We start from the raw sequence: 57127 nt of genomic DNA, 5'->3' as shown, positions 1-57127 counted from the left end.
ACCGTGGTGTTCGAACCACATGGTGGCGTGGCCGAGTGGCTAGGCACCGGCCTGCAAAGCCGTTTACACGGGTTCGAATCCCGTCGCCACCTCCACTCCCGGCTCGCCGGACAAGTGAACAGCCCGTACGGGCGCGATTGGCGCAGCGGTAGCGCGCTTCCCTGACACGGAAGAGGTCACTGGTTCGATCCCAGTATCGCGCACTCACAAATTGAAACCCCCGGTTCGCCGGGGATTTTCTTATGGTACCCAGCAAGTTCCAACCTGCGGTGGCTAGCGTGAAGCGGATGCCTCCCGCTTCACGTTTGTCTGCTCTCGACGGGCTCCGGGGCATAGCGGCGCTCGTCGTGGTGGTCGGGCATACCTTGTTGGTCTCGCCGTCGATGGCCGCCGCTCTCTACGGGGGCCCGGCAGTGCACAGCCCCCTGCGGTACGCGCTGATCTACACCCCCCTGCACCTGCTGTGGGGCGGCGCCGAGGCGGTCGTGGTCTTCTTCGTGCTCTCCGGATTCGTGCTGGCCCGCGCCATCCGCTCGCGCTCGTTCAGCTGGTACGCCTACTTCCCGTCCCGCATCCTGCGGCTGTACCTGCCGGTGTTCGGCGCGGTCGCCTTCGCCTGCCTGGTGCTGCTGCTGCCGCACGACGGCGCCACCGACAGCCCCTGGCTCACCGGCCGGCCGGCCGGCTACCCGTTCGCCGACATCGTGAAAGACATCACCCTGCTCGGCGGCACCTCGGGCGTGGTCTCACCGCTGTGGACGCTGCGGTGGGAGGTGATCTTCTCGCTGCTGCTGCCGGTCGCAGCCTTCGCGGTGCGGGCGATCCCGGCATGGATGCTGGGGCTGGTATGCATCGTGCTGTCCAACGTCGGCGCCGCCGCGGGCTCACCGGCGCTGCAGTACCTGCCGATCTTCGGCGTCGGCGTCGCGCTGGAAGGCGAATGGGAGCGGATCGGGCGGGTCGTCGCCCGCACCACCCGCCGCCTGGGGCCGCTGGTGTGGACCGCCGTGCTGCTGGCGGCGACGGTGCTGCTGAGCATGCACTGGCTGCTGCTGGCGCCGCTGGGCCACGCCATCACGGTGGTACTCGCACAGACCCCGATCGTGCTGGGCGCGGTGATCCTCGTGATCGCCGCGGTGCACTGTTCGACGGTCCGTCGCATCCTCACCTGGCGGCCGGTCGCGTGGCTGGGCGGCATCTCGTTCAGCCTGTATCTGATCCACGAGCCGATCGTCATCCTGATGGCCAACGTCACCGACAGCATGCGGTGGACGCTGGTCACGGCGGTTCCGCTGGCGCTGCTGCTGGCCTGGCTGTTCTGGATGGTCATCGAGCACCCCGCGCACCTGATCTCCCGCAGCGTTCGGGCCCATGCGACGCCGCCGCAGCCCGAGCCGGCACCGGCGGCATCCGACGACGACACGCCATCGCGCAGCGAGGCGGATCGGGCCCCGGTGCACGCGTAGCGGCGCAGTAGGCTCGCGCTATGGCTTACCTCGTGCTCACCGTGGTCGGTGACGACCGCGCCGGAATCGTGCAGACCCTCGCCGAAGTCGTCGCCCGGCACGGCGGCAACTGGGAGCGCAGCGAGCTCGCCGAACTCGCCGGCGCCTTCGCCGGCATCGTGCTCGTCGAGATCGCAGACGACAAGCGCGACGGCCTCGCCGAAGCGCTGAGCGATCTCGAGGGCACGCTGCACGTCACGCCCTACCACGGGCCGACGCAGACCGCCCCGGCACAGGGAGAGGAGGTCACCTTCACCGTGCTCGGCAACGACCGCCCGGGCCTGGTCCGCGACGTCACCCGGGCGGTGGCCGCCGGCGGGCTCACCATCGACCGGCTGACCAGCCGCACCGCGCCGGCGCCGATGTCCGGCGGCGAGCTGTTCGAGGCCACCGTGACCGCGCGGGCCGCCGCCGGTGCCGATGTGGCCGCCGCGGTCGATGCGCTGGAGAAGCTCGCCGGCGAGATCCAGGTCGATCTGACCGTCGCCTGACGCGCGCGATGCCCGCGACTAGAATCGGAGGCATGGAACTCGTGCAGGTGTGTGCGGCGGACGTCGCGGCATCCGGCGCGCGAACGCTGTAGGCCCGAGCGGGCAGCGCGCTGCGGCGTCGCGAAGCTGAGCCAACCCGAGCCACACCACCTGGAGATCTGCCTGTGACTGACGTCGTCAACCCGTCGGACGTGACCTACCCCGCCGACGGCTTCGCCCTGTTCCCGGACCGCTCGGTCGTCGCGATGCGCGTGGGCGGGGTGCTGGTCGACCTGGCCACGACGGTCGCCGCGACCGATGCCGTCGAGCCGGTCACCCTCGACAGCCCCGACGGGCTGAACATCCTGCGCCACTCCACGGCGCACGTGCTCGCACAAGCCGTGCAGCGCGTCCGGCCGCAGACGAACCTCGGCATCGGCCCGCCGATCACCGACGGCTTCTACTACGACTTCGACGTCGCAGAGCCCTTCACCCCCGAAGATCTCAAGGCCATCACGAAAGAGATGCAGCGCATCGTGCGCGAGGGCCAGCGCTTCGTCCGCCGCGTCGTCACCGACGACCAGGCCCGTGCGGAGCTCGCGAACGAGCCGTTCAAGCTCGAGCTGATCGACCTGAAGGGCCCGGCGGCCTCGAAGACGGAGGGCGCCAGCGTCGAGGTCGGCGGCGGCGAGCTGACCATCTACGACAACGTCAGCCGCGACGGCGAAACGGTGTGGAAAGACCTCTGCCGCGGTCCGCACCTGCCCAGCACCCGCATGATCGGCAACGGCTGGGGTCTGACCCGGGTCGCCGGCGCGTACTGGCGCGGCAGCGAGCACAACCCGCAGCTGCAGCGCATCTATGGCACCGCGTGGGCCACCAAGGACGAGTTGCGCGACTACCAGGAGCGGCTGGCCGAGGCCGCCAAGCGCGACCATCGGCGTCTGGGCAAGGAGCTGGACCTGTTCAGCTTCCCCGACGAGATCGGCTCGGGCCTGAGCGTCTGGCACCCCAAGGGCGGCATCATCCGCCAGGAGATGGAGCAGCACGCGCTGCGCCGGCACCGCGAAGCCGGGTACAGCTATGTGTACACGCCGCACATCACCAAGAAGGACCTGTTCCTGGAGTCCAACCATCTCGTCACCTACAAGGAGGGCATGTTCCCGCCCATCCGGCTGGACGAGGAGCGGGATGCCGACGGCAACATCACCAAGGCGGGCATCGACTACTACCTGAAGCCGATGAACTGCCCGATGCACATCCTGATCTACCGTGAGCGCGGGCGCAGCTATCGCGACCTGCCGATGCGGCTGTATGAGAACGGCACTGTCTACCGGTACGAGCTCTCCGGCGCGCTGCACGGGCTGACCCGGGTGCGCGGGTTCACGCAGGACGACTCGCACCTGTTCGTCACCCCCGACCAGTTGGAGGACGAGGCCACCAAGGTGCTCGACTTCGTGCTGTCGATGCTGCGCGACTTCGGCCTGACCGAGTTCGAGCTCGAGCTGTCGATGCGCGACGACGAGAAGTCGAAGTGGATCGGCGACGAGGAGCACTGGACGATGGCGACCGACGCGCTGCGCACGGTGGCCCGCGCGTCCGGCCTCAAGCTGACCGAGATCCCCGGCGAAGCGGCGTTCTACGGCCCCAAGATCGACCTGAAGACCCGAGACGCCCTCGGGCGCATGTGGCAGCTGGCCACGGTGCAGCTGGACTTCAATCTGCCCGAGCGGTTCGGCCTGGAGTACACCGGCCCCGACGGCGATAAGCACCGGCCGGTGATGATCCACCGCGCCCTGTTCGGCTCGATCGAGCGCTTCTTCGCGATCCTGCTCGAGCACTACGCCGGGGCGTTCCCGGTGTGGCTGTCACCGGTGCAGGTCGTCGGCATCCCGGTCGCCGAGGAGTACGCCGACTATCTGGATGAGATCGTCGCCCGGCTGCGCGCGGACGGCGTGCGGGCCGAGGTCGACCACAGCGACGACCGCATGCAGAAGAAGATCCGCACGCACACGACGCAGAAGGTGCCGCTACAGCTGATCGCCGGCGAGGCCGACCGGGCCGGCGGCACCGTGTCGTTCCGCTTCCGCGACGGATCGCGGCGCAATGGCGTGCGGGTCGACGAGGCAGTGGCGCTGATCCGCCGCGCGATCGACGGCAAGGTTCTGGTCAACGGCGCCGAGGATCTGGCGTGACCGAGTCGGATGCCGCGGCCGAGCAGGTCGCGGATCTGGTGGCCGCGAGCGAGCTGGCGGGGGTGCCCGACGAATTCCAGCGGCTGTGGACGCCGCACCGGATGGTCTACATCCAGGCCGGCGCCGCCCCGATGCACGCCGACTGCCCGTTCTGCGCGGCGCCGCACAAGAGCGACGAAGACGGGCTGATCGTGCACCGCGGGACGACCTGCTACGCGCTGCTGAACCTGTTCCCGTACAACTCGGGGCATCTGCTGGTGTGCCCGTACCGGCACATCGCGACCTACGATCAGGCGACCCCCGCAGAGGTCGCCGAGATCGGTGCGATCACGCAGCACGCCATGGAGGTGCTGCGCCGCGTGTCGCGCTGCGACGGTTTCAACATCGGCATGAACCAGGGCCGGGTCGCCGGCGCCGGCGTCGACGAGCACCTGCATCAGCACATCGTGCCGCGCTGGGACACCGACGCGAACTTCTTCCCGATCATCGCCAAGACCAAGGCGCTGCCGCAGCTGCTGGGCGAGATCCGCCGAGCCGTCGCCGACGCCTGGGGCTGACTCTCGGGCGCGTCGGGGTGCGCCAGCCCGCGGTGAGAACCCGCCGAGAACGCGCACACTGCGCGGCCGGGCAGCATGGGGCACAGTGTGCGCGTTCTCGACGGGGTGCGAACCTCAGCGCACCTGGGCGACCTCGAACTGCATGCGCGGGTGCGCGTAGGACTCCTGCGCCGCCACGAGCTGCAGCTCACGCTGGCCCGAGGCATGCGTGCGCTCGAGCAGGTCGAACACGCTCGACACGGTGCGCGCCAGCGCGGCGGCGGCATCCCGGCCCTGCACATAGTGCGCCGTGAACAGGGCCGCCGTCACATCGCCCGAGCCGTTGGCCTTCAGCGGCAGCAATGGGGTGCGCACGATCCACGCGCCGGCATCGTCGACCGCGAGCATCTCGATCGTGTCGGCGGGGCGGTCGGGCCGCTCCACGCTCGTGACCAGCACGGTGCGCGGCCCCAGCGCCCGCACCGCGTCGGCAGCGGCCAGCGTCGACTCCAGCGTGTCGGGCTCGGTGCCGGTCAGATACCCCAGCTCGAACTGGTTGGGCGTGATGATGTCGGCCGCCGGCACCACCTTCTCGCGCAGCAGGTCGGGGATCGCCGGCGCCACGAAGCAGCCCGACTCGGCGTTGCCCATCACCGGGTCGCACGCATACACGGCCGCGGGGTTGGCCGCCTTGACCTGGGCGACGGCCTCGAGGATCACGTCGGCGATGCCCGTGTCGCCTTGATATCCGCTGAGCACGGCGTCGATCTGGCCGAGCACACCGCGCTCGGCGATGCCGGTGATGACATCCCGCACGTCGTCGGGACTGATCATCGGGCCGCGCCACGCGCCGTACCCGGTGTGGTTGGAGAAGTTGACCGTGTACACCGGCAGCACGTCGACGCCGATGCGCTGCAGCGGAAAGACGGCGGCCGAGTTTCCGACATGGCCGTAGGCGACGGCCGACTGGATGGAGAGGATCTGCACCGATCGATCATGTCATCCGCGCGGCCGGCGGCGCACACCGCCGCACACCGCCGCCCGCCGCCCCGTCGCGCCCGCTACGCCGCGACGGCCACGGCCGCCGCCAGATCCGCGGCCAGGCGCCGGGCATCGGCGTCGTCGAGGTCGTGCACCGTCAGTCGCAGATGGTGCGAGTCGGTCGCCTCGAGCCGGAACTCGTCCCCGGTGCGCGCGAGCCACCCGCGGCGCATCAGCTGCTCCGAGACCGACCGCGCCGAGGCCGGCACCGCGACCCAGAGGTTCAGGCCGTCGCCGGCGGCGGCATCCAGTCCTTGCACGCGCAGCAGCTGGGCGAACGCCTGCGCCCGCTGCGCGTAGTGCACGCCGGCGGCGGTGATCTGCGCCCTGGCATCGTCGTCGACCAGCAGCGCGTGGGTCAGGCGCTGCAGCAGATGGCTCACCCAGGTCGTGCCGGGGCTCAGCCGCAGCGCCAGGCGCTCGGCGGTCTGCGGGTCGGATGCCGTGACGGCCAGGCACATGTCGGGGCCGAGGAACTTCGACACCGACCGCACCAGCGCGAACCGGCGGTGGCCGGGTCCCACGATGCTGTGGAACGGCTGCTGCGACAGCAGCGAGAAGTGGTCGTCTTCGATCACCAGGACGTACGGGTGGTCGGCCAGCACGGCGCGCAGGTCGGCGGCACGGCGATCCGACAGGCTCGCGCCGGTCGGATTCTGCGCGCGCGGCGTGCACACCACGGCGCGCACCCCCTGTGCCAGGGCGGCGGTCAGGCCCGCGACGGTCATCCCCTCCGCGTCGATGGGCACCGGGACGGTGCGGTAGCCGCCCAGGCGGGCGGTCTGGATGCCGGCGAGCCAGCACGGATCCTCCAGGGCGACGGCATCGCCCTGGGTCAGCGCCTGCGCGAGCAGCCGCTCCACGGCGTCCACCGCCCCGGAAGTGATCGTCAGCCGGAACTCGCGCGGCGCCAGATCGGCCGCCAGCCAGTCCTGCGACCACTCCGCGAGTGCCGCGTCGATGACCGGCTCGCCGTACAGCACGGGACGGCCCATCACCGCCGGCAGCGCGGCGGTCGGGTCGGGGATGAGCGTGGGATCCGGGTTGCCGGTGCCGACATCGCGCAGCACCGTGCCGGCGGCGAACCCCTCTTGGGCCAGCGGTGCCGGGTCGGCGATTCGGGTGCCGCCGCGCCCGAGGGTCTGCACCAGCCCCGCAGTCGTGAGCTGCCGGTAGGCGGCCGCGACGGTGTTGCGGTTCACGCCGAGGTGCTCGGCGAGTGTGCGCACCGGCGGCAGCGCGTCGCCCGCACGCAGCTGCCCGCGCTCCCGCAGATCGCGCACGCTGTCGGCGATCTCGGTCGCGGTGCTGCCGGCGATCGGACTGTTCATGAGGCCTCCTGCTGACGACTGTACGCGGACGTGGTAAATTTTGGCATAGGCCAATGTTTCCGATTGGCTCCCCAGACGAAAGGTGTCATCGTGGCAGACGAGACTCGCACCGCCGGATCCGCACGCGTCAAGCGCGGCCTGGCCGAGATGCTCAAAGGCGGCGTCATCATGGACGTCGTCACCGCCGAGCAGGCGAAGATCGCCGAGGACGCCGGCGCCGTGGCCGTCATGGCGCTGGAGCGCGTGCCCGCCGACATCCGCGCCCAGGGCGGCGTCTCGCGGATGAGCGACCCGGACATGATCGACAGCATCATCGCCGCCGTCTCGATCCCGGTGATGGCGAAGGCCCGCATCGGCCACTTCGTCGAGGCGCAGGTCCTGCAGGAGCTCGGCGTCGACTACATCGACGAGTCCGAGGTGCTCTCGCCCGCTGACTACGTGAACCACATCGACAAGTGGAACTACACCGTGCCGTTCGTGTGCGGTGCGACCAACCTGGGTGAGGCGCTGCGGCGCATAGGCGAGGGCGCCGCGATGATCCGCTCCAAGGGCGAGGCCGGCACCGGCGACGTCTCCGAGGCCACCAAGCACATCCGCAAGATCACGAGCGAGATCAACGCCCTGCGCTCGATGACCAAGGACGAGCTGTACGTCGCGGCCAAGGAGCTGCAGGCGCCGTATGAGCTGGTCGCCGAGGTCGCCGCCACCGGCACGCTGCCGGTCGTGCTGTTCGTCGCCGGGGGAGTGGCCACCCCGGCCGACGCCGCCATGATGATGCAGCTGGGCGCCGACGGCGTGTTCGTCGGGTCGGGCATCTTCAAGTCCGGCGACCCGGTCGCCCGAGCCGCGGCGATCGTGAAGGCCACCACGTTCTATGAGGACCCGAAAGTCGTCGCCGAGGTCTCGCGCGGCCTGGGTGAGGCGATGGTCGGCATCAACGTGTCGGACCTGCCGGCACCGCACCGCCTCGCCGAGCGCGGCTGGTGACACCGCCCCGCATCGGAGTGCTCGCGCTGCAGGGCGATGTGCGCGAGCACGTCCGCATCCTGGACGGGCTGGGAGCTGAAACCGTGCTGGTGCGCCGGCCCGAAGAGCTCGCGCGCGTGCAGGCGCTGGTCATCCCCGGCGGCGAATCCAGCGTCATGGACAAGCTGTCGCGCACGTTCGGCCTGCGCGAGCCGATCCGGCACGCCATCGCCGCGGGCCTGCCGGTGTTCGGCACGTGCGCGGGGCTGATCCTGCTGGCAGACCGGATCACCGACGGCATAACGGGCCAGCAGACCTTCGGCGGGCTGGATGTCACGGTGCGGCGCAACGCGTTCGGCAGCCAGGTCGATTCGTTCGAGACGGACCTGGACGTGCCGGCGGTCGGCGCCGAACCGGTGCACGCCGTATTCATCCGCGCGCCCCTGGTGGAAGACGCCGGTCCGGATGTGGAGACCCTCGCCGCACTGGCGGACGGCACCGTCGTGGCGGTGCGCAGCGGCAACCTGATGGGCACATCGTTCCACCCCGAGATGAACGGCGAGACCCGCTTCCACAGCCTGCTGCTCAAGATGTCTCGCTGACATTCCGTACACTGGGGTATATGTCCGGCCACTCCAAGTGGGCGACGACCAAGCACAAGAAAGCCGTCATCGACAGCCGCCGCGCCAAGTCGTTCGCCAAACTCATCAAGAACATCGAAGTCGCGGCCAAGATGGGCGGTGCCGATCTTGCCGGCAATCCGACCCTCTATGACGCCGTCCAGAAGGCGAAGAAGACCTCGGTCCCCAACGACAACATCGACCGCGCCATCAAGCGCGGCGCGGGCGTCGGCGGCGAATCGGTCGACTACCAGACGATCATGTACGAGGGCTACGGCCCGTCCGGGGTGGCGCTTCTGATCGAGTGCCTCACCGACAACAAGAACCGCGCCGCGGCCGAAGTGCGCACCACGCTCAGCCGCAACGGCGGCACGCTGGCCGACCCCGGCAGCGTCTCGTACAACTTCAGCCGCAAGGGCGTCATCGTCGTCTCGGGCGAGGGCACCACCGAGGACGATGTGCTGATGGCGGCCCTGGAGGCCGGCGCCGAAGAGGTCGAGCCGCATCCGGACGGGTTCGAGGTGCTCACCGAGGCCGGTGAGCTGGTCTCCGTGCGCGCGGCCCTGCAGGCCGCGGGGCTGGACTACGAGTCCGCCGACATCGAGTTCGTGCCATCTCTGAAGGTCGACATCGACGTCGACACGGCGCGCAAGGTGTTCCGCATCATCGACGCGCTCGAGGACAGCGACGACGTGCAGAACGTCTACAGCAACTTCGGGCTCACCCCCGAGGTGCAGGCCGAGCTCGAGGCCGACACGGACGACTGACCGACCCCGCGGGCGTGGCCTGCGGCCGCGGCCTGCGGCCGGCACCTAGGCTGAGTGCGTGGCTGGCCGACGGATGCGCGTGATCGGGATCGACCCCGGGCTCACCCGCTGCGGTGTGGGGGTGGTGGATGTCGCCCCCGACCGGTCGGCCCGGCTCGTGCACGTCGGTGTCGTGCGGTCGGCTCCGGATGCCCGCATCGAGAAGCGCCTGCAGACCATCGCCGCCGGCATCCGCGCCGCGCTCGAGGAGTTCATGCCGGATGTGCTGGCGGTGGAGCGCGTCTTCGCCCAGCACAACCGCAACACCGTGATGGGCACGGCCCAAGCCAGCGGCATCGCACTGCTGCTGGCGGCCGAGCACGGCATCCCCGCCGACACGCACACCCCGACCGAGGTGAAGGCGGCCATCACCGGCTACGGCGCCGCAGACAAGCTCCAGGTGCAGACCATGGTCGCCCGCATCCTGCGGCTGGACGAGCTGCCCACCCCCGCAGACGCCGCCGACGCCCTGGCGCTGGCGCTGTGCCATGCGTGGCGCGGGCCGTCGGCCGCGGCGGCAGCGCCTGCCGGCGCACTGACGCCCGCCCAGCGCGCGTGGGCGGACGCGGAGCGGGGCGCGCGTCGGTGAGCGAGTCGGCACGATGCGTGTCGCTAGAACAAATGTCCGACACGCCTCGTAGGCTGGTGGCATGATCTCTTCGTTGCAGGGGACCGTTCTGCATGCCGGCGCCGACGTCGTCGAAGTCGACGTGGGCGGCATGGGCTTCACCGTCGCCGTGCCGCCCGACGTCGCCCGATCGGCGCACGTCGGTGAGCGCATCCGCCTGCACACCTCGCTGATCGTGCGGGAGGACGCGCTGTCGCTGTACGGGTTCGCGCAGCGTGCGGAATGCGCGCTGTTCGGCATACTGCTCGGCGTGACCGGCGTGGGGCCGAAGTCGGCGCTGGGCGTCCTTTCCGCACTCGATGTCGATGAGATCGCACAGGCCGTGGCCGACGACGACGACGCGCCGTTCCGGCGCGTATCGGGCATCGGCCCGAAGACGGCCAAGCTGATCGTGGTGCAGCTGGCCGGCAAGCTCGCCCCACCCGCGCCCGGCGGTTCCCCAGCGGCCGGCGCGCCGCAGGCCGTCAGCGCCCGGGTGGTCGCGGCGCTGGTCGGGCTGGGCTGGTCGGACCGCATCGCCGCCGACGCCGTCGCGCGGGTCGCCGCAGAGGCCTCGGCAGCCGAACTGGCGCAGGTGCCGACGATGCTGCGCCTGACCCTGGCCCAGCTGGGTCCGGCCCGGGCGGAGGCCGGCCGTGGCTGAGTTCGATCCCGAGGTGCTCGTGCCCGAGGCGCTCGATGAGACCGAGCTCGCGATCGAGGGGGCGCTGCGGCCCGGTTCGCTGGCGGAGTTCATCGGACAGCAGAAGGTGCGCGGCCAGCTGCAACTGCTGCTGGACGCGGCGCGCATCCAGCAGCGCCCGGCCGACCATATCCTGCTCGCGGGCCCGCCGGGCCTGGGCAAGACCACGCTGGCGATGATCGTCGCGCACGAGAGCGGGCGGGCCCTGCGGATGTCCAGCGGCCCCGCCATCCAGCACGCCGGCGACCTGGCCGCGCTGCTGTCGAGCCTGACCCCCGGCGAGGTGCTGTTCATCGACGAGGTGCACCGGATGGCGCGCTCCGCCGAGGAGATGCTGTACCTGGCGATGGAGGACTTCCGCATCGACATCATGGTCGGCAAGGGCGCCGGCGCCACCAGCATCCCCCTCGATCTGGCACCGTTCACCCTGGTCGGGGCGACCACCCGGTCGGGACTGCTGCCCAATCCGCTGCGCGACCGCTTCGGATTCACCGCGCACCTGGAGTACTACGAGCCCCGGGAGCTCGAGCAGGTCGTCGCCCGGTCGGCGTCGATGCTCGATATCGCCCTGCCGCAGGCGGCGCGCGCCGAGATCGCCCGGCGCTCCCGCGGCACACCCCGCATCGCGAACCGGCTGCTGCGACGGGTGCGCGACTACGTCGTCGTGCACGGCTCGGACCCCGGCGGCGTCGTCGCCACGAGCACGGTGGATGCGGCACTGGAGCTGTACGACGTGGATGCCATCGGTCTGGATCGCCTCGACCGGGCGGTGCTGGATGGCCTGATCCGCCGCTTCCGCGGCGGGCCCGTCGGGCTGAACACGCTGGCGGTGACGGTGGGCGAGGAAGCCGAGACCATCGAGTCCGTCGTCGAGCCGTACCTGGTGCGGATCGGCTTCATGGGGCGCACACCGCGCGGCCGGATCGCAACGCCGGAGGCATACCGGCACATGGGGATCGCGCATCCGGACGGGGCACTGAGACTCGATGACCTATAATCGCTGAAGGCTTTCCCCCAACCCTCTTCAGGCAGCGCCGCCGCGGCGCGCCCCACTCGAAAGGTGCCACTGGCCCTATGGACCTCGGAACATTCTTTTCCAACTACGGCTTGATCATCCTGCTGGTGCTGCTGCTGGGCTTCATGTTCTGGAGCTCGCGCCGCCGCATGGCCAAGCAGAAGGCCGAGCACGAGGCCAAGGCGCGCGAGACCGTCCCCGGCGCCGAGGTCCTGCTGCAGGGTGGGCTCTACGGCACCGTCGTCTCCTACGATGCGGACAACCTGGACCAGCCGGCGATCATCGAGATCGCGCCGGGCGTGGACATCAAGGTGCACAGCCAGTCCATCCTGCGCGTGGTCAGCCCCACGACCGAGTCAGGCGATGACACCGAGTACGACGCCGAGTACGACGACAGCGAGTACGACGACGCGGCTGACGCCGCCGACCAGGCCGCTCCGCACATCGAGTCCAGCGCCGAGACCGCCGAGCGCCTGCGGTCCGATCAGACCAAGAAGGACTCGCCCGAGGCCTGACCCGGCCACCCCGTAAGAAAGCTGACCCTCCGTGGCCTCTACCACCCCCGTTCGGCACGCCTGGCGCGGCTTGCTGGGCCTGTTGATCGTGATCGCCGTGCTCGCCGGGATCAATTCCCTCGGCGTGTACGTGTACCAGAAAGCCCATTGGGTGCCCGAGCTGGCGCTGGACCTGCAGGGCGGCACGCAGATCATCCTGCAGGCCAAGACGCCCACCGGCACCGCGCCCACGTCGGACCAGATGGCGCAGGCCGCGACGATCATGCGACAGCGGGTGGATGCATCGGGCGTCGGCGAGGCCGACATCGGCACGCAGTCGGGCAACCAGATCGTGGTGCAGATCCCCGGGATCGCCGACGAGCAGACCAGACAGCGCATCGAGGCATCCGCCCAGATGCAGCTGCGCTCGGTGCTGTTCACCGGATCGCCGGCGACCTCGTTCGTCGGGGACAACGGCAAGCAGACGCCGTACCCGACCCCGGCGCCGACACTGCGCGCCACGCCCACGGCTTCGCCGAGCAACGGGAGTGACCCGAGCTGGATCACCCCGAAGCTGCAAGCCCAGTTCCTTGCCTACGACTGCAGCAACAAGGCCAACCAGCCCGCCGACGAGCCCAAGGACCAGCCGCTGATCACGTGTGACGTGGGCGGGACCGAGAAGTACATCCTCGGTCCTGTCGAGCTGGACGGGTCGGCCATCACGGACGCCTCCTACGGCCAGAACTCGCAGAACGGCCAGTGGGAGGTTCAGCTCAAGTTCGACGGGCCGGGCACGAAGAAGTTCGCCGAGGTCAGCCAGCGGCTGAACGGACTGCGGGCAGCGGGCCAGTCGCCGCGTGACCAGTTCGCGTTCGTGCTGGACGGCGAGGTGATCTCCGCTCCGCGCATGAACGCGGTGATCACCGACGGCAACCCGTCGATCAGCGGGTCGTTCACCCAGACCAGTGCGCAGACGCTGGCCGACCAGCTGAAATACGGCGCGCTGCCGTTGAGCTTCACCGTCGTCAGCTCGAACACCATCTCCGCGACGCTCGGTTCGCAGCAGCTGCAGATCGGCCTGATCGCGGGCCTGATCGGCCTCGCCCTGGTCGCGCTGTACTCGCTGATCAGCTACCGCGCGCTCGGGTTCGTGATCATCGCGTCGCTGGCCGTGATGGGCGTGATCACCTGGCTGATGCTGTGCATCTTGGCGTGGCGGATGGGCTTCCGCCTGTCCCTGGCGGGTGTGGCCGGTCTGATCGTGACGATCGCATTCACGGCCGACTCGTTCATCGTCTACTTCGAGCGAATACGCGACGAGCTGCGCGACGGCAAGTCCATCACCGGTGCCGTCGAAGACGGCTGGGGCAGCGCGAAGCGGACCATCTACATCGCCAAGGCGGTCAACATCCTCGCCGCGGTCGTGCTCTACATTCTGGCGGATGCCACGGTGAAGGGCTTCGCGTTCACGCTGGGGCTGACCACGGCCATCGACATCCTGATCTTCATCATCTTCACGCACCCGGTGATGCAGCTCGTGGCGCGCACCCGATTCTTCGGCGAGGGACACCGGCTGTCGGGCATGGATCCGGAAGCGCTCGGCGCCGTCTATCGCGGCAGGGCGCAGTTCCGGGCACCGGCCATCGAAGGGCCAGGCGGCGCGGCGCGGCGCACCGCGCGCTCGCGCGGCGAAGCCCAACGGCGGCAGACGATCGCCGAGCGGAAGCGCGACGCCGAGATAGCGGCCTCCACCGGCGCGAATACCGATTCGTCGAAGAACGGGGCTGATCACTGATGGGCGTCATGAGTCAGTTCGGCAATGACCTCTATTCGGGCAAGGTCTCCTTCCCGTTCGTCTCGAAGCGGCGGGTCTGGTTCATCGTCGCGGCGGTGCTGGTGATCGCCGCGGCGCTGGTGCCGCTGATCCGTCCGGTGCAATTCTCGATCGAGTTCACCGGCGGCTCGCAGTTCACCGTGTCGAAGATCGCCAACCCCAATCAGGAGCTGGCGAGTGCGGCAGTGCGGTCCATCGTGCCGGATGCCACCACCAAGGTCACCACGGTCGGCGCCGACGGCGTGCGGGTGCAGACCAACCAGATGACCTCGGATCAGACCCAGGCCGTCAGCACGGCGCTGGCCAAACAGTTCGACGTGGCCGAGAAAGAGGTCACGGCGTCCTTCATCGGGCCGACCTGGGGTCAGGACGTCACCCGCCAGTCGCTCTGGGGCCTGGCGATCTTCCTCGCGCTGACGTTCCTCATCCTCGCGTTGTACTTCCGCACCTGGAAGATGTCGGCGGCGGCCATCATCGGGCTGGTCGACGTGCTCGTGATCACGATCGGCATCTATGCCGTGGCAGGGTTCGAGATCTCGCCGGCAGCGGTGATCGGATTCCTGACGATCCTCGCGTATTCGCTGTACGACGTGACCGTGGTGTTCGACAAGATCCGCGAGACCACGCATGAGGACAGCGAGCTGCATGCCGAGCGCACCTTCGGCGAGTCCGTGAATCTCGCGGTGAACCAGACATTGGTGCGCTCCATCAACACGACGGTCGTGGCCGTGCTGCCGGTCGGCGCGATCCTGTTCATCGGCGCGTTCTGGCTGGGCGCGCAGACCCTCAGCGACATCTCGCTGTCGATCTTCGTCGGCATCATCGTCGCGGCGTATTCCACCCTGTTCGTGGCGGCGCCGCTGTACTCCCTGTTCCGGGAGCGCGAACCCGCGCTGAAGGCCCACGACAAGCAGGTGCGCAAGCGGCGCGCGCAGGCAGCGATCGCCGCCTGAGCCCGGGCGGCGCCGAGCGCACCGCCCGTCCAGCGTAGGATTGTCGCAGCCGACGGGAGGGGTGAGCCGATGGCCGAAACCGTTCCCGCCGGGCAGAGCTCGTCGCTGCGCCGCCTGGTGCCGCGGATCTTCTCGCGCAGCGCCCGTCGCGACGACGTCGAGCAGCTGATCCGCACGGTGCGCACGCACCACCCCAAGGGCGACCTGTCGATCATCGAGCGCGCCTACTCCACAGCCGACGCCGCGCACCGCGGCCAGCAGCGGCAGAGCGGTGAGCCCTACATCACCCATCCCCTCGCCGTCGCGCAGATCCTGGCAGACCTGGGCCTGGGCCCGCGCGCGGTCGCGGCGGCGCTGCTGCACGACACCGTCGAGGACACCGATTACCGGCTCGATCAGCTGACCGCGGACTTCGGCGACGAGGTCGCGATGCTCGTGGACGGGGTGACGAAGCTCGACAAGGTCAAGTACGGCCAGAGCGCCCAGGCCGAGACCGTCCGCAAGATGATCGTCGCGATGTCCCGAGACATCCGGGTGCTCCTGATCAAGCTCGCCGACCGCCTGCACAATGCGCGCACGTGGGGCTTCGTCCCGCCCGAGAAGGCCAAGCGCAAAGCCACCGAGACGATCGAGATCTACGCGCCGCTGGCCCACCGACTCGGCATCCAGACCATCAAGGCAGAGCTGGAGGACCTCTCGTTCGCCGTGCTGCAGCCCAAGCTCTACGCCGAGATCGACAGCCTGGTCAAACAGCGCACGCCTCAGCGCGAGCAGTACGTGCACAGCGTGATCGGAGCGGTCGAGGCAGACCTGCGTGAGCTGCGCATCCGCGGTCAGGTGGCGGGCCGGCCCAAGCAGCTGTACTCGGTGTATCAGAAGATGATCGTGCGCGGTCGCGAGTTCGACGACATCTACGACCTGATCGGCATCCGTGTGCTGGTGAACACGGTGCGGGACTGCTACGCCGTGCTCGGGGCCATCCACGCGCGCTGGACGCCGCTGCCGGGCCGGTTCAAGGACTACATCGCGACGCCGAAGTTCAACCTCTACCAGTCGCTGCACACGACGGTGATCGGTCCGGAAGGTCGCACCGTCGAGATCCAGATCCGCACGCACGAGATGCACCAGCAGGCCGAGTACGGCGTGGCCGCGCACTGGAAGTACAAAGAGCGGGTCAACAGCGGCAAGACCGACGGCCGCGCGGTCGACGCCGACATGGCCTGGCTCGCGCACATCTCGGACTGGCAGGCTGAAACGGCCGATCCAGGGGAGTTCCTCGAGTCGCTGCGGTTCGAGATCGGCGCGAAAGAGGTCTACGTCTTCACGCCGAAGGGTCGCGTGATCGGACTGCCCACCGGCGCGACGCCGGTGGACTTCGCCTATGCCGTGCACACCGAGGTCGGGCACCGCACGATGGGCGCCAAGGTCAACGGGCGTCTGGTGCCGCTGGAGTCGGAGCTGCACAGCGGCGACATCGTCGAGGTGTTCACCTCGAAGAACCCGGATGCCGGCCCCAGCCAGGACTGGCTGAGCTTCGTCAAGAGCACCCGGGCGCGCAGCAAGATCCGCGGCTGGTTCACCAAGGAGCGGCGCGAAGAGGCCATCGAGCAGGGCAAGGAGGCCATCGCGCGGGCGATGCGCCGGCAGAACCTGCCGCTGCAGCGACTGATGAACCAGGACTCGTTCGCCGAAGTCGCGCAGCAGCTGCGCTACGAGGACGTCTCGGCGCTGTACGCGGCCGTCGGCGAGGGACACGTCTCCACCCAGTCGGTGCTGGAGAAGGTCACCGCGCTGGTCCGCGTCGACGAGACCCTCACCGGACCGATCCAGCTGCCGGCCGGCAGCAAGCCGCGCGCGCACCGCGGCGGCAGCGACTCCGGCATTCTGGTGCGGGGCACCCCCGACATCCTGGTCAAGCTCGCGAAGTGCTGCACGCCGGTGCCCGGCGACAAGATCATCGGGTTCGTCACCCGCGGCAGCGGCGTGTCGGTGCACCGCGAGGACTGCACGAACGTCAAGTCGCTGATGGCTGAGAAGGACCGGGTCATCGAGGTCGAGTGGGCGCCGACCAGCAAGAGCGTCTTCCTGGTGCAGATCCAGGTCGAGGCGCTGGACCGCTCCGGTCTGCTCAGCGACGTGACCCGGGTGCTCAGCGAGCACCACGTGAACATCCTGTCGGCGACGGTCAACACCAGCGACGAGCGCCTCGCCATCAGCCGATTCGTCTTCGAGATGGGTGACACCGTGCACCTGGACCGGGTGCTGAACGCGGTGCGCCGCATCGACGCCGTCTACGACGTCTACCGGGTGACCTCGGGCTGATCCGCGCTCGCCCACGCCTGCAACAGCGGCAGCGCCGTCCGCTTGCCGGGCAGTCCCGGCGAGGCGTGCAGCCAGGCGATCGCATCCTCGGCATCGGCGATGCCGGCCTGCACCATGAGCAGCGCGGCCCGGCGGTGCCCGGGACCCGCCGTCCTGGTCAAGTCGACAAGGGTGCGGATGGGCGTGGTCACCAGCACGCCGCCGATGCGCACCACGTCGGCGGGCGGCATCCGGGTGTCGTGGAACTGCAGGCGCCGGTCGATCCTGTGATGCAGCCGCCGCGCGCTCACCCGCTGCACGCGGTGCCGTGCGGGAGGAGCGGCCGGCGCGCCATGGATCCACGCGGCGCTGCGGTGCGTCGCGGCGACGCCCGGCGGCAGCAGCTCGCGCAGCGACGCCGCCCGCAGCGCCGCCGTCTCGACGGCGTCGGCGGGGATGTACCCCTCGCCGAGGGCCACCAGGTGCCCGTCCAGGCACGCCGCGGTCAGTTCAGCCGATGAGAGCCGCCCACCGGGGAAGTACAGGTACGGCGAGGTCATCCTCGCAGTGTGCCCGATGGCACCCGCGGGCGGGCCGGCTCACCGCGATCTGTGGAGAACTCGGACCGGCCCGGTCAGCTGATCGCACTCAGCCACGCCTTGCGCGCCGACAGCGCCTCGGCGGCGGCGGCCGCGGCGCGCGAGTCGCCGGATGCCTGCGCCTCGGCCAGCTCGCGCTCAAGACCCGCGATCGCATCGGTCAGCTGTCGCGTCATGTCATTGGCGCGCGCCTGGGTCTCGGGGTTGTTGCGCTTCCAGTCGACGTCTTCGCGGCCGCGCACGCTCTGCTCGATCTTGCGCAGCTCGTCATCCAGCGCGCGCTCCTTCTCGCGCGGGAAGATCCGGCCGATCTCGTCCCACTGCCGCTGCACGGCCGTCAGGGCGCTGCGCGCCTTGGCCAGCTCGGGCTCGTCGACGATCGGACGGGCCTGCTCCAGCAGCGCACGCTTGGCCTCGATCTTCTCCAGCGAGGCCTCGGCCTCGGCGCTCTCCCGATCGGCGCGCGCGCCGTACAGCGCGTCACCGGCGGCCTTGAACCGCGCCCACAGCGCGTCGTCGGCCTTCTTGCCGGAGTGGCCCGCAGCCTTCCACGCCTCCAGCAGGTCGCGGTAGGTGCCGATGCCGTCCTCGCCCTTGGGTGCGAGAGCCTCGGCGCGCTCGATGAGCGCCTGCTTGCGCGAACGGGAGCCCTTGTGCGTCTCATCGAGCTCTGCATAGAACTCCCGGCGCGCCTTGTCGATGATCGACCGGGCGTCGCGGAACCGCTTCCACAGCCGCTGCGCGGCCGACTTCGGCAGCCGCGGGCCGTTCTGCTGCTGGCCCTGCCACTGCTCGAACAGCTCGGTCACCTCGGCGGTGGTCTGCTTCCAGTGCACCGACTTGGCATCGCGCGCCGCAAGCGCCTCCATCTGCTCGACGAGTGCGGTGCGGGTGGCGATGGCCTCGTCCACGAGGGCGCGGGCAGCGGCGTTCTCGGCGGCCGCGGCCTCTTTCAGCTCGGCCGACAGCACGTCCAGGCGACCCGCGAGAGCGGCCAGATCGCCGACGGCCGCGGCGCCGACGACGCGCTCGCGCAGGGCTCCGGCGGTGCTGCGCAGGTCGGCGGCGGATGCCCCGCCCTGACGGTGCCGCGCCTCCAGCAGCGCGACTTCGCCGGCGAGGTCGGCGAACTTGCGCTCGAAGTATGCCAGCGCCTCGGCGGGGGTGCCGTCCGGGTAATGGCCGACAACCCGCCACGCCTCGCCCTCGCGCACCGACACCTCGCCCTGCTCATCGGCCCGGCCCCACGGCCGGCCGTCCGCGGATGTCGCCGGGGCGGGTCCAGCGGCCGGCGCTGCCGGAACGGGGGCCGCCGCTGCCGGCGGCAGGGGCCTGGCCGGCGGAGTCGGCACGGGCCGGATTCCGCTGCGCGGGGGACCGGGAACCGGCGGTGGTGTGGGAGTGTTCGCTGCGTCGGCAGTCACGGGATGCACCTCATCACGGCTCGCGCCGTCTGCGGGGGGATGGACGGTCCCCAAGCCTAGTACGAGACCCGGTGCGCTCACCCAGCCGTCGTCGGTGTCGGCGTGGGGCTGACCGGCGTCGGGGTCACCGTGCTGGTCGTGGTCGGTGTCGGTGCGGGCGCCGGCTTGCCGGGGCCGGCGGTGTAATAGGTGATCTGCACGCCCAGGACCCCCAGCAGCAGGACGCCGCCGGCGACGCCGCCGATCCAATTGTCACGGATCCGGCGCCGGGACCGTGCGGCGCTGTACGCCTGGCGGGCCTGATAGACACGGGCGCGCTCACGCTGCGCGCGGGCATCCTTCTTCTTGTCGCCGGCAGCCACGGCGCCTCCTCTCGGATCGGTTCCGGACACACCGGACGCGCTCGATCCTACGCGAGGCCGACGCCGTCGGAGGGGGCGGATAGCCTGGGAGGGTGAGTTCGCCTGCCGCCCTGCTGTCCGGGCCGACCCCGCTGGCGGTCCGGATGCGACCGACCTCGCTGGACGAGGTCGCGGGGCAGCAGCATCTGCTGCGCGCCGGCTCGCCGCTGGTGACCCTCGCCGACCCGAACGGCGCCACGGCATCGGTCTCGGTGATCCTGTGGGGCCCGCCCGGCACTGGCAAGACGACCCTGGCGCAGGCGATCGCGCGCTCGTCCGGGCGTCGGTTCATCGAGCTGTCGGCGGTGACGGCCGGGGTCAAGGACGTGCGCGAGGTGATGGCGGACGCGCTGAGCCAGCGCGACCTGTATGGGCAGTCCACGATCCTGTTCCTGGATGAGATCCACCGCTTCACGAAGGCGCAGCAGGATGCCCTGCTGCCGGGTGTGGAGAACGGCTGGGTGGTGCTGATCGCGGCCACCACCGAGAACCCGTCGTTCTCGGTGATCTCGCCGCTGCTGTCGCGGTCGCTGCTGCTGACCCTGCAGCCGCTGACCGACGCCGACCTGGGCATGCTGGTCGATCGCGCCGTCGGCGATGCCCGCGGCCTGGCCGGCGCTGTCACGCTCGAAGACGACGCGCGCGCCGCTCTGGTGCGGCTGGCGTCGGGCGATGCCCGGCGGGCGCTGACCGCGCTGGAGGCGGCGGCATCGGTGGCCGCCCCCGCCGCCGAGGGCACACCGGTGATCACGGCGGACGTGGTCGCGCAGGCGGTCGACAAGGCGCTGCTGCGCTATGACCGGCAGGGCGATGAGCACTACGACGTGATCAGCGCGTTCATCAAGTCGATCCGCGGATCGGACGTGGATGCGGCGATGCACTATCTGGCGCGCATGATCGAGGCCGGCGAGGACCCGCGGTTCATTGGGCGGCGGCTCGTGATCTCGGCAGCCGAAGACATCGGTCTGGCCGACCCGCAGGCCCTGCAGATCGCGGTCGCCGCCGCCGACGCGGTCGCCTTCATCGGGATGCCGGAGGGGCGCATCCCGCTCGCCGAGGCGACCGCCTACCTGGCCACGACGGCGAAGTCCAACGCCGCATACCTGGCCATCGACAAGGCGATCGCCGATGTGCGCGCCGGCGGGTTCGGCCGGGTGCCGCAGCACCTGCGCGATGCGCACTATGCCGGCGCGAAGCGGCTGGGGCACGGCAAGGGCTATGTCTATCCGCACGACAGCGCGATCGGCGTGTCGGCGCAGCAGTATCTGCCCGACGAACTGCGCGGCACCCGCTACTACGAGCCCAAGCCGCTCGGTGCCGAGCGGGACGTGCAGGCGCGGCTGGAGAAGATCCGCCGGATCCTGGGGGAGTGACACCCCCGTCGCGCCGGGCCGCTGCAGCGGATCCGCCGGGTCTGATAGCATGAATCGGCTCGAAACCGAGTTTTCGGGCATCCCCCTCCTCCTGTACAACCTTCTGGTGCGCCCCGGCGTGCGGCTTCGAAGGGCGGAGTCGGGTGATACGTCCGCGAGTCGTGATCGTCACGGCCGCGTCATGGAAGGAACACTTCGTGGCATCGAAGTCCCAGGACCGTCGCAAGGTCCGCCTGTCCCGCGCCCTCGGCGTGGCGCTGACCCCCAAGGCCGCGCGCTACCTCGAGAAGCGCCCCTACGGCCCCGGCGAGCACGGCCGCACCAAGCGCAAGCAGGACAGCGACTACGCCGTCCGGCTGCGTGAGAAGCAGCGTCTGCGCGAGCAGTACGGCATCCGCGAGAAGCAGATGCGGATCGCCTTCAACGAGGCCCGCCGCAAGGACGGTCTGACCGGTGAGAACCTGGTCGAGATCCTCGAGATGCGTCTGGACGCACTCGTGCTGCGCGCCGGCTTCGCCCGCACCACCGCCCAGGCCCGCCAGTTCGTGGTGCACCGCCACATCATGGTCGACGGCCAGCTCGTGGACCGTCCCTCGTTCCGCGTGAAGCCGGGCCAGATCATCCATGTCAAGGAGCGCAGCGAAGGCACCGAGCCGTTCCAGGTGGCGGCCGCCGGCGGCAACGCCGAGGTCCTGCCCGCCGTTCCGGGCTACCTCGAGGTCGAGCTCGACAAGCTGCAGGCACGCCTGGTGCGTCGCCCCAAGCGCGCCGAGGTCCCCGTGACCTGTGAGGTGCAGCTGGTCGTGGAGTACTACGCGGCCCGCTGAGCCGCCTGTGCCCCTGGCATGCCCACAAGAGAGCGCCGGTTCGTCCCGGCGCTCTCTTGCCGTTTCCGCCTACGATGGGGGATGCCGCGACAGCGCGCACCTGGCACGGAAGGGTTGATATGAAGAAGTTCCTGTGGTTCCTGGTGGGCGTGGCCGGTGGGTTCGTGCTCGCGCACCAGGTCAACAAGGACCCGCGCGGCCACGAAGTGCTGGCCGAGATCGACGCGCGCGTGAGCGAATTCACCGACCGGATCGGTGAGGCGTACCGCGAGCAGGAATCCCGCCTGGGCTCGGCGGTCGATGACGCCACGGCGGCGCTGGCCGATGCCACCCGGGCCGCATCGGAAGCCCTGGACGAGGCATCCGCGCCGTCTGCCCAGCCGACCGCCTAGCCGACCACACACGGCACGGGGCCTGCGCCCCGAACCGAGCCGTGCCGCGGCACCGAACCTACGAGAGAAGCGAATGAAGACCGCTGAGATCGCCCAGCGATTCCTCGACCATTTCGAGAAGAACGACCACGTCATCGTCCCGTCGGCCTCGCTGGTCAGCAGTGATCCGTCGATCATGTTCACGATCGCCGGCATGGTGCCGTTCATCCCGTACCTGAGCGGCCTGGTGCCGGCGCCCTACCAGCGCGCCGCCGACGTACAGAAGTGCATCCGCACCCTCGACATCGAAGAGGTCGGCCACACCGCGCGGCACGGCACGTTCTTCCAGATGATGGGCAACTGGTCGTTCGGCGACTACTTCAAAGAAGGTGCGATCGGCTACGCCTGGGACCTGCTGACCGGCGCGGAGTCCGACGGCGGGCTCGGCTTCGACGAGAAGGACCTGTGGGTCACCGTCTATCAGGACGACGACGAGGCCGCTCGGCTGTGGAAGCAGATCGCGGGCCTGCCCGACGAGCGCATCCAGCGGATGGGCAAAGAGGACAACTACTGGTCCACCGGCCAGCCGGGGCCCGCCGGCCCGTGCTCCGAGATCTACTTCGACCGGGGCCCCGCCTACGGTCGCGACGGTGGGCCCGCCGTGGACGACAACAGGTTCACCGAGATCTGGAATCTCGTGTTCATGCAGTACGCGATCACGAACGTGCGGTCCAAGACCGACTTCGACATCGTCGGCGAGCTGCCGCAGAAGAACATCGACACCGGCATGGGCCTGGAACGCGTCGCGTTCATCAAGCAGGGCGTCGAGAACATGTACGAGATCGATCAGGTGCGCCCGGTGCTCGACCGTGCCGTCGACCTGTCCGGCCGTCGGTACGGCGCCGCGCACGAGGATGACGTGCGCTTCCGGGTGATCGCCGACCACGTCCGCTCCTCGCTGATGCTGCTGGCCGACGGGGTCACCCCGTCCAACGAGGGCCGCGGCTACATCCTGCGCCGCCTGATGCGCCGTTCGGTGCGCGCGATGCGCCTGCTGGGCGTGGATGGTGCCACCTTCCCGGAGCTGTTCGCCGCCTCCCGCGACGCCATGAAGGCCGCGTATCCGGTCGTCGAGACGGACTGGACGCGCATCTCGCAGTACGCGTTCGCCGAGGAGGAGACCTTCCTGCGCACGCTGGCGTCGGGATCGACGATCCTCGACCTGGCGATCGACCAGACCAAGCAGACCGGCTCGTCAGCGATCAGCGGCCCGGAGGCGTTCCTGCTGCACGACACCTACGGGTTCCCGATCGATCTGACCCTCGAGGTCGCGCAGGAGGCAGGGCTCAGCGTGGATCGCGCCGCGTTCGACGCCCTGATGCTTCAGCAGCGCACCCGCGCCAAAGCCGACGCGAAGTCGCGCAAGCGGGCACTGGCCGACCAGAGCGTGTACCGCCAGTTCCGTGCGCACGGCGAGACCGTGTTCACCGGCTACAGCGACCTGCAGACCGAATCCACCGTGCTCGGCCTCCTGGTGGAGGGCGTGCCCGTCGACCGTGCCAGTGCGGGCCAGGTCGCCGAGGTCATCCTCGCCGAGACCGCGCTGTACGCCGAGTCCGGCGGCCAGGTCGCCGATCATGGCATGATCGTCGGTCCCGGCTTCGAGCTCGACGTGCTGGACGTGCAGCGTCCGGTGCCGGGGCTGGTCAGCCACACCGTCGAGGTCACCCAGGGCGAGGTGGCCACCGGTCAGCCGGCCACGAGTGTCGTGGATGCCGCGAATCGGCGCCAGGCAACGGCCGCACATTCGGCGACCCATCTCGTGCACGCCGCGCTGCGCGACACGCTCGGGGGCACGGCGACCCAGGCCGGTTCGCTGAACCGGGCCGGATATCTGCGCTTCGACTTCTCCTGGGGGCAGGCGCTGTCGGCGGCGACCAGGACCGAGATCGAAGAGATCGCCAACAACGCCGTGCACGACAATCTGCAGGTCACGACCCGGGTGCTGCCGCTGGCCGAGGCGAAAGAGCTCGGTGCGATGGCGCTGTTCGGGGAGAAGTACGGCGACACAGTGCGCATGGTCGACATCGGCGGCCCCTGGTCGCGCGAACTGTGCGGCGGCACGCACGTGGCCGGCAGTGCCGAGATCGGCCTGATCAGCCTCGTCAGCGAGTCATCGGTGGGAGCATCCAACCGGCGTGTCGAAGCCCTGGTCGGACCTGACGCGTTCCGTGAGCTGGCGGCCGAGCGCGCCATCGTCGCGCAGCTGACCTCGACGCTGAAGACCCCGCGCGACCAGCTGCCGGCGCGCATCGCCGAGCTCGCCGCACAGCTGAAGGCCGCCGAGAAGAAGATCGCGGCCTTCCGGTCCAAGGCGCTGGAAGGGCGGCTGCCCGCGCTGATGGCGGCCGCGGCCGCCGCCGGCGCGCTCCGCGTCGTGGCCGAATCGCTGGGCGCGGCGGCCTCCGCCGACGACGTGCGCCACCTCGCCCTGCAGGTGCGCGACCGGCTCGGCCCGGACGCCGCCGTGGTGGCCCTGGGCGCCGACGTGAACGGCCGTCCGGTCGTCGTGGTCGCCGCCAACGAGGCCGCCCGCGCGGCGGGCGCGAAGGCGGGCGCCCTCGCTAAGGCGGCCGCAGCCGCGCTCGGCGGGGGCGGCGGCGGGCGCGACGACGTCGCACAGGGCGGCGGCACGGACGTCGCCGCGCTGCCTGCCGCGCTGGCGGCGGTGCGCACGGCGCTGGAGGCGGCGTGAGCGGATTCCGCCGTGGCGTGCGGCTGGGCGTCGACGTCGGCAAGGTCCGCGTCGGGGTGGCCCGCAGCGACCCCGACGGGCTGCTGGCGGTGCCGGTGGAGACGGTCGCACGCGCCGACGAGCCGCTCGCGCGCCTGCTGGCACTGGCGGCCGAGTACGGCGCGATGGAGTTCGTGGTGGGCCTGCCGCTGAATCTCAGCGGCGGCGACACGCCCTCCACGACCGATGCCCGCACGTTCGCGGCCGCGCTGGCGGCGGCATCCGAGGTGCCCGTGCGCATGGTCGACGAGCGGCTGAGCACGGTGAGCGCACATGCCGCGCTGCGCGGATCGGGCAGATCCCAGCGTTCATCTCGTAGCATTGTGGATCAGGTCGCCGCGGTGGTCTTCCTGCAGCAAGCCCTCGATGTCGAGAAGCAGACCGGCCGTCCCGCCGGTGACCGCATCCCCCCAGTGCAGGAGCCCGTCTGACATGCCCGATGCCCGTCCACCCGGCGAAGACCCCTTCGCCGATCTGTACGGAAAGCTGCCCGACCCGCGCCGACGGGACGAGCCGGTGGCGGAGGACGGCGGCGACCTCGCTCCGGCACCCACCTCGCGCCGTGCCGCGCGCGAAGCGGCGGCCGCACACGCGGCCGCCGCACCTGCGCCCGCGCCGGCGCAGCCCGCCTCGTTCGAGGACCTGTTCACGGGAACCGCCTCCTCGGACGCGATCGGAGCGGTGCCGCCGCGCAAGACGAAGAAGCAGAAGCACCGCGGCCGCTGGGTCGCCCTGGGCATCGTCGTCGTGGTGCTGGCCGGCATCGCCGGAGGCGGATGGTACGTCTGGTCGACCTATGAGCCGCAGATCCGCGCGTTCATGGGCTGGCAGGAGCCGCAGGACTACGAGGCGGGCCTCGCACACGGCCAGGCACTCGTGACCATCGCCGACGGCGACACCGGGTCATCGGTGTCCAAGGCGCTGGCGGCGGCCGGGGTGACCAAGACCTCCGGCGTCTTCTACAACATGCTGGTGGCCAGCGGCCAGAACCCCACCTTCTACCCGGGTGTCTACAAGCTGCAGAAGGAGATGACGGCGGCCGCCGCGCTGGCCGCGCTGCTGGATCCGGCCAGCAAGCTGGAGAACACCGCGCTGGTGCGCGAAGGCCTCACCGAGGACAAGATCCTGCCGATCCTCGCCGATGCGCTGAAGATGCCGCTGGCCGACTTCCAGGCCGCCGTGAAGGACCCCGCGGCGTATGGCGTCAAGGCGAAGACGCTGGAGGGCTGGCTGTTTCCGGCGACCTACACCTTCAAGCCGAGCGTGACCGCCAAGCAGGTGATCCAGACGCTGGTGGACCGCACCGTCACGTCGCTGGATGCGGCCGGCGTGCCGGAGGCGGATCGCGAGCGCATCCTCACGATCGCGTCGATCATCCAGCGCGAGGCCCGCGTCGAAGGCGACTTCTACAAGGTGTCCCGGGTGATCGAGAACCGGCTCCAGCCGAACAACCAGGAGACCTTCGGCAAGCTGCAGATGGACTCCACCGCCCAGTACGGCTATCACGAGAACCACAACGGCACCGCCAGCTCCTCGGCGGCGGCTCTGGCCGACGACAACCCGTGGAACACCTACGTGCACGCAGGGCTCCCGATCGGTCCCATCGCCAGCCCCGGCGACGTCGCGATCGACGCCGCGATGCGCCCGGCGCCGGGCCCGTGGATGTACTTCGTCACCGTGAACCTCGACACCGGCGAGACCGTCTTCAGCGCGACCTACGCCGAGCAGCAGAAAGCCATCGTGCAGATGCAGACCTGGTGCAAGGCGCACCCCGACTCGGGATGCTGACCACGCGGCGCCGGCTGGAGGTGTGGGGCGACCCCATCGCGCACAGCCAGTCGCCGGCACTGCACGCCGCCGCCTACCGGGTGCTGGGGCTGGACTGGTCGTACGGGCGGCGCCGGGTGGACGCGGCCTCGTTCGAGGGGGAACTCGCCGCCGCGGACGGGATCCGCGGCCTGTCGCTGACGATGCCACTCAAACCCGCCGCATTCGCGGCCGCCCGCGTGCGCGACCGCCGCGCCGAGCGCTCCGGCGCCGTCAACACGCTGCTGCTGACCGAGTCCGGCCCGCACGGGTTCAACACCGACATCGGCGGGATCGCCGCCGATCTGCGCGCGCACGGGTTCGACCAGGTCGACCGCGCCCGCATCGTCGGCGCCGGGGCGACGGCGACATCGGCGCTGCTCGCGCTGACCGAGCTCGGAGCGCAGCGCATCGAGGTGGCGGCACGCCGGGCCGAGGCATCCGAGCGCCTGCAGGCGCTGGGGGGACAGCTCGGGGTCACCGTTCGGCATCTGCCGCTGGACGGCGCTGCGGCCGGCAGCGTGCCGCTGACCCTGGCGACGCTGCCCGGCGGCGCGGCGGTTCCGGATGCGGTCGCCGACGCGCTCGCGGCCGGCGGCGGACTGCTCTACGACGTCGTGTACGGGCACTGGCCCACCGCTCTGGCGCGCGCCTGGACCCGCGCCGGCGCCCCCGCCGTGGCGGGCATCGGGATGCTGGTGCAGCAGGCGCTGCTGCAGGTGCGCGTCTTCCGCTGCGGCGATGTCACGCAGCCGCTGCCGGACGAGGCAGCCGTGGTCGCGGCGATGCAGGCCGCCGCCACCGGCGTCTGAGCACCGCCGGGCCATGGGAGACTTGACGCATGCTCCGCGTGCTCACGGCCGGCGAATCACACGGCCCCGAACTCATCGCCCTCATGGAGGGACTGCCGGCCGGCGTTCCGGTCTCCCGCGCCGCCATCCAGGCAGACCTGGCCCGTCGCAAGCTCGGCTATGGGCGCGGGTCGCGGATGAAGTTCGAGGAGGACGAGCTGACCCTCTCGGCCGGCGTGGTGCAGGGGCTGAGCATCGGCAGCCCCATCGCCATCCGCATCGGCAACACCGAGTGGCCGAAGTGGACCGAGGTGATGAGCGCCGAACCCGTCGAGCTGACCGATCGCTCCCGCGGTCGCGGCGCCGCGCTGACCCGGCCCCGCCCCGGCCACGCCGACCTGGTCGGCATGCAGAAGTACGGGTTCGACGAGGCCCGGCCGATTCTGGAGCGCGCCAGCGCCCGCGAGACCGCCGCCCGCGTCGCCCTCGGCGCCGTCGCGCGCGCGTTCCTGGGTGGGCTCGGCATCCGCCTGGTCAGCCACACCCTGTCGATCGGAGCGGTGCACGCACCCGACGACGCGCCGCTGCCGCATCCGGACGACGTGGACCGGCTCGATGCCGATCCGCTGCGCTGCTTCGACCCCGCCACGAGCGAGCGGATGGTCGCCGAGGTCGACGCTGCACGCAAGGACGGCGACACGCTGGGCGGCATCGTCGAGGTGCTCGCCTACGACCTGCCGCCCGGGCTCGGGTCGCACGTGCAGTGGGATCGCCGGCTGGACGGACGGCTCGCGCAGGCGCTGATGAGCATCCAGGCGATCAAGGGCGTCGAGCTCGGTGACGGCTTCGAGACCACCCGCCGCCGCGGCTCGGCCGCGCACGACGAGCTGTTCGCGACCGACGGCGGGATCACCCGCGCCAGCGACCGCGCCGGCGGCACCGAGGGCGGCATGTCCACGGGCACGGTGCTGCGCGTGCGCGCCGGAATGAAGCCGATCGCCACCGTGCCGCATTCGCTGCGCACCGTCGACGTCGCCACCGGAACCGACGCCTCCGCGCATCACCAGCGCTCGGACGTGTGCGCGGTGCCCGCCGCCGGCGTGGTCGCCGAGGCGATGGTCGCGATCGTGCTGGCCCAGGCCGTGCTGGAGAAGTTCGGCGGCGACAGCATGGCCGAGACGCAGCGGAATCTTCAGGCGTACCTGGTGGCGATCCCGCCGACGCTGCGGTCGGCGCACGCGAGCGATTCGGCGCTGCGCGACGCATGACGACGCGTGCCGTCGTCCTGATCGGCCCGATGGGCGCAGGCAAGACCAGCATCGGGCGGAAGCTTGCCAAGACGCTCGGGGTCCGGTTCTTCGACACCGACATCGCGATCGCGCGGGAGCACGGGCCGATCCCGGAGATCTTCGTGCACGAGGGGGAACCCCGCTTCCGAGAACTCGAGCGCGCGGCCGTGCAGGAGGCACTGGGCACCGACGGCATCGTGGCACTGGGCGGCGGCGCGGTGCTGCACCCTGACACCCGCGCCGATCTCGCGCGGCATCCGGTGGTGCTGCTGACCGTCGATGCGCACACCGTCGCAGGCCGCATCCGCGACACCAACCGGCCGCTGCTGCAGGGCGCGGACGCCCTCGCCCAGTGGGAGCGCGTGGCCGCGGAGCGGTCCGCGCTGTACGCGCAGCTGGCCGACGTCACCTTCGACACCTCGCGGGGCCGCATCCGCGACATCGTCGATCGCGCCTCGGCCTGGGTGCGCACTCAGTGGGACACCCAGAACGGCGACAGCGCCGCATCCCGCACCGAACCCCAGCCAGGAGGCATGGCATGACCGATCAGACCGTCTTCACCGTCGCGGGCGACCGCCCCTACGACATCACGGTGGGCCGGGGGATCCTGGGCGTGGTCGCCGAAGCGATCCCCGCGGCGGCCCGCAAGGTGCTCATCGTGCACCCGCCGACACTGGTCGCGCAGGCCGGCGCGCTGCGCGCCGGGCTGATGACCGATGAGCGCGAGGTGCTGCTGGCCGAGATCCCGGATGCCGAGCCCGGCAAGCGGGTCGAGGTCGCGTCGTTCTGCTGGCAGGTGATGGGCCTGGCCGACTTCACCCGCACCGACGTCGTGGTCGGCTTCGGCGGCGGGGCCGTCACCGACCTCGCCGGCTTCGCGGCCGCGACCTGGCTGCGCGGTGTCGATGTGATCCAGGTGCCGACCACGGTGCTCGGCATGGTCGATGCCGCCATCGGCGGCAAGACCGGCATCAACACCAACGAGGGCAAGAACCTCGTCGGCGCGTTCTGGCCGCCGCGGGCGGTGATCTGCGACCTCGACCTGCTCGAGACGCTCGCCGACAACGAGCGCATCTCCGGCTTCGCCGAGGTGATCAAGGCGGGCTTCATCTGGTACCCCGAGATCCTCGACATCGTCGAGGCCGACCCGATCGCGGCCACCGACCCGACCACGCCGCAGTTCCGGCGGTGCATCGAACTGGCCATTCAGATGAAGGCGCACATCGTCGGCCAGGACCTGCGTGAGGCCGGTGTCCGCGAGATGCTCAACTACGGGCACACGCTCGGACACGCCATCGAGTACTCGGAGCGGTACCAGTGGCGTCACGGCGCCGCGGTGAGCATCGGCATGGTCTACGCCGCCGAGCTTTCCCGCCTGGCCGGCCGGCTCTCCGACGCCGCGGTGGACCGGCACCGGCGGATCCTGGCGAGCCTGGGCCTGCCCACCGAGTACCGGCCGGATTCCTGGCCGTCGCTGCTGAAGGTCATGCACCGCGACAAGAAGGCCCGCGGCAACATGATGCGGTTCATCGTGCTCGATGACATCGGTCACCCTACCGTGCTGCAGGCGCCCGACGAGTCGCTGCTGTTCGCCGCGTACCAGGAGGTCGGCGCCTGAGCCGGTCGGACCCCCGAACCCATCCCCTTCTCAGCGGCGACCAGGCGGTAGGGTGATGCCGTGAGCACCCCCCGCCGTCTGCTGCTCGTGAACGGGCCGAACCTGAACCTGCTGGGGATCCGCGAGCCGGAGGTGTACGGCATCGAGACGCTAGCCGACGTCGAGAAGCTCGTCACCCGCACCGCGGCCGAGCGCGGGTTCGGGGTGCGCAGCGTGCAGAGCAACCACGAGGGCGTGCTGATCGACGCGATCCACGCCGCGCGCACCGACTGCGCCGGCATCGTGATCAATCCCGGTGGGCTCACGCACACCTCGGTCGTGCTGCGCGACGCGCTGACCGGCGTGGCGCTGCCGGTGGCCGAGGTGCACATCTCCGACGTGCACGCACGCGAGGAGTTCCGGCACTTCTCGTACATCTCCGACGTCGCCGTCGTCCACGTCATCGGCGAGGGAGTGCGGGGCTACGCCAGCGCGGTCACGCGGCTCTGCGCCGTCATCACCGGCCAGGCCGACGGCTGAGAGGTCTCTCCGATCCTGTTCGCCGTGAGCGAACGCGGTGGGCTTCTGCGGGCACCGCCGACGCCGATGCCGCCGGGATCACACCCGTCTGCACGGCGCGCCGGGACGGCAGCGCGACGCACACCGCGCCGCACCGGCCAGGAACAGCACCGCTGAAGCGGCGCCGACCGCGCGCACCCGCAGCAGCCGGGTGTCGATCAGCGCCCGTGCGGGCCGGCGCGCCTCGACCAGGATGAAGCCGGCCAGAAGGGCGAACCCGATCGCCACCGCACGATGAGATCGTGGCGATGGTCGACGAGATCTTCCTGCCGCTGGTGACTGCGCCCGGTCTTGTAGACTCGAATGTCGGGCCGCCCGCGGCCCCTTGAACTGATCCACACGAACGGAACCCGCACCCATGGCATCTACCGCAGACATCCGCAACGGCGTCGTCCTGAACCTGGACGGCCAGCTCTGGGCGGTCGTCGAGTTCCAGCACGTCAAGCCCGGCAAGGGCGGCGCGTTCGTGCGGACCAAGCTGAAGAACGTGGTCAGCGGCAAGACGAACGACAAGACGTTCAATGCCGGGTCGAAGGTCGAGATCGAGAACGTCGACCGCCGCGACTTCACCTATCTGTACAGCGACGGCGACGGGTTCGTCTTCATGGACACCGCCGACTATGACCAGATCACCGTGCCCGGTGCGGTCGTCGGCGACGGCAAGAACTTCATGCTCGAGAACCAGCAGGTCACCATCGCCCTGCACGACGGCAACCCGCTGTATGTCGAGCTGCCGGCCTCGGTGGTCCTGGAGATCACCTACACCGAGCCGGGCCTGCAGGGCGACCGCTCGTCGGCGGGCACCAAGAGCGCCACCGTCGAGACCGGCTACGAGATCCAGGTGCCGCTGTTTTTGGAGACCGGCACGAAGGTCAAGGTCGACACCCGCACGGGCGATTACCTCGGCCGCGTGAACTGAGCCGAGATGAGTGCACGCACCAAGGCCCGCAAGCGCGCCCTCGACATCCTCTTCCAATCGGACGTGCGCGGCGAGCAGATCGCGACGATCCTCGCCGCCGAGGCGAAGCGGGCCGCGAATGAGCCGGCACGCCAGGCATCCTGGCTGTACGCTCGCGAGATCGTGGACGGCGTGATCGACAACGCCGACGAGATCGACGAGCAGATCACCACGTTCGCCAAGGACTGGTCACTGGCGCGGATGCCCGCCGTCGACCGCGCTCTGCTGCGGATGGGCACCTGGGAGCTGCTGTACAACGCCGACGTGCCCACCGCCGTGGCCATCGACGAGGCCGTGGAGCTGGCCAAGGAGTTCTCCACCGACGACTCCGGCGCGTTCGTGCACGGCGTGCTCGCCCGCATCGCCCGATCATCCTGAGGCCGGGCGGCCCGTGACCCCGCCGCAGCCGTCCTGGCGCGACCTGGTCGCCGATGCACCCGCCGGCGCACCGGCATCGGCCCTCGCGCTGGGCGTCGAGCTGCGCCAGCGACAGGGCGGCGGCGCCGCCACCTGGTCGCCGCAGCGGGTGACCACCGCCACGGCGCGCAGCATCGCCACGACCGACGGTGAACTGCTCGTGGGGCTGCGGCCCCTGGTGCGCAGCGCCGCGACCGGCAACTGGATCAAGGGCACCGTGTCGTGGGATGCCCTGCGCCGGGGCGGCGCCGGGTTCCGGGCCGACCAGGCCCGCTGGTTCGCCGAGCTGTACAGCATCGGGCACGATGCCAGGCGCCCGGGCCCCTTCGCGGATGCCTCGGAGTGGGTGACGCTGGACACCATCGCCTCCGGACTGCTCTGGCCGCACCTGGCCGCCGCTGCGGGCCGGGACATCCCGATCGTGGCCACGGCCGCTGCGCAGATCGTGCGGCTGGCCGGCGCAGGCGCCGTGGCGCTGCAGGTCGTGCGGGCCCGCGCCGGGGGTCTGCTGCTGCAGGCGACCACCACGATCGACGGGCGGCGTCTGCCGGATGCCGGAGGGCCGGTGCGGCCGGTGGGCGCCACCGGGGTCTATGCGGTGGCGGTGCGCCGATCGCAGATCACGCTGACCCTCGCACCCGCGCCGCTGGACGACGCCGTGCGCACGCTGCTGCCGCTGTCGGCCGGCATCGCCGTGCCGCCCGCCGAGGTCGACGCGTTCCTGCGCCAGGCCTACCCGCGGCTGGCCCGGCGCGCCACCGTGACCGCGGGCCCCGGCGTCACGCTGCCCGAACCGGCGCCGCCGCACCTGGAGGTGGCGGTGCGGTTCCGTCCGCGCGAGAGCATCGACGTCGCCCTGACCTGGGTCTATGCCGACGGCAGCAGATATGCGCTGGACGAGCCGGCCGGCCCGGGCCGCGACGCCGACGCCGAGACGGCCGTGCGGGAGCGGGTCGAGCGTGCCTGGACGGATGCCGCACCCGGCCCGCTCATGGCCGCCGTCTCGCTGCGCGGCATCGAGTGCGCCGAGTTCGTCGACAAGGCGATGCCGGCCCTCGTGCGCCTGGACGGCGTGCGGCTTGCCGTGCAGGGCCGGCAGCGCAGCTACCGCGAGCTGGTCGGCGACCCGGAGATCACCGTCACGACGGTAGCCGGCGACGACCCCGACTGGTTCGACCTGGGTGTGCTGGTGCGCATCGACGGGCACAGCATCCCGTTCCGGCCGCTGTTCACCGCGCTCGCGCAGCGGCGCACCGCGCTGCTGCTGACCGACGGCACCTACTTCTCACTGAAGCACCCTGGGCTGGACCGACTGCGTGAACTGATCGACGAGTCCGGCGATGTGACCGAATGGGAGACCGGACCGCGGATCAGCCGCTACCAGACCGCGCTCTGGGAGGATTTCGAGGACCTCGCCGACGTGTCCGAGCCGGCGGTGTCGTGGCGGGCCACCGCCGACGGGCTGCGCGACGTGGAGCACCTCGAGCCCACCCCGCTGCCGGCGGGCCTGCACGCCCGGCTGCGGCCGTATCAGCGCGCGGGCTACGACTGGCTGGCGTTCCTGTGGCGCCACCGGCTGGGCGGGATCCTCGCCGACGACATGGGCCTCGGCAAGACGCTGCAGCTGCTCGCCCTGATCGCGCACACTCGGCAGGACGCGCGTCAGCGGCCGTTCCTCGTGGTCGCGCCCACCTCGGTGGTCGAGACCTGGCGCGCCGAGGCGGCCCGCTTCACCCCCGGCCTGCGCGTGCAGGTCATCGACGCGACGCGCGCGGCACGGCCGGCCCGGCCCGCCCCCGGCACGGCCGCGCACGAGGCCGTGGACATCGTGCTCACTTCGTACACGCTGCTGCGGCTGGACGAGGCCGAGTTCACCGCCACGCAGTGGGCGGGCGTCGTCTTCGACGAGGCCCAGTTCGTCAAGAACCCCGCCACCCGGCTGCACCACGTCGCCGCGCAGCTGCAGGCCGACGTGAAGTACGCGATCACCGGCACGCCGCTGGAGAACAGCCTCACCGACCTCTGGGCGCTGTTCGCGCTGACCGCCCCCGGGCTGTTCCCGTCCGCACGCCGGTTCCGGCAGGACTACGTGGGCCCGATCGAGCAGGGCAAGGTGCCCGAGAACCAGGAGGGCGCCCCATTCCGCACGGCCCGGCTCGCCCGCCTGCGCCGGCGCATCCGCCCGCTGCTGCTGCGCCGCACGAAGGAGATCGTCGCCACTGAGCTGCCGCCCAAGCAGGAGCAGCTGCTGGCCGTCGAGCTGACCGGCGCGCACCGTGCGATCTACGACACCGTCCTGCAGCGGGAGCGTCAGAAGATCCTCGGGCTGCTCGAAGATCTGGACCGCAACAGGTTCATCGTGTTCCGCTCGCTCACGCTGCTGCGGATGCTGAGCCTCGCGCCCGGACTGATCGACCCCGCCGATGCGCGCGTCCGCTCGGCCAAGCTCGAGGAGCTGGTCGCACAGGTCGCGCAGCTGGCGGCCGAGGGTCACCGCGCCCTGGTGTTCAGCCAGTTCACCTCGTTCCTTGAGCGTGCCGCAGCACGGCTGGATGCCGCGGGCATCGCCCACGAGTATCTGGACGGCACCACGCGGCGGCGGCCCGAGGTGATCGAGCGCTTCCGCACCGGCGGCGCTCCGGTGTTCCTGATCAGCCTGAAGGCCGGCGGCTTCGGGCTGACGCTCACCGAGGCGGACTACGTGTTCCTGCTCGACCCGTGGTGGAACCCCGCCGCCGAGGAGCAGGCGATCGACCGGGCGCACCGGATCGGGCAGACCCGCAGCGTGTTCGTCTACCGGATGATCGCCCGCGGCACGATCGAAGAGAAGGTCGTGGCGCTGCAGGCCCGCAAGGCGCGCCTGTTCCACGCCGTGATGGACGACGACGACCTGTTCGCCCGGTCGCTGACCGCCGACGACATCCGCGGTCTGTTCGAGGGCTGATCCGCCGCATCCACGGCCCGGCCGAGGCCGCCGCACGCATGCTCCGCGTAGACTCTGAGCCGGACCATCGGGAGGATTTTCATGCGGATCACCGGCCTCGGCCATGCCGGAATGTTCATCGAGACGGCGGGCGGCAGCATCCTGTGCGACCCCTGGATCAAGCCCGCGTTCTATGGTTCCTGGTTCCCGTTCCCCGACAACCGGAGCCTGGATTGGGAGCGCTACGGCACGGCGGACTTCCTCTACATCTCGCACCGGCACCGCGACCACTTCGACGGCTGGGCGCTGCAGCAGTACGTGCCCAAGGACATCGAGGTGCTGCTGCCGGACTACCCGACCGATGACCTCGAACGCGACCTGCGTGCGCTCGGCTACGACAACATCACCTACACACAGGCGGGCGAGGTCATCGAGCGCGGCCCGCTGCGGCTGATGATCACCCCGCTGCGCGCGCCCAGCGACGGTCCGATCGGCGACTCGTCGCTGTCGATCGACGACGGCACTGCCAGCATCCTGAACCAGAACGACTCGCACCCGCTCGACTTGGAGAAGCTGCTGGGCTTCGCCAAGCCCGAGGTGTACTTCACCCAGTTCTCCGGCGCGATCTGGTGGCCGATGGTCTACGACCTGCCGCAGGAGTCCAAGCAGAACTTCGCCCACCTCAAACGCGAGGCCCAGCACAAGCGCGCGATGTACTACGTCGAGAAGGTCGACGCCCCCCACGTGTTCCCGATGGCCGGGCCGCCGATGTTCCTGCGCGACGAGCTGTTCGGCTACAACGGCTACGGCACCGACGACAACGCCATCTTCACCGACCAGGCGCAGTTCATCGAACGGATGCAGGCCGAGGCGCCGCAGTACGCCGGGCACATCTTCGTGCCCGGCACCGTGGTCGAGCTGAACGGCGGGCAGCTCTCGATGTCGCAGACGCTGTACACGGATGCCGAGATCGAGGCGATGTTCGCCGACAAGTGGGGGTACCTCCAGCAGCAGCGGGCCACCCGGCAGGAGGAGATCGCCGCCGAGGAGGCATCCCGCGCGCCTGTCCTGGCGCCGGCCGAGATGCTGGCCGCGATCAAGGAGTGGTGGGAGCCGCTGCTGCGCAAGTCCCGCACGATCCGGCTCGGTGTGGGCGGGCCGGTGCGGTACACGATCGGCGACCTCGACATGGTCGTGGACTTCCCGAAGGCGAAGGTCCGCGAGTACGCGGGGGAGGAGACCGGCTACTGGTTCACGATCGGGGCCGACCTGGTCTCGACCAACATCGCCGAGCACGAGATCGACTGGTCGAACTCGATCTTCCTGTCCATGCAGTTCACGGCCGGCCGGGTCGGCAAGTTCAACGAGTTCATCTACACGTTCATGAAGTGTCTGTCGGCCGACCGCATCGAGTACGTCGAGAACTGGTACTCCGAGCAGACCGACACCAGCGAGGACGTGCAGCTGGGCGACTGGATCGTGCAGCGACGCTGCCCGCACCTGCGCGCCGACCTGTCCAAGACCGGCAAGATCGAGGACGGCGTGCTCACCTGCAGCATGCACGACTGGAAGTGGGACCTGGCCAGCGGCCGGTGCCTGACCACGCAGGGCCACCCGATCCGCTCGCACGACATCGAGAACCAGATCAGCCAGGCCGCGACGGCGCCGGCCGAGGTGTGAGCAGCCGATAGACTGGGCTGCGCAAGCAACCTTTAACACCGTCCTGTGAGGCGGAGAAGGGAGCGCCATGAGCACGCGCATCGTGCTGCACGACGCTGATATCGCGCGGGCATTGACGCGGATCACCCACGAGATCCTGGAGTCCAACAAGGGCGCCGACGACCTCGTCATCCTGGGCATCCCGACCCGCGGTGTCACTCTGGCAGACCGCATCGCAGGGCTGGTGGCCGGTGTTTCCGGCGTCACCGTCCCGGTCGGGGCACTGGATGTCACGATGTACCGCGACGACCTGCACCGCCACCCCACCCGAACCCCGCAGCCCACCTCGATCCCCGCCGGCGGCATCGACGGCAAGACGGTCGTGCTCGTGGACGACGTGCTGTTCTCCGGACGCAGCATCCGTGCGGCGCTGGACGCGCTGGGCGACATCGGCCGTCCGGCCGCCGTGCGACTGGCGATCCTGATCGACCGCGGCCACCGCGAACTGCCGATCCGCCCCGACTTCGTCGGCAAGAACCTGCCCAGCTCGAGCGCCGAACGCGTCAACGTGCACCTGACCGAGATCGACGGCGCCGAAGAGGTGACGATCGAATCATGAGGCACCTGCTCGACACCAAGACCCTCAGCCGTGCCGACGCGCTGCGCATCCTCGATGTCGCCGAGGACATGGCCGACACGCAGCAGCGCGAAGTGAAGAAGCTGCCCACGCTGCGCGGCAAGACGGTCGTGAACCTGTTCTTCGAGGACTCCACCCGCACCCGCATCTCGTTCGAAGCGGCCGCCAAGCGGCTCTCGGCCGACGTCATCAACTTCTCGGCCAAGGGCTCGTCGGTCTCGAAGGGCGAATCGCTGCAGGACACGGCGCAGACGCTGCAGGCCATGGGCGCCGACGCCGTCGTCATCAGGCACAGCGCGTCGGGTGCACCGCGCACACTCGCCGGCAGCGGCTGGATCAGCGCCGGCGTGGTCAACGCGGGCGACGGCACGCACGAGCACCCGACGCAGGCACTGCTGGACGCCTTCACGATGCGCAAGCGCCGCCACGGGGCCGGCAGTCGCGGGCAGGACCTGGCCGGACTCCGCGTGACGATCGTCGGCGACATCCTGCACTCGCGCGTGGCGCGCTCCAATGTCTGGCTGCTGCACACCCTCGGCGCGCAGGTGCGGCTGGTCGCACCTCCGACCCTGGTTCCGCAGGATGTCTCGGCCTGGCCGGTGCACGTCGGCTACGACCTGGATGCCGCCATCGCCGAAGGATCCGACGTCGTGATGATGCTGCGCATCCAGACCGAGCGCATGCACGCCGCGTTTTTCCCGACCGAACGGGAGTATTCGCGCTACTGGGGGCTGGACCCGGAGCGCTTCGCCGCGCTCGGCGAGGGTACGATGATCATGCACCCCGGGCCGATGAACCGGGGCCTGGAGATCTGCTCCCAGGCCGCGGACTCGGCCCAGTCGACAGTGCTCGACCAGGTGACCAACGGAGTGTCGGTGCGCATGGCCGCCCTCTACCTGCTGCTGGCAGGGGAGCGGACGGCCACGGCGCCGATCGACGCGCATACGAACACGGAGGACGCACGATGACGACGGACCTCCTCATCCGCGGGGCGCGCATCGTCGGCGGCGACGCCGCCGACATCCTCGTACAAGGCGAGCGGATCACCGCGGTCGGCGCCGGAGTCGCCGCCGCCGCCGCGCAGGTCATCGACGCCGACGGCCTGATCGCCCTGCCCGGACTGGTCGACCTGCACACGCATCTGCGCGAGCCCGGATTCGAAGCGTCCGAGACCGTGCTCACCGGATCGCGCGCCGCCGCCGCCGGCGGCTACACCGCCGTCTTCGCGATGCCCAACACCGCGCCGGTGGCCGACACCGCCGGTGTCGTCGAGCAGCAGCTCGCCCTGGGCGAGGCCGCCGGCCTGGTCACGGTGCAGCCGATCGGCGCCGTGACCGTCGGGCAGCAGGGCCGGCAGCTCGCCGAGCTCGGCGCGATGGCATCCTCCCGCGCGCGGGTGCGCGTCTTCAGCGACGACGGCAGTTGCGTGTTCGATCCGCTGATCATGCGGCGCGCGCTCGAATACGTCAAGGCGTTCGGCGGCGTGATCGCCCAGCATGCGCAGGACCCTCGACTGACCGAGGGCGCCCAGATGAACGAAGGCGTCGTCTCGGCCGAACTGGGGCTGGCCGGCTGGCCGGCGGTGGCCGAGGAGTCGATCATCGCGCGCGACGTGCTGCTGGCGCACCACGTCGGCGCCCGCCTGCACGTGTGCCACCTGTCCACCGCCGGATCCGTCGACATCATCCGGTGGGCCAAGCAGCGGGGCATCGACGTGACCGCCGAGGTGACGCCGCATCACCTGCTGCTGACCGACGAGCTGGTGCGCGGGTACGACGCGCGCTTCAAGGTCAACCCGCCGCTGCGCCGCGACGAGGACGTGCAGGCCGTGCGCGCGGGTCTGGCCGACGGCACGATCGACATCGTCGCGACCGACCACGCGCCGCATCCGGCCGAGTCCAAGTCGTGCGAATGGCAGGCCGCCGCGAACGGCATGGTCGGGCTCGAGTCCGCGCTGCGCGTCGTGCACGCCGCGATGGTGGACACCGGTCTGCTGGACTGGGCGGACGTTGCCCGCGTGATGTCGCACGCCCCGGCGCGCATCGGCTGCCTGGCCGGCCACGGGCGCCCGATCGCCGCCGGCGAGCCCGCCGAGCTCACCCTGTACGACCCCCGCGGCGGCGGCGTCTTCGGCGCCGATCAGCTGCACGGCCGCAGCACCAACTCACCCTATCTGGGGCGTCGGCTGCCCGGTTCGGTGCGGTGGACCATCCACGCCGGCCGGCTGACCGTGGCCGACGGCGAACTCGTCAGCAAGGAGCACGCATGACCCGCGAAGGAGCACTTCTCGTGATGGTGGCCGTGGCCCTCGTCCTGCTCGGGATGATGGCCTGGGGATGGCGACGACGCGCGCGCCGCGATGCCGCCCCGCTCAGCTCGGTCGTCGATCTGGCCGCCGGCGCGCCGGTGCACGCCCGGTTCGAGGGGCTCTACGTCGCCACCACCGCGCACGACCGGCCGCTGGAGCGGATCGCCGCCCCCGGCCTGGGCTTCCCCGCCAAGGCCGACATCACGGTCGCCGACGGCGGTGTGGCGCTGGACATCCCCGGGCAGGACCGCGTCGTGATCCCCGCCGAGCGCATCACCGATGTCGACCAGGCGCAGTTCGTCATCGATCGGGTCGTCGAGCGCGAGGGGATGGCCCGGATCACGTGGCTTGCCGACACCGGCAGCGTCGTTGACACCTATCTGCGCGCCCAGGATGCCTCGGCCAAGGCGCTGGCGGAGGCCATCCGCCCCCTCATCTCGCACACTCCGCACCCTTCGACAGGAACCGCCGCATGACCATCACCACAGACCCCGCCGTACTCGTCCTCGAAGACGGCACCCGCCACACCGGCCGCGCCTACGGCGCGCGCGGCACGACCCTGGGCGAGGTGGTCTTCGCCACCGGCATGACCGGCTACCAGGAGACCCTCACCGACCCCTCCTACGCGGGCCAGATCGTGCTGCAGACCGCACCCCACATCGGCAACACCGGCGTCAACGACGAAGACCCCGAGTCGCGCCGCATCTGGGTCGCCGGCTACATCGTGCGCGAGCCCTCCCGGGTCGTGTCGAACTGGCGGGCCACCGGGTCGCTGGATGACGCCCTGACCGCCGACGGCATCGTCGGCATCAGCGGCATCGACACCCGCGCCGTGACCCGGCACATCCGCACCGCGGGCAGCATGCGCGGCGGCATCTTCTCCGGAGAGGCCGCCGCCGCCTCCGACGACGAGCAGCTGCGCATCGTGCGTGAGGCCCCGCAGATGGCCGGCCTGAACCTGTCCGCGCAGGTCTCGGTCGCCGTCGAGCAGGTCACCCCGGCCCGCGGCGAGCGCCTCGGCGCCGTGGCGGTGCTGGACCTGGGCGTCAAGCAGGCGTCGCTGGACAACCTCGCGCTGCGCGGCTTCGACGTGCACGTGCTGCCGCACGATGCGACCTTCGACGACATCCGCGCGATCGACCCGGTCGCGGTGTTCTACTCGAACGGACCCGGCGACCCCGCGGCATCCGATGACCACGTGGCGGTGCTGCGGCGCGTGCTCGATGCGCGGCTGCCGTTCTTCGGCATCTGCTTCGGCAACCAGCTGCTGGGCCGCGCGCTCGGCTTCGGCACGTACAAGCTGCCGTTCGGTCACCGCGGCATCAACCAGCCGGTGCTGGACCGGGCCACCGGACGGGTCGAGATCACGGCGCACAACCACGGCTTCGCGGTCGACGCGCCGCGGGAGGGCGCCGTGGACAGCCCGAACGGCTACGGCCGCGTCGAGGTCAGCCACATCGGGCTGAACGACAACGTCGTCGAGGGTCTGCGGGCCCTGGACATCCCAGCCTTCTCGGTGCAGTACCATCCCGAGGCCGCCGGCGGACCGCACGACGCCAACTACCTGTTCGACCGATTCCGCGACATGGTCAGCGCGCACCTGCAGACCGCCAAGGAGCACAACTGATGCCCAAGCGCGACGACATCCAGTCCGTCCTGGTGATCGGGTCCGGCCCGATCGTGATCGGCCAGGCCTGCGAATTCGACTACTCCGGCACCCAGGCGTGCCGGGTGCTGCGCGCCGAGGGCGTGCGGGTCATCCTGGTCAACTCCAACCCGGCCACGATCATGACCGACCCCGACTTCGCCGACGCCACCTACATCGAGCCGATCACCCCCGAGGTGATCGAGACGATCATCGCCAAGGAGCGCCCGGACGCGATCCTGCCGACCCTGGGCGGCCAGACCGCGCTGAACGCGGCCATGGCCCTGTACGAGCGCGGCATCCTGGACCGCTACGACGTCGAGCTGATCGGCGCCAAGCCCGACGCCATCGAGAAGGGCGAGAACCGCCAGATCTTCAAGGAGCTCGTGATCGAGTGCGGCGCCGAGGTCGCCGACTCGCGCATCTGCCACACGATGGACGAGATCCTCGCCGGTGCCGCCGACCTCGGCTACCCGCTGGTCGTGCGCCCGAGCTTCACGATGGGCGGCCTGGGCTCCGGCTTCGCCTACGACGAGACCGACCTGCGCCGCATCGCCGGAGCCGGCCTGCACGACTCGCCGACGCACGAGGTGCTGCTGGAGGAGTCGATCCTCGGCTGGAAGGAGTACGAGCTCGAGCTGATGCGCGACGCCGCCGACAACACGGTCGTGGTCTGCTCGATCGAGAACGTCGACCCGGTCGGCGTGCACACCGGCGATTCGATCACGGTCGCGCCGGCGCTGACACTGACCGACCGCGAGTTCCAGCAGATGCGGGATGTCGCGATCGACATCATCCGCGCCGTGGGCGTGGACACCGGCGGCTGCAACATCCAGTTCGCGATCGACCCGGCCGACGGCCGGATGATCGTCATCGAGATGAACCCGCGGGTCTCGCGCTCCTCGGCGCTGGCGTCCAAGGCCACCGGCTTCCCGATCGCGAAGATCGCCGCCAAGCTCGCGATCGGCTATCGGCTCGACGAGATCCCCAACGACATCACCCGGGTGACGCCGGCCAGCTTCGAGCCGACGCTGGACTACGTGGTCGTGAAGGTGCCGCGGTTCAACTTCGAGAAGTTCCCCGCCGCCGACGCGACGCTGACGACCACGATGAAGTCGGTGGGCGAGGCGATGGCCATCGGCCGCAACTACGCCACGGCGCTGCAGAAGGCGCTCCGGTCGCTGGAGAAGCGCGGCTCGAGCTTCCACTGGGGCGACGAGCACCGCTCGGTGCAGGAGCTGATCGAGGTCTCAAAGACCCCCACCGACGGCCGGATCGTGGTGATCCAGCAGGCGCTGCGCCACGGCGCGACGGTGGCGCAGATGTTCGAGGCCACCAAGATGGACCCGTGGTTCCTCGACCAGATCGTGCTCATCAACGAGGTCGCAGGCGCCGTGCAAGGCGCCGCCGGGCTGGATGCGGACATCCTGCGCCTGGCCAAGGATCACGGCTTCTCGGACGGCCAGATCGCGCAGCTGCGCGGGCTCGCTGAAGAGGAGGTGCGCGGCATCCGGCACGGGCTGGGGGTGCGTCCGGTCTACAAGACGGTGGACACCTGCGCCGGCGAGTTCCCGGCGCTCACGCCCTACCACTACTCCAGCTATGACACCGAAACCGAGGTGGCGCCCTCACAGCGCACCAAGGTCGTCATCATCGGCTCGGGCCCCAACCGCATCGGCCAGGGCGTCGAGTTCGACTACTCGTGCGTGCACGCCTCGTTCGCCCTCGCCGATGCGGGGTTCGAGACGATCATGGTCAACTGCAACCCCGAGACCGTCTCGACCGACTACGACACCAGCGATCGGCTCTACTTCGAGCCGCTGACACTGGAGGACGTGCTCGAGGTGCTGGATGCCGAAGCGGCATCGGGCCGGATCCTGGGCGTGGTCTGCCAGCTCGGCGGTCAGACGCCGCTGGGCCTGGCGCGCGGCATCCAGCAGGCCGGCTACACGATCCTGGGCACGAGCCCCGAGGCCATCGATCTTGCGGAGGAGCGCGGCCTGTTCAGCGACATCCTCGATGCCGCGGGTCTGATCGCGCCCCGCCACGGCACCGCAGTGGACGTGGACGGCGCCGTGGCGGTGGCCGAGGAGATCGGCTATCCGGTGCTGGTGCGCCCGAGCTTCGTGCTCGGCGGCCGTGGCATGGAGATCGTCTACGACGCGCCGAGCCTGCGCGACTACTTCGTGCGCATCGGCGAGGCGGCCATCATCGGCGTCGGCAAGCCCCTGCTGGTGGACCGGTTCCTCGATGACGCGGTCGAGATCGACGTGGATGCGCTCTACGACGGCACCGATCTGTACATCGGCGGCATCATGGAGCACCTCGAAGAAGCCGGCATCCACTCCGGCGACTCCAGCTGCGCCCTGCCGCCGATGAGCCTGGGCCGTACCGAGATCGACCGGGTGCGCGAGGCCACCCGCGGCATCGCCGCCGGTGTCGGCGTGCGGGGCCTGCTGAATGTGCAGTTCGCCGTCAGCGCCGGGGTGCTGTACGTGATCGAGGCCAACCCCCGGGCCAGTCGCACGGTGCCGTTCGTCTCGAAGGCGCTGGGCACCCCGCTGGCCAAGGCCGCCGCCCGGATCATGGCCGGCGCCACGATCGCCGAGCTGCGCGCCGAGGGCATGCTGGCGGCTGTCGGCGACGGCTCGACGGTGCCGATGGACGCGCCGGTGGCGGTGAAGGAGGCGGTGCTGCCGTTCAAGCGGTTCCGCACCGCCGAGGGCAAGACGGTGGATTCGGTGCTCGGCCCCGAGATGCGCTCCACGGGTGAGGTGATGGGCACCGGGGCGGACTTCCCGACCGCGTTCGCCAAGAGCCAGGCCGCCGCCTACGGCGGGATTCCGCGCAGCGGCACGGTGTTCATCTCGGTCGCCGATTCCGACAAGCGCGCCGTCATCCTGCCCGCGCACCGGCTGGCGCAGCTGGGCTACCGGCTGGTGGCCACCGAGGGCACCGCCGAGATCCTGCGCCGCAACGGCATCGAGGTCGACCTCGTGAACAAGTTCAGCCAGACGCAGGAATCGGGCGAGCCGAACATCGTGGATCTGATCAACGACGGCTCCATCGACATCGTCGTGAACACCCCCAGCGGCATGTCGGCGCGCGCGGACGGATACGAGATCCGGGCCGCGGCCGTCGCGGCCGACAAGGCCCTGTTCACGACGATCGCCACCCTGGGCGCCGCCGTCAGCGCACTGGATGCGATCGGTGACGGATTCGGCGTGCGCACCCTGCAGGAGTATGCGGCCGACAGGCGGGAGCGGGTGTGAGCGGCTTCGGCGCGCGGCTGCAGGCGGCCGTCGCCGAGCACGGGCGACTGTGCGTGGGGATCGATCCGCACCCGCAGCTGCTGACCGGCTGGGGGCTGGATGCCTCGGCCGACGGCGTGCGCGAGTTCGCGATGCGGGTCATCGACGCCGCGGCCGGCCGCGTCGCGGTCGTCAAGCCCCAGGTGGCGTTCTTCGAGCGGTTCGGCTCGGCGGGCTTCGCCGCGCTCGAGGACGTGCTGGGCGCCGCCCGCGCCGCGGGCCTGCTGGTCATCGCCGACGCCAAGCGCGGCGACATCGGCTCGACGATGGCCGCCTATGCGCAGGCCTGGCTGGTGCCCGGCTCGCCGCTGGAGGCCGATGCGCTGACGGTCAGCCCCTACCTCGGCGTCGGCGCGCTGGCCGAGACCGCGGCGCTCGCGCTGGAGCACGGCAAGGGCCTATTCGTACTCACGGCCACCAGCAACCCCGAAGCCGCGGCGCTGCAGCACTCGGTCGCAGCCGGCGGCGCCACCGTCGCCCGCGCTGTCTGCACGGCGGTGCGCACGCTGGAAAGCGACGGCCCGCACCGCAGTCTGGGCGTCGTGATCGGCGCCACCGTCGACCGCTCGGCATGTGCGCTGACCGACGACGTGCTCGCCGGCATCCCGATCCTCGCGCCCGGCTTCGGCCACCAGGGGGCGCGGCTGGGCGACGCCGCCGCCGTGTTCGGCCCGCTCGCCCCGCACGTGCTCGCCAGCGCGAGCCGCAGCATCCTGTCCGCCGGCCCCGACGGGCTGCCGGCGGCGATCGACACCCATCGACGTGAGTTGGAGGTCTGAGACGTGGTCGATGCCCAGCATCCCCCCGAGGTTGACCGCATTGCGGCATCGCAGAAGGCGATCGCGGCGCGCCGCGCGAGGGCAAGCCTGAAACGCGACATCTCCGCGCGGGTGCTCTGGCCGCAGCAGGTTCTGCTCCGGGCCCTCGCCGACCAGTCCTCGCCGTCGGGCACGCTGCGCGTGACCGAGTTCCTCACCGCGCTGCCGGCCATCGGGGAGGGCAAGCGCGACCGCATCCTCACACAGCTGGGCATCTCGCCGGTCAAACGTCTGGGCGGTCTCGGCGTGCGCCAGCGGCGGGCGCTGGACGCCTGGCTGGACGGCCGGTTCCCCGAGCCGCAGCCGCGCGGGGGCCGCAGCCGGCTGCTCGTGCTGGCCGGGCCCACGGCGGTGGGCAAGGGCACCGTGGCCGCGCACATCAAGGCGCACCATCCCGAGATCCTGCTGTCGGTCTCGGCCACGACGCGGCCGCCGCGGCCGGGTGAGGTCGAGGGGGAGCACTACTTCTTCGTCGACGACGCCGGCTTCGACACGCTGGTCGCCGACGGCGCGCTGCTGGAGCACGCGACGGTGCACAATCGGTACCGCTACGGCACGCCGCGCCGGCCGATCGAACAGGCCCTGGAGCAGGGCCGCACCGTGCTGCTGGAGATCGATCTGCAGGGCGCTCGGCAGGTGCGGGATGCCGATGCCTCGGCCGCGCTCGTGTTCCTGCTGCCGCCCAGCTGGGACGAGCTGGTGCAGCGGCTGGTCGGCCGCGGCACCGAGGACGAGGCCGAGCGCGCCCGGCGACTGCGCACCGCCCGGGTGGAGCTGGCGGCACAGGCGGAGTTCGACTATCGCGTCGTCAACGACGACGTCGCCCGCGCGGCCGCCGAAGTCGCCGCCCTCGCCCGATAGCCCGCACTTGCCCGCCGCACCGAGTAGAATGAGCAGATGCGTGCGCGCGCCCCGCGGCGGCGCATCAGAACTTCCACCCTCAGACCAGGAGGCCCCACCATGGCCGGAACCAACCAGGGCATCATCGACCCGCCCATCGACAACCTGCTCGAGAAGGTCGACTCGAAGTACCAGCTGGTCATCTTCGCCTCCAAGCGGGCGCGGCAGATCAACGACTACTACTCCGACCTGCATGAGGGCAACCTGTTCGACAACGTCGGGCCGCTGGTGGACTCCACCGTCGAGGACAAGCCGCTGACCATCGCGCTGCACGAGATCAACGAGGACAAGCTCCGGCTGCGCCCGGCCGCCGAGTAGTCCCCGTCATCCAGTGCCCTCAGCCGCCGTCGTGTCGGCGGCTGAGGGCATACTGGTGTCCGTCCGCCTTCGCCGTATTGGAGCATGATGACGCAGCTGCGCCTGTTCACGTCCGAGTCCGTCACGGAGGGGCACCCCGACAAGATCTGCGATCAGATCTCGGACAGCATCCTCGACGGCCTGCTCGCGAAAGACCCCGGCAGCCGGGTCGCCGTCGAGACGCTCGTGACCACGGGCCTGGTGCACGTGGCCGGTGAGGTGCGCACCGAGGCGTGGGTGGACGTGCCGGGCACGGTGCGCGACGTCGTCAACCGCATCGGCTACACCTCCAGCGAGACCGGGTTCGACGGCGACTCGTGCGGCGTCAGCGTGTCGATCGGCGAGCAGTCCAGCGACATCGCCGCCGGAGTCGACGATTCCCTCGAGCATCGTGCGGACGGCTCGACCGACCGGATGGACGAGCAGGGCGCCGGCGACCAGGGCATCATGTTCGGCTACGCCACCACCGAGACGCCGCAGCTGATGCCGATCACGGCGTGGACTGCGCATCGACTGGCCGAGCGGCTCGCGCAGGCGCGCCGCTCCGAGGCGCTGCCGTTCTTGCGGCCCGATGGCAAGACCCAGGTCACGGTCGGCTTCGAGGGCGACATCCCGCGCACGATCGAGACCGTCGTGCTGTCCACCCAGCATCACCCCGAGATCTCGATGGCGGCGCTGCGGGCGGCCGTGCGCGCCGAGGTGATCGATCCGATCCTCGAGACCACCGGGCTGGATGCGCGCGGCACCGAGTACTTCATCAACCCGGCGGGCCCGTTCGTGATCGGCGGCCCGAAGGGCGACGCGGGGCTGACCGGGCGAAAGATCATCATCGACACGTACGGGGGAGCGGCCCGCCATGGCGGCGGCGCATTCAGCGGCAAGGACCCCTCGAAGGTCGACCGCTCGGGCGCCTACGCGATGCGCTGGGTCGCCAAGAACGCCGTTGCGGCCGGGTTCGCCAGGCGTCTCGAGGTGCAGGTCGCCTACGCGATCGGCAAGGCCAGCCCGGTCGGCCTGTACGTCGAGACGTTCGGCACCGGCACGGTGCCCGACGACGTGATCACCCGGGCGATCCGGGACGTGTTCGACCTGCGCCCGCGGGCGATCATCGAGGACCTCGACCTGCTGCGCCCGATCTATGCGGCCACCGCCGCCTACGGGCACTTCGGCCGGGAGCTGCCCGACTTCACCTGGGAGCGCACCGACCGCGTGGACGAGCTGCGTTCGGCCGCCGGGCTCTGACATGGCCGCGCGCCGCGTGGCACGCGTGCTCGTGGACTCGCCGCTGCCGCAGCTGGACCGCCTGTTCGATTACGCGATCCCCGACGAGCTCGCCGCAGACGCGGTCGTAGGCGCTCGGGTGCGGGTGCCGCTGCGCAGCGCCGGGCGCGTGATCGACGGATACCTCGTCGAGATCGGCGTCGCCGATCCGGTCGACCGGCCGCTGTCCGACCTCGAATCGGTGGTCTCACCGATGCCGGTGCTGCCTCCGCGACTGTATGCACTGGCCCGCCGGGTCGCCGACCGCGCCGCCGGCGGCGCCGGCGACATCCTGCGCCTGGTGATCCCCAAGCGGATGGTGCGTGCCGAGAGGGCGTGGCTGGCCGGCGCAGAGCCCGCGGCGCCGCAGGTCGCGCCGGCGGGCCTGGAGCGTGCCCGGCAGGTGCTGGCCGACTTCCCGCAGCTGGCCGAGCAGCTCGCGGCACGGGGCCGGATCGCCGTGGATGCCGCGCCGGGCCTGGTGCGGCTGCCGGGCACCGCGCAGGAAGGCCCGGCCGACGTCGGCTCGTGGGCGCTTTTGACCGCTGCCGCCGCCGCCGCGACGCTGGCAGCGGGCCGCAGCGCCGTGCTGGTGGCCCCGGACTACCGCGACCAGGACCAGCTGCAGGCGGCGCTGGCCGCGCTCGTGCCGGCAGAGGCGGTCGTGCGGGTGGATGCGCGCCAGTCCGGTCCTGATCGCTATCGCGGCTACCTGCGCATCCTCGCCCCCGTCCCGTGCATCGTGGTGGGCAACCGCTCCGCCGTCTATGCGCCGGCGCACGAGGTGGGCCTGCTCGCCGTGTGGGACGACGGCGATCCGCTCCTCGGCGAGCCGCTGAGCCCCGGAGTGCACGCCCGCGACGCCGCGCTGGTGCGTCAGGAACTGGAGCCGTGCGCCCTGCTGCTGATCGGGCACACCCGCACCACCGACGTGCAGCGGCTCGTGGATGCCGGCTGGGTGCGCGAGGTGCCGGCCCGCCGGCGCCGTTCGCCCCGGGTCATCCTGTCGGCCACCCGGGAGGGCGAGTCGCGCGCGTCGCGGGTGCCCTCGGCCGCCTTCGCCGCCGCCCGCGAGGCGCTGATGACCGGCCCCGTGCTGGTGCAGGTGGCGCGCCCCGGCTACGCCCCGTCGCTGGTGTGCGCCGAGTGCCGCAAGCCCGCCCGGTGCCGGCACTGCGGCGGTCCATTGCGCGCGACACGGCACGGCGCCGTGCCGGACTGCCTGTGGTGCGGCCGTACGGCCGCCGCCTGGACGTGCGCGAGCTGCGGGTCCGACCGGGTGCGGATGTCGTCGTCGGGCAGCGTGCGCACCGCCGACGAGCTCGGCCGCGCCTTTCCGCACACCCGGATCATCGTCGCCGACGGCGAGCACGTGGTCACCGCGCTCGACGGCCGGCCCGCGCTGGTGATCGCCACGCGCGGCGCCGAACCGATCGCGGCGGGCGGCTACGCCGCCGTGCTGCTGCTGGACGGGGACCGGATGCTGCAGACGGAGGACCTGCGCATCGGCGAGTCCTGCCTGCGCTGGTGGTCCAATGCCGCAGCGCTGGCGGCACCCGGTGCCGCGGTGCACCTGGTCGGCGTGACCGGGCCGGTCGCGCGGGCCCTGGCCACCTGGTCGCAGCCCGCCTACGCGCGCACCGAGCTCGCCGAGCGCGCGCCGCTGAAGATGCCGCCGGTGGTGCGGGTCGCTGCCGTCGAAGGGCCGCCGCGCGACGTCGAGGCGGTGCTTGCGGCGGTGCGCGCGGCGGCGCCGGAGCTGCCGGCCGACGCCGTTCTCGGCCCCGTCCCGGCGGGCGACGGCGCCCGCGCGCTGGTGCGGTTCGGGTACGGTGCCGGCAAGGTCGTCACCGGCGCGGTGCGCGGGGCCGTGGTCGCCGCCGCACTGCGCGGGAGGCGCCGGCCGAAGGGGCCGCCGGCCGGCACGCGCAATACACTCAGAGTGCGTGTTGATGTGCTCGATCCCGAGCTGTGAGACGGAAGCGAGGAGAACATGCGCATCGTATTCGCCGGCACCCCCGAGGTGGCCCTGCCCGCACTGCGTCTGCTGGCGGGCCGCCATGAGATCGCCGCCGTCCTCACGCGTCCGGACGCGCCCCTGGGTCGCAAGCGGCAGTTCACGCCCTCGCCGGTCGCCGCCGCCGCCGCCGAGCTCGGCCTCCCGCTGATCAAGGCCGCGCGGCTGGATGCGGCCGCGACCGCCGAGGTCACCGCCGCCGCGCCCGAACTGGGTGTGATCGTGGCGTACGGCGCTCTCGTGCGCGAACCGCTGCTGGGCCGGCCGCCGCACGGCTGGATCAATCTGCACTTCTCGCTGCTGCCGCGCTGGCGCGGCGCCGCCCCGGTGCAGCACGCCCTGATCGCCGGCGACGCCGCCGCCGGAGCCAGCGTGTTCCAGCTGGTGCCCGCGCTGGATGCCGGCGACGTGTTCGATCGCCTCGTCTACCCGATGCCGCCGCTGGCCACCGCCGGCGATGTGCTGGACGGGCTGGCCCACCGCGGCGCCTACCTGCTGAACGATGTCGTGACCGCGATCGAGCAGGGCACGGCATCTGCGCAGCCGCAGACCGGGCCACCCACCCTGGCGCCCAAGCTCACCCGCGACGACGCGCGGCTGCGCTGGGATGAGCCGGCCGAGCGCGTGCTCGCCCGGTGGCAGGGCACGACCCCCGAGCCCGGCGCGCACACGACCCTCGCCGGCGCGCTGCTGAAGATCCTCTCGGCCCGCCCGGCCGACCGGTCCGTCGCGCTCGCACCGGGGCGGATCGCGCAGGACGGGCGCGACGTGCTGATCGGCACCGGCACTGAGCCGATCATCGTCGACCGGGTCCAGCCGGCCGGCAAGCCTGCGATGGCCGCCGGCGACTGGTGGCGCGGACTGCGGGTGGACGAGCCGGTGGCGGGCTCGTGACCGGCGGCAGCGCACGCGCCGTCGCCTACCAGACCGTCCGCGCCGTCCACGCCGACCAGGCGTATGCGAATCTGCTGCTGCCGCGGCTGATCGCCCGTGCCCGGCTGAGCACGGCCGATGCGGGCCTGGCCACCGAGCTGGCGTACGGCACGCTGCGCCGGCAGGGCACCTACGACGCGATCCTGGCCCTGGCGGCCGACCGCTCCGTCGACCAGATCGAACCGATGGTTCTGGACGCGCTGCGGATCGGCGTGCATCAGCTGCTGGCCACCCGGATCGCCTCGCACGCCGCCGTGAACGAGACCGTCGAGCTGGTGCATCGCGAGGCCGGCAAGTCGGCCGCGGGGTTCGCCAATGCGGTGCTGCGCCGCATCTCGCGCGACACGCCGGGCCAGTGGCTGGCGCGCGTGGCGCAGACCGCCCGCTCGGACGACGAGGCGCTCTCGCTGCGCACCGCGCACCCGGTGTGGATCATCCGTGCGCTGCGGCGGGCGCTGGCCGCGGAGGGGCGCCCCGGCGAGCTGGACGACCTGCTGCAGGCCGACAATGCGCCGCCGCACGTGACGATGGCCGCGTTGCCCGGCCTCGCCGACGTGCCGGCCGGGCATGCTCGCACCCCGTACTCGCCGTTCGGGTTCCGTGCCGGCGGCGGCGACCCCGAACCGCTCGTGCGCGAGTCGGGCGGGCTCCTGCGCGTGCAGGACGAGGGCTCGCAACTGGCCGCTCTGGCCCTGACCCGCGCGACGCCGGTGGCCGCCGGGGAGCGATGGCTGGACCTGTGCGCCGGTCCCGGCGGCAAGACCGCGCTGCTGGCGGCAGAGGCGCTCGCACACGGGGCGACGCTGGAGGCCAACGAGCTGATCCCGGCACGCGCCGGCCTGGTCCGCCAGGCGCTGGCGGGCGTGCCGCTGCCGGTGCCGGTCTCGGTGGCCGACGGGCGCGCCCGGGCAGCCGCCTCGCCCGGCGCCTACGACCGCATCCTCGTCGACGCGCCGTGCACCGGCCTGGGCGCGCTGCGCCGGCGCCCCGAGGCGCGGTGGCGCAAGTCGCCGGCTGATGTGCCCGAGCTGACCACGCTGCAGGTCGAGTTGGTCACGGCCGCGTTCGGCGCGCTGGCGCCCGGCGGCATCCTCGCCTACGTCACCTGCTCACCGCACCTGGCCGAGACCGCAGGCGTCCTCGCCCAGGCGCGGCGGACGATCGGCGAGCGGAGCGAGGAACTGGACGCGCGCGCCGTGCTGGCGCGCGTGGCCGCGCACCCGATGGATCTGCCCGCGCCCGCGGACGGCTCGGGCCGGGTGCAGCTGTGGCCGCACCGGCACGGCACGGACGCGATGTTCATCAGCCTGATCCGCAGGCGATAATGGGGGCGTGCCCCATCCTGACGCGCCGCGCATCCACCCCAGCATCCTGGCGGCCGATTTCGTGAACATGCAGGCGGAGCTGGCCCGCATCGCCACCGCCGACTTCGTGCACGTGGACGTGATGGACAACCACTTCGTGCCGAACCTCACCTTCGGCCCGCAGATGGTCGCCCGCGTGCAGGCCACGAGCCCCATCCCACTGGATGTGCACCTGATGATCGACGACCCCGACCGGTGGGCGCCCGAATACGCCGAGCTCGGTGCAGCATCGGTCACTTTCCACCTCGAGGCCGCTACGGAGCCGGTCGCCCTGGCCCGGCGGCTGCGCGCCATCGGCGCCCGCGCCGGCGTCGCCGTCAAGCCCACCACCGCCGTCGAGTCGCTGTTCGACATCCTGGAGGACTTCGATCAGATCCTGGTGATGACCGTCGAGCCCGGCTTCGGCGGTCAGTCGTTCATGCCCGAGACGATGCCCAAGCTGCGGCGCCTGGCCGACGAGGCCCGCCGCCGCGGATCGGCGGTCTGGCTTCAGGTGGACGGCGGCATCTCACCCAATACGATCGCCGCCGCCGCGGAAGCCGGCGCCGACACCTTCGTGGCCGGTTCGGCGGTCTTCGGCGCCGCCGACCCCGCTGCCGCCATCGCGCAGCTGCGCGGGCAGGCGCGGGAGCACCGGCACTGATGAACTCCCGCCGGAGCGTCACGCGGACCGGAGGCCACGCCGGGTTCGATATCCTGGGATGGTGAAGACGTTCGACTCCCTGTTCGCAGAGCTGACTGCGAAGGCGACTGCCCGCCCGTCCGGCTCCGGCACCGTCGCAGAGCTGGACGCCGGCATCCACGCGATCGGCAAGAAGATCGTCGAAGAGGCGGCCGAAGTGTGGATGGCCGCCGAATACGAGACGACGGATGCCGCGGCCGAGGAGATCTCGCAGCTGCTGTACCACCTGCAGGTGATGATGATCGCCAAGGGCCTCTCCCTGGAGGATGTGTACCGACATCTGTGATGTCGTCCCCGCGCCCACACGATCTCTGAACCAGGAAGACCTCGATGCTGCGAATCGCCGTGCCCAACAAGGGCTCGCTGTCTGAAACCGCCGCCGACATGCTCGCCGAGGCGGGCTACAGCGGACGCCGCGATGCCAAGGACCTGCACCACATCGACCCCGAGAATGGGGTCGAGTTCTTCTATCTGCGCCCGCGCGACATCGCCACCTATGTCGGCTCGGGCGCGCTGGATGTGGGCATCACCGGCCGTGACCTGCTGTTGGATGCCCGGGGCCGGGCCCGCGAGATCGAAGCGCTCGGCTTCGGCGACTCCACGTTCCGGTTCGCCGCCGCTCCCGGCCGGTTCCAGGAGGTGTCCGACCTGGACGGCGTGCGCGTGGCCACCGCCTATCCGGGACTGGTCGACGCGTATCTGGACAAGCTGGGCGTCGCCGTCGACCTGGTGCCGCTGGACGGCGCCGTCGAATCCGCCGTCGAGCTCGGGGTCGCCGACGCCGTCGCCGACGTCGTGTCCACCGGCACCACGCTGCGACAGGCGGGCCTGGAGGTCTTCGGCCCGGTCATGCTGGAATCCGAGGCCGTGCTGATCGCCGGCCCGAGCGAGGCCGACGGGGCCGAGACGCTGCTGCGCCGGCTGCGCGGAGTGATGGTGGCACGACGGTACGTGCTCATCGACTACGACCTGCCCGCACGCCTGGTCGATCAGGCCGTCGCGCTCGCGCCGGGCATCGAGTCGCCGACCATCTCGCCGCTGCGCGACCCGGAATGGGTCGCCGTGCGGGTCATGAGCCGGCGCAAGACCGTCAACACGGTGATGGACAGCCTGTACGCCCTGGGCGCACGGGCCATCCTGGTCACCCCGATCCACGCGGCGCGGCTCTGATGACGCTGGCCTGCCGGGTCATCCCGTGCCTGGACGTCGCCGCCGGGCGCGTCGTGAAGGGCGTGAACTTCCAGAACCTGCGCGAGATGGGCGACCCGGTCGAGCTTGCCCTGCAGTACTTCGCCCAGGGCGCCGACGAGCTCACCTTCCTGGATGTCACCGCGACGGTGGACGAGCGCGCCACGACCTACGACGTCGTGCGGCGCACCGCCGAGCAGGTCTTCATCCCGCTGACGGTCGGCGGGGGAGTGCGTTCGGCCGACGACGTCGCAAAGCTGCAGGCGGTGGGTGCCGACAAGGTCGGCGTGAACTCCGCCGCCATCGCCCGGCCCGGACTGATCGACGAGATCGCCGACCGGTTCGGCGCGCAGGTGCTCGTGCTGTCGCTGGACGTGACCCGCTCACCCGGCGTACCGTCCGGCTTCGCGGTGACCACGCACGGCGGGCGGGTGCACACCACGCTGGACGCGCTGGCCTGGGCGCGCGAGGCCATCGACCGCGGCGCCGGCGAGCTGCTGGTGAACTCCATCGACGCCGACGGCACCAAGGCAGGCTTCGATCTCGAGCTGATCGCGCTGATGCGCGAGCTGGCCTCGGTCCCGGTGATCGCCTCCGGCGGCGCGGGCGCCGCAGCCCATTTCGCACCGGCCGTGCACGCGGGCGCCGACGCCGTGCTGGCGGCATCCGTCTTCCACTCCGGGCAGCTCACGATCTCGGACGTCAAGCAGGCGCTGGCCGCCGACGGCATCGTCGTTCGGGCCGGCGCAGAAGGAAGCGCGACATGACCGCATCCATCGACGCGAAGATCGCACGCGTCGCCTTCAACGAGCAGGGTCTGGTTCCGGCCATCATCCAGCAGTGGGACAGCCAGGAGGTCCTGATGCTGGGCTGGATGGACGCCGAGGCGCTGCGTCGCACGCTGAGTGAGGGCCGGGTCACGTTCTGGTCCCGGTCCCGACAGGAGTACTGGCGCAAGGGCGACACCTCCGGCAACATCCAGCTGGTGCGCGGAGCGCGCCTGGACTGCGATGGCGACACCGTGCTGGTCACTGTCCAGCAGGTCGGCGCCGCCTGCCACACCGGAGACCGCACGTGCTTCGACGCCGACGACCTTCAGCCGGCCGCCGGCGGCCGCCCGTGATCGCACGCGCACGCCTGCTGGCCGTCGTCCTGGTCGTGGCCTGCGGCGGTCTGGGCGTGATCTCGTCCACGCAGACCTGGCTGAGCGTCGTGCTGTCCGGCGCCGCCAGCCACGATCTGACCGTGTCGGGAGCGGCCGCCGTGCCGGTGCTGGCGCCGCTGAGCCTGGCGGTGCTGGCGCTGGGCGGCGCGCTGTCGATCGTGGGCACCGTGCTGCGCTACGCGTTCGGCGTGCTGACGATCCTGATCGCGGTGGCCCAGGGCTACCTGGCCGCGCACGTCGCGTTCACGCACCCCGTCTCGGCAGTGGCGCGCACCGTCACCGACGCCACCGGCATCGCCGGCGACTCGGTGTCGGGCCTGATCTCCTCGATCACCGCGAACGCGTGGCCGGTTCTGACCTTGGCGGTATGGGTCCTGCTGCTGGCGGTGGGCGTGTTCATCCTGGCCACGGCGCACCGCTGGAACGACTCCGGCCGCAGGTACCGCGCGGCCCCGTTCGGGCGGCACGGGGCCGCCGGCCGACTCGACGCCGTCGACTCGTGGGATGAGCTCTCCCGGGGCGAGGATCCCACCGGCAGCGGTGAGCCCCGCTAGACTTGTACCCGGGCGCGTCAGAGAACCCCGTAGCCGAAGGAGCCCCATGAGCAACCCCATCGCCGACCCCGGACACGGACACTCGCCGGCCGCATGGACTGCCGTGATCATCATGCTGGTCGCGTTCGCAGTCGGCACCGCGGCGTTCTACCTGGATGTGCCGTGGCTGGTGTACACGGCGGTCGCGTTCATCATCGTGGGTCTGATCGTCGGCTTCGTCATGACGAAGATCGGCTACGGCGTCAACGGCCCCAAGTACCAGCCCAAAGAGCATTGAGCATGCTCGCCGACCTCACGGCCGGCGCCGTCGAGGACGCACAGCTGCGGGCGCAGTCCCGCCCCCTGGCGCAGGTCGAACGCCTCGCCGCCGCGGCCGCACCCGCGCGAGACGCGCGGGTGGCCCTCGCACCGGCGCACCGGGTGAAGGTCATCGCCGAGGTCAAGCGGGCCAGTCCCTCGCGCGGGCACCTCGCCCAGATCCCCGATCCGGCCGCACAGGCGCTGCGCTACCAGGAGGGCGGCGCCAGCGCCATCTCGGTGCTCACCGAGGGGCGCCGGTTCAAGGGGAGCCTCGCCGACCTCGAGGCCGTGTCGGCCGCCGTGCGGCTGCCGGTGCTGCGCAAGGACTTCATCGCCACGCCCTACCAGGTGCTCGAGGCCCGTGCCGCCGGCGCCGACCTGGTGCTGCTGATCGTCGCCGCGCTGGAGCAGAGCCTGCTCGCGCAGCTGCACGAGCTCGTCGGGTCACTGGGCATGACCGCCCTGGTCGAGGCGCACTCCGCGGATGAGATCGTCCGCGCCGC

56 protein-coding genes and 2 tRNA genes (1 of these 58 cut by a window edge) are annotated in these 57127 nt (G+C 71.0%); 52 read left to right on the top strand and 6 right to left on the bottom strand.

Features of this window, described 5'->3' with window-relative positions; all coding sequences use genetic code 11:
- The first annotated feature begins 21 nt into the window (after positions 1-21).
- From ABD705_RS12705 to ABD705_RS12680, 6 genes are all read left to right on the top strand, one after another.
- Positions 22-95, top strand: a tRNA-Cys gene (locus ABD705_RS12705).
- A 36-nt stretch (positions 96-131) separates the two neighbouring features.
- Positions 132-203, top strand: a tRNA-Val gene (locus tag ABD705_RS12700).
- A gap of 84 nt (positions 204-287) precedes the next feature.
- The gene (locus ABD705_RS12695; RefSeq protein ID WP_344784124.1) at positions 288-1466 is read left to right on the top strand and encodes an acyltransferase family protein; all 1179 of its coding nucleotides are present in this window, start codon (positions 288-290) and stop codon (positions 1464-1466) included.
- Between the two features lie 20 nt (positions 1467-1486).
- Complete coding sequence (locus ABD705_RS12690; protein ID WP_344784123.1) at positions 1487-1996, top strand: glycine cleavage system transcriptional repressor; 510 nt, start codon at positions 1487-1489, stop codon at positions 1994-1996.
- A 245-nt stretch (positions 1997-2241) separates the two neighbouring features.
- Positions 2242-4170 carry a threonine--tRNA ligase gene (gene thrS / locus ABD705_RS12685; protein WP_344784285.1) on the top strand — a complete coding sequence of 643 codons (1929 nt, stop codon included), beginning with the start codon at positions 2242-2244 and terminating at the stop codon, positions 4168-4170.
- Entirely contained in the window at positions 4167-4727 is a 561-nt protein-coding gene (locus tag ABD705_RS12680; RefSeq protein WP_344784122.1) for an HIT family protein, read from the top strand. Before thrS ends, ABD705_RS12680 begins: the two co-directional genes overlap by 4 nt.
- Before the next feature lie 114 nt (positions 4728-4841).
- On the opposite strand, the gene pdxY is transcribed toward ABD705_RS12680, so the two are convergent.
- Both pdxY and ABD705_RS12670 read right to left on the bottom strand, forming a co-directional pair.
- The gene (pdxY, locus tag ABD705_RS12675; RefSeq protein ID WP_344784121.1) at positions 4842-5693 is read right to left on the bottom strand and encodes a pyridoxal kinase PdxY; all 852 of its coding nucleotides are present in this window, start codon (positions 5691-5693) and stop codon (positions 4842-4844) included.
- A gap of 74 nt (positions 5694-5767) precedes the next feature.
- Positions 5768-7078, bottom strand: coding sequence for an aminotransferase class I/II-fold pyridoxal phosphate-dependent enzyme (locus tag ABD705_RS12670; protein ID WP_344784120.1), 1311 nt, complete (start codon positions 7076-7078; stop codon positions 5768-5770).
- Between the two features lie 90 nt (positions 7079-7168).
- Here ABD705_RS12670 and pdxS point away from each other — a divergent pair, with 90 nt between their 5' ends.
- The 10 genes from pdxS (at position 7169) to ABD705_RS12620 (ending at position 17398) form a co-directional block, all read left to right on the top strand.
- The gene (gene pdxS, locus ABD705_RS12665) at positions 7169-8065 is read left to right on the top strand and encodes a pyridoxal 5'-phosphate synthase lyase subunit PdxS (protein ID WP_344784118.1); all 897 of its coding nucleotides are present in this window, start codon (positions 7169-7171) and stop codon (positions 8063-8065) included.
- Complete coding sequence (pdxT, locus tag ABD705_RS12660) at positions 8062-8646, top strand: pyridoxal 5'-phosphate synthase glutaminase subunit PdxT (RefSeq protein WP_425562079.1); 585 nt, start codon at positions 8062-8064, stop codon at positions 8644-8646. Before pdxS ends, pdxT begins: the two co-directional genes overlap by 4 nt.
- A 20-nt stretch (positions 8647-8666) precedes the next feature.
- On the top strand, positions 8667-9431 hold the full coding sequence (locus ABD705_RS12655; RefSeq protein ID WP_344784116.1) for a YebC/PmpR family DNA-binding transcriptional regulator: 765 nt from the start codon (positions 8667-8669) through the stop codon (positions 9429-9431).
- Between the two features lie 73 nt (positions 9432-9504).
- On the top strand, positions 9505-10059 hold the full coding sequence (gene ruvC / locus ABD705_RS12650) for a crossover junction endodeoxyribonuclease RuvC (RefSeq protein WP_344784282.1): 555 nt from the start codon (positions 9505-9507) through the stop codon (positions 10057-10059).
- A gap of 61 nt (positions 10060-10120) precedes the next feature.
- On the top strand, positions 10121-10741 hold the full coding sequence (gene ruvA, locus ABD705_RS12645) for a Holliday junction branch migration protein RuvA (protein WP_344784114.1): 621 nt from the start codon (positions 10121-10123) through the stop codon (positions 10739-10741).
- The gene (ruvB, locus tag ABD705_RS12640) at positions 10734-11777 is read left to right on the top strand and encodes a Holliday junction branch migration DNA helicase RuvB (protein ID WP_344784112.1); all 1044 of its coding nucleotides are present in this window, start codon (positions 10734-10736) and stop codon (positions 11775-11777) included. Before ruvA ends, ruvB begins: the two co-directional genes overlap by 8 nt.
- 77 nt (positions 11778-11854) lie before the next feature.
- Complete coding sequence (locus ABD705_RS12635) at positions 11855-12310, top strand: preprotein translocase subunit YajC (RefSeq protein WP_344784110.1); 456 nt, start codon at positions 11855-11857, stop codon at positions 12308-12310.
- A 31-nt stretch (positions 12311-12341) separates the two neighbouring features.
- Positions 12342-14084: a protein translocase subunit SecD gene (secD, locus tag ABD705_RS12630; protein ID WP_344784108.1), complete on the top strand. Its 1743-nt coding sequence runs from the start codon at positions 12342-12344 to the stop codon at positions 14082-14084.
- Entirely contained in the window at positions 14084-15076 is a 993-nt protein-coding gene (gene secF / locus ABD705_RS12625; protein ID WP_344784106.1) for a protein translocase subunit SecF, read from the top strand. Before secD ends, secF begins: the two co-directional genes overlap by 1 nt.
- 69 nt (positions 15077-15145) lie before the next feature.
- The gene (locus tag ABD705_RS12620) at positions 15146-17398 is read left to right on the top strand and encodes a RelA/SpoT family protein (RefSeq protein ID WP_344784104.1); all 2253 of its coding nucleotides are present in this window, start codon (positions 15146-15148) and stop codon (positions 17396-17398) included.
- Here the strand turns inward: ABD705_RS12620 and ABD705_RS12615 are convergent.
- The 3 genes from ABD705_RS12615 to ABD705_RS12605 form a co-directional block, all read right to left on the bottom strand.
- Positions 17377-17937 (bottom strand): hypothetical protein, encoded by a 561-nt coding sequence (locus ABD705_RS12615; RefSeq protein WP_344784102.1) that lies wholly within the window; start codon positions 17935-17937, stop codon positions 17377-17379. The genes ABD705_RS12620 and ABD705_RS12615 overlap by 22 nt on opposite strands.
- Before the next feature lie 74 nt (positions 17938-18011).
- The gene (locus tag ABD705_RS12610; RefSeq protein WP_344784100.1) at positions 18012-19196 is read right to left on the bottom strand and encodes a DUF349 domain-containing protein; all 1185 of its coding nucleotides are present in this window, start codon (positions 19194-19196) and stop codon (positions 18012-18014) included.
- 281 nt (positions 19197-19477) lie between these two features.
- The gene (locus ABD705_RS12605) at positions 19478-19762 is read right to left on the bottom strand and encodes a dioxygenase (protein ID WP_344784098.1); all 285 of its coding nucleotides are present in this window, start codon (positions 19760-19762) and stop codon (positions 19478-19480) included.
- Between the two features lie 143 nt (positions 19763-19905).
- Between ABD705_RS12605 and ABD705_RS12600 the strand changes: the two genes are divergently transcribed.
- From ABD705_RS12600 to ABD705_RS12550, 11 genes are all read left to right on the top strand, one after another.
- Positions 19906-21174 (top strand): replication-associated recombination protein A, encoded by a 1269-nt coding sequence (locus ABD705_RS12600; protein ID WP_425562085.1) that lies wholly within the window; start codon positions 19906-19908, stop codon positions 21172-21174.
- Between the two features lie 197 nt (positions 21175-21371).
- Positions 21372-22001, top strand: coding sequence for a 30S ribosomal protein S4 (rpsD, locus tag ABD705_RS12595; protein WP_344784094.1), 630 nt, complete (start codon positions 21372-21374; stop codon positions 21999-22001).
- A gap of 119 nt (positions 22002-22120) precedes the next feature.
- Complete coding sequence (locus tag ABD705_RS12590) at positions 22121-22393, top strand: ATPase (protein WP_344784092.1); 273 nt, start codon at positions 22121-22123, stop codon at positions 22391-22393.
- Positions 22394-22466: 73 nt separating this feature from the next.
- Positions 22467-25127, top strand: a complete 2661-nt coding sequence (gene alaS / locus ABD705_RS12585; protein ID WP_344784090.1) for an alanine--tRNA ligase — start codon at positions 22467-22469, stop codon at positions 25125-25127.
- The gene (ruvX, locus tag ABD705_RS12580) at positions 25124-25597 is read left to right on the top strand and encodes a Holliday junction resolvase RuvX (protein ID WP_344784088.1); all 474 of its coding nucleotides are present in this window, start codon (positions 25124-25126) and stop codon (positions 25595-25597) included. Before alaS ends, ruvX begins: the two co-directional genes overlap by 4 nt.
- 1 nt (position 25598) lies before the next feature.
- Complete coding sequence (mltG, locus tag ABD705_RS12575) at positions 25599-26954, top strand: endolytic transglycosylase MltG (protein WP_344784086.1); 1356 nt, start codon at positions 25599-25601, stop codon at positions 26952-26954.
- Entirely contained in the window at positions 26948-27784 is an 837-nt protein-coding gene (locus ABD705_RS12570) for a shikimate dehydrogenase family protein (protein ID WP_344784280.1), read from the top strand. The genes mltG and ABD705_RS12570 overlap by 7 nt, the downstream gene beginning before the upstream one ends.
- Before the next feature lie 29 nt (positions 27785-27813).
- The gene (gene aroC / locus ABD705_RS12565) at positions 27814-29031 is read left to right on the top strand and encodes a chorismate synthase (protein WP_344784084.1); all 1218 of its coding nucleotides are present in this window, start codon (positions 27814-27816) and stop codon (positions 29029-29031) included.
- On the top strand, positions 29028-29594 hold the full coding sequence (locus tag ABD705_RS12560) for a shikimate kinase (RefSeq protein ID WP_344784082.1): 567 nt from the start codon (positions 29028-29030) through the stop codon (positions 29592-29594). The genes aroC and ABD705_RS12560 overlap by 4 nt, the downstream gene beginning before the upstream one ends.
- On the top strand, positions 29591-30670 hold the full coding sequence (gene aroB / locus ABD705_RS12555; RefSeq protein WP_344784080.1) for a 3-dehydroquinate synthase: 1080 nt from the start codon (positions 29591-29593) through the stop codon (positions 30668-30670). Before ABD705_RS12560 ends, aroB begins: the two co-directional genes overlap by 4 nt.
- A gap of 60 nt (positions 30671-30730) precedes the next feature.
- Positions 30731-31189, top strand: coding sequence for a type II 3-dehydroquinate dehydratase (locus tag ABD705_RS12550; protein WP_344784078.1), 459 nt, complete (start codon positions 30731-30733; stop codon positions 31187-31189).
- 78 nt (positions 31190-31267) lie between these two features.
- Here ABD705_RS12550 and ABD705_RS12545 read toward each other — a convergent pair whose 3' ends face one another.
- Positions 31268-31456, bottom strand: a complete 189-nt coding sequence (locus ABD705_RS12545; protein WP_344784076.1) for a hypothetical protein — start codon at positions 31454-31456, stop codon at positions 31268-31270.
- A gap of 130 nt (positions 31457-31586) precedes the next feature.
- On the opposite strand from ABD705_RS12545, the gene efp reads away from it, so the two are divergent.
- The 25 genes from efp to trpC all read left to right on the top strand — a co-directional run.
- Positions 31587-32147, top strand: a complete 561-nt coding sequence (efp, locus tag ABD705_RS12540) for an elongation factor P (protein WP_344784074.1) — start codon at positions 31587-31589, stop codon at positions 32145-32147.
- A 6-nt stretch (positions 32148-32153) separates the two neighbouring features.
- On the top strand, positions 32154-32564 hold the full coding sequence (gene nusB, locus ABD705_RS12535) for a transcription antitermination factor NusB (protein WP_344784072.1): 411 nt from the start codon (positions 32154-32156) through the stop codon (positions 32562-32564).
- Between the two features lie 13 nt (positions 32565-32577).
- On the top strand, positions 32578-35547 hold the full coding sequence (locus tag ABD705_RS12530; RefSeq protein WP_344784070.1) for a DEAD/DEAH box helicase: 2970 nt from the start codon (positions 32578-32580) through the stop codon (positions 35545-35547).
- An 81-nt stretch (positions 35548-35628) separates the two neighbouring features.
- Entirely contained in the window at positions 35629-37206 is a 1578-nt protein-coding gene (locus tag ABD705_RS12525) for a Rieske 2Fe-2S domain-containing protein (RefSeq protein WP_344784068.1), read from the top strand.
- A gap of 67 nt (positions 37207-37273) precedes the next feature.
- On the top strand, positions 37274-37804 hold the full coding sequence (gene pyrR, locus ABD705_RS12520) for a bifunctional pyr operon transcriptional regulator/uracil phosphoribosyltransferase PyrR (protein ID WP_344784066.1): 531 nt from the start codon (positions 37274-37276) through the stop codon (positions 37802-37804).
- A complete protein-coding gene (locus ABD705_RS12515; protein WP_344784064.1) occupies positions 37801-38790 on the top strand; it encodes an aspartate carbamoyltransferase catalytic subunit in 990 nt (329 codons plus the stop codon). The genes pyrR and ABD705_RS12515 overlap by 4 nt, the downstream gene beginning before the upstream one ends.
- Positions 38787-40091, top strand: a complete 1305-nt coding sequence (locus ABD705_RS12510) for a dihydroorotase (RefSeq protein ID WP_344784062.1) — start codon at positions 38787-38789, stop codon at positions 40089-40091. Before ABD705_RS12515 ends, ABD705_RS12510 begins: the two co-directional genes overlap by 4 nt.
- A complete protein-coding gene (locus ABD705_RS12505; protein ID WP_344784060.1) occupies positions 40088-40606 on the top strand; it encodes a PH-like domain-containing protein in 519 nt (172 codons plus the stop codon). Before ABD705_RS12510 ends, ABD705_RS12505 begins: the two co-directional genes overlap by 4 nt.
- Positions 40603-41757 (top strand): glutamine-hydrolyzing carbamoyl-phosphate synthase small subunit, encoded by a 1155-nt coding sequence (gene carA / locus ABD705_RS12500; protein ID WP_344784058.1) that lies wholly within the window; start codon positions 40603-40605, stop codon positions 41755-41757. The genes ABD705_RS12505 and carA overlap by 4 nt, the downstream gene beginning before the upstream one ends.
- Positions 41757-45047 (top strand): carbamoyl-phosphate synthase large subunit, encoded by a 3291-nt coding sequence (carB, locus tag ABD705_RS12495; RefSeq protein ID WP_344784056.1) that lies wholly within the window; start codon positions 41757-41759, stop codon positions 45045-45047. The genes carA and carB overlap by 1 nt, the downstream gene beginning before the upstream one ends.
- Positions 45044-45865, top strand: a complete 822-nt coding sequence (gene pyrF, locus ABD705_RS12490; RefSeq protein WP_344784054.1) for an orotidine-5'-phosphate decarboxylase — start codon at positions 45044-45046, stop codon at positions 45863-45865. Before carB ends, pyrF begins: the two co-directional genes overlap by 4 nt.
- Positions 45866-45868: 3 nt before the next feature.
- The gene (gmk, locus tag ABD705_RS12485; protein WP_344784052.1) at positions 45869-46765 is read left to right on the top strand and encodes a guanylate kinase; all 897 of its coding nucleotides are present in this window, start codon (positions 45869-45871) and stop codon (positions 46763-46765) included.
- Positions 46766-46864: 99 nt separating this feature from the next.
- Positions 46865-47122 (top strand): DNA-directed RNA polymerase subunit omega, encoded by a 258-nt coding sequence (gene rpoZ, locus ABD705_RS12480; protein ID WP_344784050.1) that lies wholly within the window; start codon positions 46865-46867, stop codon positions 47120-47122.
- An 87-nt stretch (positions 47123-47209) separates the two neighbouring features.
- Positions 47210-48403 (top strand): methionine adenosyltransferase, encoded by a 1194-nt coding sequence (gene metK, locus ABD705_RS12475; RefSeq protein ID WP_344784278.1) that lies wholly within the window; start codon positions 47210-47212, stop codon positions 48401-48403.
- Position 48404: 1 nt separating this feature from the next.
- Complete coding sequence (locus ABD705_RS12470) at positions 48405-50396, top strand: primosomal protein N' family DNA-binding protein (protein WP_344784048.1); 1992 nt, start codon at positions 48405-48407, stop codon at positions 50394-50396.
- 18 nt (positions 50397-50414) lie between these two features.
- Positions 50415-51332, top strand: coding sequence for a methionyl-tRNA formyltransferase (gene fmt, locus ABD705_RS12465; protein WP_344784046.1), 918 nt, complete (start codon positions 50415-50417; stop codon positions 51330-51332).
- A complete protein-coding gene (locus ABD705_RS12460) occupies positions 51329-52696 on the top strand; it encodes an RsmB/NOP family class I SAM-dependent RNA methyltransferase (protein ID WP_344784044.1) in 1368 nt (455 codons plus the stop codon). Before fmt ends, ABD705_RS12460 begins: the two co-directional genes overlap by 4 nt.
- Positions 52697-52703: 7 nt before the next feature.
- The gene (gene rpe / locus ABD705_RS12455) at positions 52704-53378 is read left to right on the top strand and encodes a ribulose-phosphate 3-epimerase (RefSeq protein WP_344784042.1); all 675 of its coding nucleotides are present in this window, start codon (positions 52704-52706) and stop codon (positions 53376-53378) included.
- Positions 53379-53439: 61 nt separating this feature from the next.
- On the top strand, positions 53440-53703 hold the full coding sequence (locus ABD705_RS12450; protein WP_344784040.1) for a phosphoribosyl-ATP diphosphatase: 264 nt from the start codon (positions 53440-53442) through the stop codon (positions 53701-53703).
- Positions 53704-53747: 44 nt separating this feature from the next.
- Positions 53748-54587 (top strand): ATP phosphoribosyltransferase, encoded by an 840-nt coding sequence (hisG, locus tag ABD705_RS12445; protein ID WP_344784038.1) that lies wholly within the window; start codon positions 53748-53750, stop codon positions 54585-54587.
- Positions 54587-55372, top strand: a complete 786-nt coding sequence (hisF, locus tag ABD705_RS12440; RefSeq protein ID WP_344784036.1) for an imidazole glycerol phosphate synthase subunit HisF — start codon at positions 54587-54589, stop codon at positions 55370-55372. The genes hisG and hisF overlap by 1 nt, the downstream gene beginning before the upstream one ends.
- Positions 55369-55728, top strand: coding sequence for a phosphoribosyl-AMP cyclohydrolase (gene hisI, locus ABD705_RS12435; RefSeq protein WP_344784034.1), 360 nt, complete (start codon positions 55369-55371; stop codon positions 55726-55728). Before hisF ends, hisI begins: the two co-directional genes overlap by 4 nt.
- Positions 55725-56324 carry a Trp biosynthesis-associated membrane protein gene (locus ABD705_RS12430; protein WP_344784032.1) on the top strand — a complete coding sequence of 200 codons (600 nt, stop codon included), beginning with the start codon at positions 55725-55727 and terminating at the stop codon, positions 56322-56324. The genes hisI and ABD705_RS12430 overlap by 4 nt, the downstream gene beginning before the upstream one ends.
- 46 nt (positions 56325-56370) lie before the next feature.
- Positions 56371-56601, top strand: a complete 231-nt coding sequence (locus ABD705_RS12425; RefSeq protein ID WP_344784030.1) for a DUF6704 family protein — start codon at positions 56371-56373, stop codon at positions 56599-56601.
- A gap of 2 nt (positions 56602-56603) precedes the next feature.
- Positions 56604-57127, top strand: the 5' portion of a protein-coding gene (trpC, locus tag ABD705_RS12420; protein ID WP_344784028.1) for an indole-3-glycerol phosphate synthase TrpC. The gene runs 274 nt beyond the window's last position; only the first 524 of its 798 coding nucleotides appear in the window; its start codon is at positions 56604-56606; its stop codon lies off the right edge, out of view.

It is taken from the genome of Microbacterium kribbense, assembly GCF_039537285.1.
In the GTDB taxonomy this organism is placed as follows: Bacteria; Actinomycetota; Actinomycetes; order Actinomycetales; family Microbacteriaceae; genus Microbacterium; species Microbacterium kribbense.
This window is presented reverse-complemented; position numbering and strand designations above follow the sequence as displayed.

Excerpts from the sequence above, each read along its gene's own strand:
- ABD705_RS12695 (WP_344784124.1), top strand. The coding sequence starts at position 288 with ATGCCTCCCGCTTCACGTTTGTCTGCTCTCGACGGGCTCCGGGGCATA.
- ABD705_RS12690 (WP_344784123.1), top strand. The coding sequence starts at position 1,487 with ATGGCTTACCTCGTGCTCACCGTGGTCGGTGACGACCGCGCCGGAATC.
- thrS (WP_344784285.1), top strand. The coding sequence starts at position 2,242 with ATGCGCGTGGGCGGGGTGCTGGTCGACCTGGCCACGACGGTCGCCGCG.
- ABD705_RS12670 (WP_344784120.1), bottom strand. The coding sequence starts at position 7,078 with ATGAACAGTCCGATCGCCGGCAGCACCGCGACCGAGATCGCCGACAGC.
- ABD705_RS12655 (WP_344784116.1), top strand. The coding sequence starts at position 8,667 with ATGTCCGGCCACTCCAAGTGGGCGACGACCAAGCACAAGAAAGCCGTC.
- ruvC (WP_344784282.1), top strand. The coding sequence starts at position 9,505 with ATGCGCGTGATCGGGATCGACCCCGGGCTCACCCGCTGCGGTGTGGGG.
- ruvA (WP_344784114.1), top strand. The coding sequence starts at position 10,121 with ATGATCTCTTCGTTGCAGGGGACCGTTCTGCATGCCGGCGCCGACGTC.
- ABD705_RS12635 (WP_344784110.1), top strand. The coding sequence starts at position 11,855 with ATGGACCTCGGAACATTCTTTTCCAACTACGGCTTGATCATCCTGCTG.
- secF (WP_344784106.1), top strand. The coding sequence starts at position 14,084 with ATGGGCGTCATGAGTCAGTTCGGCAATGACCTCTATTCGGGCAAGGTC.
- ABD705_RS12620 (WP_344784104.1), top strand. The coding sequence starts at position 15,146 with ATGGCCGAAACCGTTCCCGCCGGGCAGAGCTCGTCGCTGCGCCGCCTG.
- ABD705_RS12615 (WP_344784102.1), bottom strand. The coding sequence starts at position 17,937 with ATGACCTCGCCGTACCTGTACTTCCCCGGTGGGCGGCTCTCATCGGCT.
- ABD705_RS12600 (WP_425562085.1), top strand. The coding sequence starts at position 19,906 with ATGCGACCGACCTCGCTGGACGAGGTCGCGGGGCAGCAGCATCTGCTG.
- ABD705_RS12590 (WP_344784092.1), top strand. The coding sequence starts at position 22,121 with ATGAAGAAGTTCCTGTGGTTCCTGGTGGGCGTGGCCGGTGGGTTCGTG.
- alaS (WP_344784090.1), top strand. The coding sequence starts at position 22,467 with ATGAAGACCGCTGAGATCGCCCAGCGATTCCTCGACCATTTCGAGAAG.
- mltG (WP_344784086.1), top strand. The coding sequence starts at position 25,599 with ATGCCCGATGCCCGTCCACCCGGCGAAGACCCCTTCGCCGATCTGTAC.
- ABD705_RS12570 (WP_344784280.1), top strand. The coding sequence starts at position 26,948 with ATGCTGACCACGCGGCGCCGGCTGGAGGTGTGGGGCGACCCCATCGCG.
- aroC (WP_344784084.1), top strand. The coding sequence starts at position 27,814 with ATGCTCCGCGTGCTCACGGCCGGCGAATCACACGGCCCCGAACTCATC.
- ABD705_RS12560 (WP_344784082.1), top strand. The coding sequence starts at position 29,028 with ATGACGACGCGTGCCGTCGTCCTGATCGGCCCGATGGGCGCAGGCAAG.
- aroB (WP_344784080.1), top strand. The coding sequence starts at position 29,591 with ATGACCGATCAGACCGTCTTCACCGTCGCGGGCGACCGCCCCTACGAC.
- efp (WP_344784074.1), top strand. The coding sequence starts at position 31,587 with ATGGCATCTACCGCAGACATCCGCAACGGCGTCGTCCTGAACCTGGAC.
- nusB (WP_344784072.1), top strand. The coding sequence starts at position 32,154 with ATGAGTGCACGCACCAAGGCCCGCAAGCGCGCCCTCGACATCCTCTTC.
- ABD705_RS12525 (WP_344784068.1), top strand. The coding sequence starts at position 35,629 with ATGCGGATCACCGGCCTCGGCCATGCCGGAATGTTCATCGAGACGGCG.
- pyrR (WP_344784066.1), top strand. The coding sequence starts at position 37,274 with ATGAGCACGCGCATCGTGCTGCACGACGCTGATATCGCGCGGGCATTG.
- ABD705_RS12515 (WP_344784064.1), top strand. The coding sequence starts at position 37,801 with ATGAGGCACCTGCTCGACACCAAGACCCTCAGCCGTGCCGACGCGCTG.
- ABD705_RS12510 (WP_344784062.1), top strand. The coding sequence starts at position 38,787 with ATGACGACGGACCTCCTCATCCGCGGGGCGCGCATCGTCGGCGGCGAC.
- ABD705_RS12505 (WP_344784060.1), top strand. The coding sequence starts at position 40,088 with ATGACCCGCGAAGGAGCACTTCTCGTGATGGTGGCCGTGGCCCTCGTC.
- carA (WP_344784058.1), top strand. The coding sequence starts at position 40,603 with ATGACCATCACCACAGACCCCGCCGTACTCGTCCTCGAAGACGGCACC.
- carB (WP_344784056.1), top strand. The coding sequence starts at position 41,757 with ATGCCCAAGCGCGACGACATCCAGTCCGTCCTGGTGATCGGGTCCGGC.
- rpoZ (WP_344784050.1), top strand. The coding sequence starts at position 46,865 with ATGGCCGGAACCAACCAGGGCATCATCGACCCGCCCATCGACAACCTG.
- metK (WP_344784278.1), top strand. The coding sequence starts at position 47,210 with ATGACGCAGCTGCGCCTGTTCACGTCCGAGTCCGTCACGGAGGGGCAC.
- ABD705_RS12470 (WP_344784048.1), top strand. The coding sequence starts at position 48,405 with ATGGCCGCGCGCCGCGTGGCACGCGTGCTCGTGGACTCGCCGCTGCCG.
- fmt (WP_344784046.1), top strand. The coding sequence starts at position 50,415 with ATGCGCATCGTATTCGCCGGCACCCCCGAGGTGGCCCTGCCCGCACTG.
- hisG (WP_344784038.1), top strand. The coding sequence starts at position 53,748 with ATGCTGCGAATCGCCGTGCCCAACAAGGGCTCGCTGTCTGAAACCGCC.
- hisF (WP_344784036.1), top strand. The coding sequence starts at position 54,587 with ATGACGCTGGCCTGCCGGGTCATCCCGTGCCTGGACGTCGCCGCCGGG.
- hisI (WP_344784034.1), top strand. The coding sequence starts at position 55,369 with ATGACCGCATCCATCGACGCGAAGATCGCACGCGTCGCCTTCAACGAG.
- ABD705_RS12425 (WP_344784030.1), top strand. The coding sequence starts at position 56,371 with ATGAGCAACCCCATCGCCGACCCCGGACACGGACACTCGCCGGCCGCA.